Annotated in this window: 37 protein-coding genes, 2 tRNA genes and 1 riboswitch; of the genes, 31 read left to right on the top strand and 8 right to left on the bottom strand. The window is 58.0% G+C overall.

Annotated features, from left to right (window positions below; genetic code table 11):
• Positions 1–694: 694 nt before the first annotated feature.
• Positions 695–1792, top strand: coding sequence for a site-specific integrase (locus NTX71_03210; protein MCX6338912.1), 1098 nt, complete (start codon positions 695–697; stop codon positions 1790–1792).
• A 7-nt stretch (positions 1793–1799) separates the two neighbouring features.
• Positions 1800–1875 (top strand) — tRNA-Thr (locus NTX71_03205).
• 144 nt (positions 1876–2019) lie between these two features.
• Here the strand turns inward: NTX71_03205 and rpoN are convergent.
• Entirely contained in the window at positions 2020–3480 is a 1461-nt protein-coding gene (rpoN, locus tag NTX71_03200) for an RNA polymerase factor sigma-54 (GenBank protein ID MCX6338911.1), read from the bottom strand.
• A 435-nt stretch (positions 3481–3915) separates the two neighbouring features.
• Here rpoN and NTX71_03195 point away from each other — a divergent pair, with 435 nt between their 5' ends.
• The 20 genes from NTX71_03195 (at position 3916) to folD (ending at position 21781) form a co-directional block, all read left to right on the top strand.
• A complete protein-coding gene (locus tag NTX71_03195; GenBank protein MCX6338910.1) occupies positions 3916–4578 on the top strand; it encodes a peptidoglycan recognition family protein in 663 nt (220 codons plus the stop codon).
• A 99-nt stretch (positions 4579–4677) separates the two neighbouring features.
• On the top strand, positions 4678–5889 hold the full coding sequence (locus NTX71_03190) for a glycosyltransferase family 39 protein (GenBank protein ID MCX6338909.1): 1212 nt from the start codon (positions 4678–4680) through the stop codon (positions 5887–5889).
• 66 nt (positions 5890–5955) lie between these two features.
• The gene (locus NTX71_03185) at positions 5956–7722 is read left to right on the top strand and encodes a hypothetical protein (protein MCX6338908.1); all 1767 of its coding nucleotides are present in this window, start codon (positions 5956–5958) and stop codon (positions 7720–7722) included.
• A 110-nt stretch (positions 7723–7832) separates the two neighbouring features.
• Positions 7833–7921: transfer RNA gene (locus tag NTX71_03180), tRNA-Leu, on the top strand.
• Positions 7922–7969: 48 nt separating this feature from the next.
• Positions 7970–8980, top strand: coding sequence for a type I glyceraldehyde-3-phosphate dehydrogenase (gene gap / locus NTX71_03175; GenBank protein ID MCX6338907.1), 1011 nt, complete (start codon positions 7970–7972; stop codon positions 8978–8980).
• A gap of 81 nt (positions 8981–9061) precedes the next feature.
• Positions 9062–10249, top strand: a complete 1188-nt coding sequence (locus NTX71_03170; protein ID MCX6338906.1) for a phosphoglycerate kinase — start codon at positions 9062–9064, stop codon at positions 10247–10249.
• A 124-nt stretch (positions 10250–10373) separates the two neighbouring features.
• Positions 10374–11129, top strand: coding sequence for a triose-phosphate isomerase (gene tpiA, locus NTX71_03165; protein ID MCX6338905.1), 756 nt, complete (start codon positions 10374–10376; stop codon positions 11127–11129).
• 12 nt (positions 11130–11141) lie between these two features.
• The gene (gene secG / locus NTX71_03160; protein ID MCX6338904.1) at positions 11142–11507 is read left to right on the top strand and encodes a preprotein translocase subunit SecG; all 366 of its coding nucleotides are present in this window, start codon (positions 11142–11144) and stop codon (positions 11505–11507) included.
• A 156-nt stretch (positions 11508–11663) separates the two neighbouring features.
• Positions 11664–12656, top strand: coding sequence for an ABC transporter ATP-binding protein (locus NTX71_03155; GenBank protein ID MCX6338903.1), 993 nt, complete (start codon positions 11664–11666; stop codon positions 12654–12656).
• A 71-nt stretch (positions 12657–12727) separates the two neighbouring features.
• On the top strand, positions 12728–13156 hold the full coding sequence (locus NTX71_03150; protein MCX6338902.1) for a DUF1841 family protein: 429 nt from the start codon (positions 12728–12730) through the stop codon (positions 13154–13156).
• A 71-nt stretch (positions 13157–13227) separates the two neighbouring features.
• Entirely contained in the window at positions 13228–13383 is a 156-nt protein-coding gene (locus tag NTX71_03145) for a small basic protein (protein ID MCX6338901.1), read from the top strand.
• 77 nt (positions 13384–13460) lie between these two features.
• Entirely contained in the window at positions 13461–14225 is a 765-nt protein-coding gene (locus tag NTX71_03140) for a pseudouridine synthase (protein ID MCX6338900.1), read from the top strand.
• Complete coding sequence (locus NTX71_03135; GenBank protein MCX6338899.1) at positions 14222–15112, top strand: SH3 domain-containing protein; 891 nt, start codon at positions 14222–14224, stop codon at positions 15110–15112. Before NTX71_03140 ends, NTX71_03135 begins: the two co-directional genes overlap by 4 nt.
• Before the next feature lie 13 nt (positions 15113–15125).
• Positions 15126–16469, top strand: a complete 1344-nt coding sequence (gene rsxC / locus NTX71_03130) for an electron transport complex subunit RsxC (protein ID MCX6338898.1) — start codon at positions 15126–15128, stop codon at positions 16467–16469.
• On the top strand, positions 16459–17406 hold the full coding sequence (locus NTX71_03125; GenBank protein ID MCX6338897.1) for an RnfABCDGE type electron transport complex subunit D: 948 nt from the start codon (positions 16459–16461) through the stop codon (positions 17404–17406). Before rsxC ends, NTX71_03125 begins: the two co-directional genes overlap by 11 nt.
• Before the next feature lie 136 nt (positions 17407–17542).
• Positions 17543–18190 carry an RnfABCDGE type electron transport complex subunit G gene (locus NTX71_03120; protein MCX6338896.1) on the top strand — a complete coding sequence of 216 codons (648 nt, stop codon included), beginning with the start codon at positions 17543–17545 and terminating at the stop codon, positions 18188–18190.
• 333 nt (positions 18191–18523) lie between these two features.
• Positions 18524–19189: an electron transport complex subunit RsxE gene (gene rsxE / locus NTX71_03115; GenBank protein MCX6338895.1), complete on the top strand. Its 666-nt coding sequence runs from the start codon at positions 18524–18526 to the stop codon at positions 19187–19189.
• Positions 19176–19772, top strand: coding sequence for an RnfABCDGE type electron transport complex subunit A (locus NTX71_03110; GenBank protein ID MCX6338894.1), 597 nt, complete (start codon positions 19176–19178; stop codon positions 19770–19772). The genes rsxE and NTX71_03110 overlap by 14 nt, the downstream gene beginning before the upstream one ends.
• Positions 19773–19845: 73 nt before the next feature.
• Positions 19846–20649 (top strand): RnfABCDGE type electron transport complex subunit B, encoded by an 804-nt coding sequence (locus tag NTX71_03105; protein MCX6338893.1) that lies wholly within the window; start codon positions 19846–19848, stop codon positions 20647–20649.
• A gap of 238 nt (positions 20650–20887) precedes the next feature.
• On the top strand, positions 20888–21781 hold the full coding sequence (gene folD, locus NTX71_03100) for a bifunctional methylenetetrahydrofolate dehydrogenase/methenyltetrahydrofolate cyclohydrolase FolD (protein ID MCX6338892.1): 894 nt from the start codon (positions 20888–20890) through the stop codon (positions 21779–21781).
• A 274-nt stretch (positions 21782–22055) separates the two neighbouring features.
• On the opposite strand, the gene NTX71_03095 is transcribed toward folD, so the two are convergent.
• The gene (locus NTX71_03095) at positions 22056–22181 is read right to left on the bottom strand and encodes a hypothetical protein (protein MCX6338891.1); all 126 of its coding nucleotides are present in this window, start codon (positions 22179–22181) and stop codon (positions 22056–22058) included.
• Positions 22182–22200: 19 nt separating this feature from the next.
• On the opposite strand from NTX71_03095, the gene NTX71_03090 reads away from it, so the two are divergent.
• From NTX71_03090 to NTX71_03065, 6 genes are all read left to right on the top strand, one after another.
• Positions 22201–23487, top strand: coding sequence for a hypothetical protein (locus tag NTX71_03090; protein MCX6338890.1), 1287 nt, complete (start codon positions 22201–22203; stop codon positions 23485–23487).
• Between the two features lie 650 nt (positions 23488–24137).
• The gene (mfd, locus tag NTX71_03085) at positions 24138–27383 is read left to right on the top strand and encodes a transcription-repair coupling factor (GenBank protein ID MCX6338889.1); all 3246 of its coding nucleotides are present in this window, start codon (positions 24138–24140) and stop codon (positions 27381–27383) included.
• Between the two features lie 301 nt (positions 27384–27684).
• Complete coding sequence (locus NTX71_03080) at positions 27685–28713, top strand: peptidylprolyl isomerase (GenBank protein ID MCX6338888.1); 1029 nt, start codon at positions 27685–27687, stop codon at positions 28711–28713.
• A gap of 46 nt (positions 28714–28759) precedes the next feature.
• On the top strand, positions 28760–29758 hold the full coding sequence (gene pdxA / locus NTX71_03075) for a 4-hydroxythreonine-4-phosphate dehydrogenase PdxA (GenBank protein ID MCX6338887.1): 999 nt from the start codon (positions 28760–28762) through the stop codon (positions 29756–29758).
• Positions 29751–30665 carry a 16S rRNA (adenine(1518)-N(6)/adenine(1519)-N(6))-dimethyltransferase RsmA gene (gene rsmA, locus NTX71_03070; GenBank protein ID MCX6338886.1) on the top strand — a complete coding sequence of 305 codons (915 nt, stop codon included), beginning with the start codon at positions 29751–29753 and terminating at the stop codon, positions 30663–30665. Before pdxA ends, rsmA begins: the two co-directional genes overlap by 8 nt.
• 283 nt (positions 30666–30948) lie before the next feature.
• Positions 30949–31884, top strand: a complete 936-nt coding sequence (locus tag NTX71_03065; protein ID MCX6338885.1) for a hypothetical protein — start codon at positions 30949–30951, stop codon at positions 31882–31884.
• 136 nt (positions 31885–32020) lie between these two features.
• Here the strand turns inward: NTX71_03065 and NTX71_03060 are convergent, their stop codons facing one another.
• The 6 genes from NTX71_03060 to NTX71_03035 form a co-directional block, all read right to left on the bottom strand.
• Positions 32021–32632, bottom strand: coding sequence for a hypothetical protein (locus NTX71_03060; protein MCX6338884.1), 612 nt, complete (start codon positions 32630–32632; stop codon positions 32021–32023).
• Positions 32633–32683: 51 nt separating this feature from the next.
• Complete coding sequence (locus NTX71_03055) at positions 32684–33298, bottom strand: ECF transporter S component (protein MCX6338883.1); 615 nt, start codon at positions 33296–33298, stop codon at positions 32684–32686.
• Complete coding sequence (locus NTX71_03050) at positions 33295–34926, bottom strand: ATP-binding cassette domain-containing protein (GenBank protein ID MCX6338882.1); 1632 nt, start codon at positions 34924–34926, stop codon at positions 33295–33297. Before NTX71_03050 ends, NTX71_03055 begins: the two co-directional genes overlap by 4 nt.
• Complete coding sequence (locus NTX71_03045) at positions 34923–35804, bottom strand: energy-coupling factor transporter transmembrane component T (protein ID MCX6338881.1); 882 nt, start codon at positions 35802–35804, stop codon at positions 34923–34925. Before NTX71_03045 ends, NTX71_03050 begins: the two co-directional genes overlap by 4 nt.
• 492 nt (positions 35805–36296) lie before the next feature.
• The gene (locus NTX71_03040; GenBank protein MCX6338880.1) at positions 36297–37220 is read right to left on the bottom strand and encodes a DUF4430 domain-containing protein; all 924 of its coding nucleotides are present in this window, start codon (positions 37218–37220) and stop codon (positions 36297–36299) included.
• Positions 37221–37636: 416 nt separating this feature from the next.
• Entirely contained in the window at positions 37637–40123 is a 2487-nt protein-coding gene (locus NTX71_03035) for a putative Ig domain-containing protein (GenBank protein MCX6338879.1), read from the bottom strand.
• A 321-nt stretch (positions 40124–40444) separates the two neighbouring features.
• Positions 40445–40657, bottom strand: a riboswitch (cobalamin riboswitch).
• Positions 40658–40776: 119 nt separating this feature from the next.
• Between NTX71_03035 and NTX71_03030 the strand changes: the two genes are divergently transcribed.
• From NTX71_03030 to NTX71_03020, 3 genes are all read left to right on the top strand, one after another.
• Entirely contained in the window at positions 40777–41604 is an 828-nt protein-coding gene (locus NTX71_03030; protein MCX6338878.1) for a PQQ-binding-like beta-propeller repeat protein, read from the top strand.
• A 422-nt stretch (positions 41605–42026) separates the two neighbouring features.
• Entirely contained in the window at positions 42027–43409 is a 1383-nt protein-coding gene (locus NTX71_03025; GenBank protein MCX6338877.1) for an FAD-binding protein, read from the top strand.
• A gap of 206 nt (positions 43410–43615) precedes the next feature.
• Positions 43616–44878 carry a (Fe-S)-binding protein gene (locus NTX71_03020; protein ID MCX6338876.1) on the top strand — a complete coding sequence of 421 codons (1263 nt, stop codon included), beginning with the start codon at positions 43616–43618 and terminating at the stop codon, positions 44876–44878.
• Positions 44879–45301 lie beyond the last annotated feature (423 nt).

The raw sequence follows: 45301 nt of genomic DNA, 5'->3' as shown, positions 1-45301 counted from the left end.
CAGCCAAGCCGGCAATTCTATAGCTTTGAATACCGAGAAGTGTGGTAAGATTGCTTCGCATCGGGTAGCTCCTCTCGTCGATTTCTTGCAGGATTTCAACGCGAGGATATACTACCTGATGCCTTCTTTTTTACCTACTTCTTGCACTCCTCGGCATGAAACTACCTTTTTGACCTGTCCGGCTGGCTTGAGCGGAGCCCTTGAAGGCTCAAGCTCAAGCCAGCCAGTAGGATACGTCGGGCTTCATAAATGCAGTCTCGCTAACTCCGTGCAAATTCTTCACAAAAAAGTGTCATGAGCCGTTTTTTATAGGGATATTGTATGACTCCTGTTTGGAAGCAAGAAATAGTCTTTCCTATTATCGCACGGGTTATCCGACATGCCTGCTGTAACCGCAAAGGCTATATTTCTTCTCATAGCATTGCCGCTCGTTTATTACGCGATGCTGAAGGTAGACTTCTTATTGAAGAGGCACAGCAACAGCTGCCTACTATGCCACCGTTGAGATGGATTGGGAGCAACATGGTTGCATGGTTCAGTCAGCGCATATCAGTAAGCAAATCGGAATGGGTCAAAGCTTTTGAACGAGTGCAAGTTGACGGGGAATGGGCATATCGACCTATTGAGCCAAAATAGTGATGTCGCCATGCGATGTGGACCATATTGGTCACTATGATGCTAAAGGGACATTTTTATGGCGCTTTTTAAGAAAAACGGTAACTGGTACATAGATTATTATTGCGACCTTATAAGGTTCCGGCAGAAAATAGGGCCGAGTAAGAAACAGGCTGAGCAGATGCTTGCCATCCGGAAGGCGGCGATACTCCAGGGGAGATTTGAGATTAAGAAACGGCGAAAGTGTCCCACGCTTGCAGAATTCTCAACCCAATACCTGGAACACTCAAAAGCCACGAAGCGGTCATGGAGAAGAGACATTGACATCATTAAGCATCTGAACAGGGTGATGGGCAGTTACCGGCTGGACCAGGTCACTCCGGAGGTGGTGGAGAAGTACAAGTTACAGAGGCGGCAGGAAATCCTGTCGCGGCCCAAGTACAGGGACAGGGATCCCCGGGATGTGCCGATGTCCACCGCGAACAGGGAACTCGCCTGCCTGAAAAACATGTTCAACATGGCAATCAAGTGGGGGAGGGCTGAGAAAAATCCCGCCAGGCAGGTCCAGTTCTATAAAGTAGATAACCTCATGCAGCGGATTCTCTCCGATGAGGAGATTAAGGCGCTTCTGGATTCGTGCAACGGTCATTTGAGGGATATAGTCATAATTGCCCTAAACACCGGCATGAGGCTCGGGGAGATACTCAATCTCACATGGGAGCAGATCAACCTACCACATGGCTATATTACTGTGATAAAGACCAAGAGTGGGAAACAGCGGCAAATACCTATCAACGGAGAAGTCCGTAAGGTATTGAATGGGCACAAGAGAGATGGTATATTTGTGTTCGACAATAATGGTAAATCCTTCGGATCAGTGAAGACGGCTTTTCATAATGCGCTGAGGCGGTCCGGGATTGCAAGATGCCGCTTTCATGATCTAAGGCATACTGTGGCTACCAAGATGGTCCTGGCAGGGGTAAGCCTTCCGGTAGTGAAGGAAATCCTGGGCCATGCTTCAATAGAGACAACAATGAGATACGCCCATCCTACACCGGAGAGCAAGAGGGAAGCGGTTGAGGTACTGGAAGGGCGAAAAGTGGGAAAAGATAGACACTATATGGACACTAGCATCATTTCGGTCCCCGGAGCACTTGCTGTAACTCCTTCCGAGTGAACATATAGCCAGCGTAGCTCAACCGGCAGAGCGGCGCATTCGTAATGCGCAGGTTATCGGTTCAATTCCGATCGCTGGCTCCAGTACTGCAGTGAAGAGTGAACAGTGGAAAGTGGAAGGGAGCCGAAATGGCTCCCTTTGTTTCTGCCTGCTGCTTGAACAACCTCCTACTATTTCTCCGTGTCCTCCGTGCCCCTGCCTGCCGGCAGGCAGGTCCGTGGTGAAAATTAAAACTTGCGGCGCTTGTTGGATGAGCGGATCCCGAGCTCCTTCCGATACTTGGTGACCGTGCGCCGTGCGAGGGTGAGCCCTTTTCCCTTCAGCTTCTCTATTATCTGCTGGTCGCTCAGCGGGCTCTTTGGATCTTCCTGGCCGATCATCTGCTGAATCATGGTTTTAATATTACCGGTCACGACACTCCCGCCGCCCTCCGACGCGATACCCGCGCTGAAGAAATACTTCATGTCAAAGAGGCCGTGGGGAGTTTGGATATACTTGCCGGCGATTGCGCGGCTCACTGTTGATTCATGGATGCCCAGAGAATCCGCCACCTGCTGGAGCGTGAGCGGCGTGAGGCGGGGAATGCCCTCGTCAAAGAATCCCCGCTGCTTCTTCACGATTTCCGAGGCGATGTTGTATATCGTCTGCTGGCGCTGCCTGATGTTGCGCAGCAGCCATTGCCCCCCCTTGATCTTTTCCCGTATGTATGATTTTGTATCCTTGTCGGCATCGGGATTCAGGACCATCTGCTTGTAGAGGTTGCTGATGCGCAGGTGGGGGATGCGGTCGTCATTGAGGATGACGTTGTAGCCCTCAGCATCTTTTTCGACAAAGACATCAGGGGTGCTATACTGGGCGAGCTCGCTCGAGAAGATCCTCCCCGGCTTGGGATCCAGCGTCTCGATAAACTCGGCTATTTTTTGAACCTGTAGCGGAGACACCTTGAGTGCTTTCGCGATTTGACGGTATTTCCTCGCGCCGAGCTCCTCAAGATGCTGCTCGACGATCCTGTACGCCATGCTGTCTTGTTTCGCCAGGCGCCTGAGCTGGATGAGCAAGCACTCGCGGAGATCCCGGGCCCCGACGCCCACGGGGCTGAGGGTCTGGATGAGCGCCAGCATGCGCGCGACCTCATCCACGGGAGCCCCGAGCTGCTGGGCAATGTCCTCGATGGCGCCTCGGAAGTAACCGTTGTCGTCTATGTTCCCGATGAGCGCTTCGCAGATCCTCTTCTCCTCATCGGTGAGAAGGGCGAGTCCAAGCTGGTTCAGAAGATTTTCCTGAAGCGTCTCCGGTTTCACCACCGATGCTTCAAGAAAGCGCCGCTTCTCCTCGTCTTCCTCGGAGTACTTGCGGTAGCTGCCGCTCTGGCGGAAATATTCCTTCCACTCTTCGTCGATCTTCAGGAGCCTGTTGAATTCCTCCTCGAAGTTGAGCTCGCCGGCCTCATCCCGCTTTGAGTCTTCCTCTCTTTCCGATTCCTGCTGTTGCTCAGTCTCCTGGGCCTCTTCCTGCTCTTCTTCCTGGAGGAGTTCTTCTTCAAGGACCGGATTCTGCGCCATCTCCTGGCGGATGGTCTGCTGGAGGAGCGGCAGCGGGAGCAGCAGCAGTTTGATCGCCTGCTGCATCTGGGGGGAGAGAATGAGTTTCTGCGTCTGCCGCTGAACCTGCTCAAGGCGGATTACCATAAGTGTTACCTCTAATTAAGAATACTATGTTTGAATTGGTCAGTCAACAGGATATTCCCGCGGGAGGTAATGCCTCAGTCTTGGGTGGTGAGCGGACCCTCCAATCTGTAGGGGTCGGATCCTTCGGCAGGCTCAGGACAAGTTTTATCCGACCCGTATGGCTTACTGCGGGCTTGATAAATCAAGCCCCTACAGTAATACCACCCATAACTGAGGGGTTACCGCGGGAGAGTTACCGCTCTCCCTGGCAAGAGGAAGAACCTGTCGGCAAGTTGTGAATTGCTCCCGTTGAGTAGCTCTTTGCGAGTGCGACAGTTATGCACTGAGCGCAGGCCCTCATGATGTGGATCAGGCAAAAATGTATTGCACCCCTGAAGTGATATGGTATTCTATTATACGCTCCTGGGGTTGGAGGTTTCTATATCAATTATATCGATGCAGCTCCGCAGACTATCTAACCGTGTCAGCGTTCTGTTGATCGCAATCGCCATTTTTCCGCTGGTGTTTTCCAATGGAGCGGAATCGGCCCCCTCTAAAAAGCCATGCCGTTGGAGATACATCGTCATCCACCACAGCGCCACCCGTAAGGGGAATGCTGCGATCATGGATCGATACCACAGCAAGCTCAGACATATGGTAAACGGCCTCGCCTATCATTTCGTGATCGGAAACGGCACCTCTGGTTGTGGGGACGGGGAGGTAGAGGAGAGCCACCGCTGGAGAGCACAGCTTCCCGGCGGGCACGCCAAGCAGCCGTGGCTCAATGAATCCGGCATCGGGATCTGCCTCGTGGGCAATTTTAACCGGCAGACGATGAGTAAGAAACAGATGGATTCGCTTGTCAACCTGGTGAACAAGCTGCGCGCGACGTATGATATACCCCTGAGTTGCATAAAGGGTCACGGCGATTTCACGGGGGAACACACCATGTGCCCTGGATACAACTTCCCGATGAAGAAATTTAAGGAGCGGTTGAAAGCAAAACCCTCATCCCCGGCGCTCCATATGCCGCTCCCCTCCGCAGCGCTGAGGACAAATACCGCTATGAAAACAGGGGCGACGCAGCGCGTGGGCCTCCTTTCTGCGCCGAGAAGGTGAATCGATGCGCCCTACATTCCGGGATCTCCGCACATCTGCCGCCGCGCGTAGAGATCCGATAGGTATGCACCTGCTCAACCCATCGACTGAAGCGCCGCGATGAATCCTCACGCAAGACCGATCCTAGACGGCCGCTTTTTCCTCATACTCCTTTGCGTTGCCGCATTTCTCGTCTATTCGAGCCTTCCCCGAGTGGCATACAAACCAGGCGCTGACGAGGGTTACTATCTGAACTACGCCACGCGCATGAGCACTGAAGGCATCAGCTCATTCCCTGGGATGTTCAGCGACTATGTACATAATAGAGCTCACTGGATTTTTCCAAGCCCGCTGAGGGTGGCGTATATCACACTCGCGGGCGCCTGGGTAAGCCTGTTCGGGCCCTCATATATCGCGCTGTCATGGCTGTCGCTCTGCTGCTACTGCGGCGCGCTCGCCGTCTCGTATTGTTTCTGCAGAAAATATTACGGCGAGACCACCGCCTTCTTTTTTTCCATGCTCATCGCATTTTCCCCTCTCAACATGGCGATGGCGCGGCGCGCACTCGTTGACGGCCCCGCAAATATGTGCGCGATCGTGGCCGTATGGCTGCTATTCGATGCGGTGGATGAGGGGAACGGGATGCGGCGGGCTCTGTTCGTAGGTGTTTATGCAATCACCATTCTCATGAAAGAGGTTCTGGTATTGCTGGCGCCTGTGTTCGCTATTTATCTGGGGATCTTGAAATACGTGAAAAAACAACAGGTGTCCCTGCGCGATATCCTGTTGATAACCGTATGTCCGCCCTTATTGGCGCTCGGGGTCTGCATCCTTGCCTCCGGCAACGCGGCGGATGTTTTTAAGGTTATACAGATCATCATGACCTCGCCGGCGGCGAACAGGTATGCGAATCTATACTGTTCGGGCGCCTGGATCAGCTACCTCGTGGATTTCATATTGCTCTCGCCATGGGTGTGCATACTCGCCATAGGCTATTTCTTCAGCCAGATGTGCATGCCTCAGCGCAGGGAGGGGGACCGGTACTTTTCCGTGCTCGGTGTGTGCTACTTATTTTCCCTGATATTTTTCGTAAAGAACGTACGGTATGCAATGCTCCTGGATACCCCGCTGCGGCTGTTTGCCGTATTGATGATCCAGAGGATCGCGGAGACCTATACTCCCCGGCACGCGATTGTCGTGTGTGCCCTCTGCGTCGCTGCCATAAGCGTGTTTGACTACATCCTTTTCTATAACATTTTTGTCCTCCACAACCTCTACGACCCTGTGAGCATGTATCTGCTCCAGGAGCGGCGGCTCATCCCGGCCGGGTGACGGCAGCGGCGTACACAACCCACGGCGCAGCAGTTACCGACGCGCCTGAGAGATGGTGATTTCAGCATGCGATCTGACCATGAGGATACGCGATACATCTGGGCCGCATCTGTGCTCAACAGGGCGATTGTCGTCCTGTCGCTGCTCTTGTGCGTGAGCCTGTATAAGAACATATCATATCCCCTCCTCTGGAATGACGAGTCAGAGACGGCCATGACCGCGGCAAAAATCCTCCAATATGGCTATCCCAAGGTTCACGACGGCATAAACGTGATCTTTCTCCCTCTGATGCGGCAGTGGGTGGGATATAAGGCACCATGCGATGCGAACATAAGTATCGGCTGGGCTAACTACTACTTTGCCACTATCGGCGTCCTCCTCGCAAAACTGACCCGGGATATCTATCTCCAGACAGCTCTGGTGCGGGTGCCGTTTGCTACCGCCGGATTGATCGGTTTGATTGTCCTGGCACTGTCGGCGAGGGGCATTTTCCCGAGCCCGCTCCGTTACAGGATATTCCTCGCCATATTTGCCTGTGTGGAGCTATGCTCGGTATTCCTGCTCCTGCACATGCGGGAAGCGCGATATTACTCCTTGGTTATCTTACTGAGCGCCTGCTTTTTATACGTATGCACGCGCCGGTTCATCCATGGGGAATATCATTTTGGCGGCTATCTTGCCTCCATGACCCTGCTGCTTGTGATCGCCTTCAACGTGAGCTTTGTTCTCTTCTATATTTTTTGCGCGGCGCTCCTCTTTGTTCAGGCAGTCAATTCTGCGGGTACCATTCTCGCGAGAGCTCCGGGTGAATCAGGGGAGCCGTTTGAACCGCGGAGGTGGTGCCTGGAGTTGCTGGGTGCAGTGGCTCCGGTGCTGGTTGCGGCGGCCCTGCTCGCGCCGCTGTTCGTGTTCTACGAGACCTTCAAGACCTCGGCGCTCCTCGCGCAGATGTACAATTTCACCTTCGAGACGTACCTCTCGCATCTCACGCTGATTGTGAAATATTTTTCAGAGCTGGAATTGCTCTATGTGGCCCTCGCATTGAAAATATGTGCGCTGATCGGATGGATATATACGAGGGCAGCGGGCGGCCCCGGCGTGGATTATCCCGGATGGCGTGTGGAGAACAGCAGGATGCAGAAGTTTTCATTTTTGCTCACCTCATTCATTGTGATTTACAGCCTGCTGATCGCGAATATACCCAGTTACCTCTTCGTGAGATACTACATTGTGCTCCAGCCGGTCATGGCGGCAATGATGATCACGGATCTTTTCATAGTGATCGGGTACGTCAATACGCTGGTTCCGACAGGCAGGAGGCTGCCGGCGGGAACCTGTCTCGCCACAGTGGTAACAGCACTCTCCCTGGTAGTTTTTTATCACACATCCGCATATACCAAAGGATATATCTACCAGCTGACCCATCAATATAAAGGGCCGCTCGATTATATAATCCCATGGATCAAAGAGAATAGGGGAGACACGGAGCGGCTTGTGGTTGCGACAAATTATGAAGAGTGCTCGTATATGTACTACCTGGGCTGCAGGGTGACGGTCGGCCTCACCGGCAAGAACCTCGATGAGGATCTGCGGTATCAGCCTGACATACTGGTCGAACGGAAGGCGTATGGCCGGACACACGGTGTCTTCAGGCGGCTCTTGCAGCAAGGGAACTACGTGAAGGTTTCTTTCCCGGTGTATGACTATCCGGTGAATAATATCCCCGATCCGTTTTACTATGGCCATCTCTTTGAGACCATGTATGCCCGGAATGAGAATGAGAAATCGGATATGTACATCAGGGTCGAGGGGCCGCGGCGCCCGGCGTCGTGATGGCGCCGCTCGGTACCTGCGCCGCGTGTGCGCACTTTATAGTGGCGCCGGAGCAAAATTACAGATAAACTTGTGGATTATTTGCGAATGTCTCCATCTGCCCAATATGTGCGGAAGTGGTGGAACTGGCAGACACGCAAGGTTGAGGGCCTTGTGACCCTAACGGGTTATGGGGGTTCAAATCCCCCCTTCCGCACCATAACTACAGTGAAAAGTGGAAAGTGGAAAGAATGGAGGAGAAGATACAATGGCGGTAAGGATTGGGATTAACGGATTCGGACGCATAGGGCGGCAGGTGTTCAGGATACTCCAACAGCAGGGGATGGAAGGTGTTGAGGTCGTGGGGGTCAATGACCTGACCGATGCTCCCACCCTGGCGCATCTCTTGAAGTATGATTCGGTGCACGGGCGTTTTCGAGGGACCGTCGAGTTGAAGGACGGCGCGTTCGTGGTGAATGGGCGCACGATTCAGGTGCTCTCAGAGAAAGATCCCGCCGCCCTGCCGTGGAGGGAACTCGGTGTCTCGATTGTGCTGGAATCGTCGGGCGTTTTCAGGAAGAAAGAGCAACTGCAAAAGCACGTGGACGCAGGGGCGAAGAAGGTCCTGCTCACCGTCCCCGCCAAGGGAGAGATCGACGCGACCGTTGTGGTGGGGGTTAATGAGAAGACGATTAAACCAGAGGATCGCTTCATTTCAAACGCCTCATGCACCACGAATTGCCTCGCGCCGATGGTCAAGGTGCTCCATGAGTCATTCGGAGTTGAGCGGGGGCTGATGACGACGATTCACTCCTACACGAACGACCAGAGAATCTTGGATCTGCCGCACGAGGATCTGCGTCGGGCGCGCGCCGCGGCGCTCAACATGATTCCCACCACCACGGGCGCCGCGACCGCGGTGGGGAAGGTGATACCCGAGCTCAAGGGAAAACTCGATGGGTTGGCGATACGGGTTCCGACTGCGGATGTTTCGGTCACCGATCTTGTCGCGGTGACCACGAAAAGCATCACGGTGGAAGCGGTAAATTCCGCCATGAAAAAGGCGGCGGAAGGGCCGCTCAGGGGGATCATCGAATACTGCGATGAACCGCTGGTGTCGGTCGATTTTGTGGGGAACACCGCCTCCTGCATTTTTGACTCGCTCTGCACCATGGTGATGGGCGACCGGATGGTGAAGATGATCGGCTGGTACGATAACGAGTGGGGATACTCCTGCCGCTGCGTGGATCTCCTGAAGCTGCTCGCCAGGTTGCTGTAACACAAGAATTGGAAATTGGAAATTGTGAATTGTAAATTTTAAATTGGGATTTGGGATTTTGGATTTGGGATTTCAGAGGGTATGCCGAAGCTTTTTATCGAAGATCTAGACGTCAAAGGGAAGCGGGTGCTCATGCGGGTTGATTTCAACGTCCCGATGGGCACGGATGGGCGTGTCGCCGATGACAGCCGGATCAGGGCGAGCATTCCCTCAATCCGATACGTGGTGGAGCACGGCGGCGCGCTGATTCTCATGTCTCATCTGGGGAGGCCTGACGGGAAGGTTGTCCCGTCACTGAGCTTGAAACCCGTGTCCATGCGGCTCTCCGAGATACTGGGCAGGCCCGTTGCCCAGCTCGGCGATTGTGTGGGAGCCGAGGTCGAGAAATTCGTCAGCGGGATGAAGGCGGGCGATATCGCGATCCTGGAGAACGTGCGGTTCCACCCGGAGGAAGAGGAGAATGACGAGGCCTTCAGTAAGGCGCTCGCTTCCCTCGGCGATGTGTACGTGAACGATGCGTTCGGCACCGCACACCGGGCGCACGCCTCGACCGTCGGGGTGACGCACTATATCGCGAAGGCCGCCGCGGGCTACCTGATGCGGGACGAGATCAGGCATCTCGGCGATCTCCTCGCGAATCCCCGACGCCCCTTCGTGGCAATCCTCGGCGGCGCGAAGATCTCCACGAAAATCGCGGTGATCGAGAAGCTGATGGAAAAGGCCGACGATGTGCTGATCGGCGGAGCGATGAGTTACACGCTGCTCAAGGCGCAGGGGGTTCCAGTCGGGTCGTCGCTCGTCGAGATGGACAGGCTGGCGCTCGCATCCTCGCTCATGCGCACGGCCGCCGATCGGCGGAAGGAGCTCATGCTGCCTGTTGACCACCTCATCGCGAAGAAAGTAGAGAGGGGGAGCGAGACGAAATTGGTCGGGAGAGACGGTATCGGGGACGGATGGATCGGGGTTGATATAGGCCCGCGCACTATCGCAATTTACGGAGAGAGGATCGCCGCAGCGAGAACGATATTCTGGAACGGGCCGATGGGCGTGTTCGAGATCGACGAGTTTGCGAAGGGGACTGAAGCGATCGCGCGGAAGATTGCGGATTCCACAGCGGTGAGCGTGGTCGGCGGCGGAGATTCCGTGACCGCGATTAACAAATTCGGCCTCGCGGACAGGATCACGCATATCTCCACGGGCGGCGGCGCCTCGCTCGAGTTCCTGGAGGGGAGGGAGCTCCCCGGCATCGCCGCATTGACTGACAAGTGATTATATTTCTTACCACGGAGACACAGAGTACACGGAGTCAGAGGAGCTAACGTAGAAACAATTTTTACGATTAAGAAGTTCTCCGTGCACTCCGTGCCTCCGTGGTGAAAGTTGAATGGTAACTATGAGACGGCCACTGATAGCGGGCAACTGGAAGATGCACAAGACGGTCGGGGGGGCCATCGAGCTCGTGGGGGCCCTGAAGCGGGAGCTCTTCGACGAACGGGCGACCGAAATCGTCGTCTGCCCGCCGTTCACCGCGCTCAGCCCGATCGGGGAGATACTCGAGGGGAGCACCATACAGATGGGGGCCCAGGATCTCTACTGGGAGGCTGAGGGCGCCTACACGGGCGAGATCAGCGCGGCGATGCTCAGGGATGTCGGCTGCGGTTTTGTGATCGTTGGCCACTCAGAACGGCGGCGGCTCTTCGGAGAAACGAACGAAACGGTGCGAAGGAAGATTGGCGCGGCGCTCTCGGCCGGTCTCACGCCGATCGTGTGTGTGGGAGAGACGCTCGATAAAAGGGAGCACGGAGTCACCGACGAAGTCCTGAGAAAACAGATGGACGGCGCGTGTGCCGCGCTTGACGAGGGGGATTTCCTGAAATGCCTCATCGCCTATGAGCCGGTGTGGGCGATCGGGACCGGACGTACCGCAACGCCGGAGCAGGCGGCGGCGGCCCACGCGACGATCCGTCTGTGGGCGAGGGAGCGCTACCACAGGGGGGCGGGAGAGAAGCTGCGCATCCTCTACGGCGGGAGTGTCACCCCCGGCAATATTAAAGAATTGATGGCGCAGGAGGACATTGACGGGGCCCTCGTCGGGGGCGCGAGCCTTGACGCGGATTCGTTTTGCGGGATTGTGAGATACGACAGGTAAGGAGAAAGAGAAATGCTGTTCATAATAGTGGTGATCGTGCATATAGCGAGTTGCGTTCTTCTGGTTGTCGCCGTGCTGCTTCAATCGGGCAAGGATGCCGGACTCTCGGGGGCGTTCGGCCTTGGGGGCGGCGGGCAGACGATATTCGGCGCGCGCGCCGGCGACGTGCTCAGCAAGGCAACCGTCGTCTTCGCAGTGACGTTTATCGCCACCTGCCTGCTCCTCACCAGGGTCCGGCCCGGCGGCGGAAGGTCCATAGTGAGCGCGGTCGCTGAGGAGAAGAAGGCGGCGCCGGCAGGGGCAGTGGAGAAACCCACGCTCCCGTCAGATGCACAAAAGGATACCGGCGCGGAGCGCAAGAACGCCGCTGCAAAGTAAACGCAAGAGGAAGGGGAGATCGCGCGCATCCACCGACTGTCCAGCGTTGGTGGATTCTTTGCGTGGGCACCGGCTTTCACCCATGGATATTTTATACGAGGGGAGAGCAACCGTTCATCGCGGAGCCACTCCCTCACCTCGGATGCGTGGAAGCATATGGCTAAACCCTTGCTCGATGTTGTTGACCTCAGGACGCACTTTTTTTCTGACGAGGGCGTCGTCAGGGCTGTGGACGGCGTCTCCCTGAGCATAAGCGAGGGAGAGACACTCGGCCTTGTGGGCGAGAGCGCGTGCGGCAAGAGCGCCACCGCGCTTTCGATCCTGAGGCTCATTGATCCCCGTCAGGGGGCAGTGGTCGGCGGGCGTGTGCGGTGGCGGGGGAGGGACCTGCTCACCCTCTCCGAGCGGGAGATGCGGCTTGTCCGCGGCAATGAGATCGGGATGGTTTTTCAGGATCCATTCGCGTCGCTCAACCCCGTCTTCACGATCGGCAACCAGCTCTCTGAATCGGTGAGGATTCACCAGGGCGCCGGACGGCGGGAAGCGCTCTCGAAATCGCGAGAGGCACTCGCGCGCGTGCGCATCCCCTCACCCGAGATGCGGCTCCACGAGTATCCGCACCAGATGTCAGGCGGGATGCAGCAGAGGGTGATGATCGCCATGTCGCTCTTATGCAATCCGCGATTGCTCATCGCGGACGAGCCGACAACGGCCCTGGACGTGACCATCCAGGCGCAGATACTCGATCTCCTGGAGGAGAGACAGAGGAGCTCTGGCATGGCGCTCCTGCTCATCAGCCACGATCTGGGCGTCATCTCGGAGCTCGCCGACCGCATCGCGATCATGTACGCCGGAAAAATCGTCGAGGAGGGGCCGGCCCGGCAACTCCTCGCCTCACCCGCGCATCCGTACACGCGCGCGCTGCTGAGGTCAGTGCCGCTCCTGGGGGGAGCGCGGCGAGCGCGTCTCGAGGCGATCAGGGGGAGCGTCCCCAACCCGACCGAGTATCCTCTCGGATGCCGTTTCCATCCGCGATGCGGCATGGCACAGCGTGTCTGTGTCGAGCGAGAGCCGGAATTGAGCCAGTGCGCCCCGGGCTATCGCACCGCGTGTCATTTTGCCGAGCGGATCCCGGCGGCAGCGCGCTAGCTGGAGGACATGGATTTTATACTTTGCACTTTTAGCCTTTAGCTTTTGGCCGTAGTGAAATGCCTGATCAAATGAAAGAAATGGTGTGGATCTCACGGGAGATCATGTGCTCCATATGGGAAAGGTTTCAGCGGGGCCTCACGCTTCCAGAGGAGGAGCATATCGCCGGGGCGCTTCGCGAGCACGATGAGTACAAGAGCGCGTGGGAGGCGGGCAGCGCGGCCCCGGACGAGCACTGCACGGTCAACGGTGCGAATCCTTTTCTCCACGTGCACATCCATGTTGCCGTGGAGAATCAGTTGCGGGGTGGCGACCCGCCAGGGGTGAGCGTCGTTCTCGGCGAGCTCCAGAGGAAGGGGATTGACCGTCACGAGGCCATTCATATGATAGGCTCCGTGCTGATCAACGAGATATATGAGATCATGGGCGCACACCGCCCCTTCGATCGCGCGCGTTACCTGAAGGGGCTCGATAACTTGCTGCACCGTGATCAAAACTGAACGCGGGAATATCGCCTACGGCAATGGCGCCGGGTGTGCCGCGTTTCACACAATGAGGGGAGGTCCATGGTATGAGCAGACATCCGAGCTTCGGCGGGAGCGGGAAGGTTAAGGCGAGGAGGAATGTCCTCAAGAGGTTCGAGCGCATTGACATTCTCAAGGCCAAGGGAAAATTAAAAGAAGGGGATTCCCCGCTCGGCCTGCCCAAGACGAAGGTGACGGAGTAACTTGGTTGAGGGCTGAGGGTTCAAATGTAAAGGTGTGTCCGCTCAACCCCGAACCCTCATCCATCAACCTTTTTTTTATGATGCAAAGACTCCAAAAAATATTGGCTGAGGCGGGGTATGGGTCGCGGCGTGCGTGCGAAGAGCTCATTGTCCAGGGTCGCGTCTGCGTCAATGGGATGCGGGTGAGTGATATTGGAACCCGCGCCGATGCGTCACAGGATACAATCACCCTCGACGCGGAAAGGGTCAGGCTCGAGAAAAAGGTGTATTGTGCACTCAATAAACCGCGAGGGTATCTTTGCACGAACTCCGACGAGCGCGGGCGGAGGACAATTTTCGATCTCCTGCGGCGGGTCCCGCAGAGGTTGTACGCCGTGGGGCGTCTCGACCTGGATGCGGAGGGCCTCGTGGTGCTCACCAACGACGGGGATTTTACCCATCGCGTCGCGCACCCGCGCGGCGGTGTCGGCAAAACATACCAGGTATGCATAGAGCGGCCGCTCTCGCCGAAGGCGAGGGAGGTCCTGGAGCGAGGCGTATTCCTCGATGGCAGAAAAACCCTCCCCGCGAGCGTGCTGAAGCGGGAGCGGTCGGGCAGGGGAGAGATGATCACCATAAGGATCAGGGAGGGGAGGAAGCGTCAGCTCAAGAGGATGTTTCTCGCGGTGGGATGTCCCGTGAAGCGGTTGCGGAGGATCGCGATCGGCGAACTGAAACTCGGGGCGCTCCCGGTGGGCGGATACCGGTTCCTCGGGGAAGAGGAATTGGATAAGCTATTCGAGCGAAAGGAGTCGTCGGGGGCACATTCACGAACGCATCGCATACGGAGGAGCGCGCAATGAGGACGAACATATTGCAGCAAGGGGGTGTCTCTATCTTTCGTGTTGCGGCGTGCGTGGCCGGCGTTGCGGCATGCAATCCAGGCATTTCGCTCGCGGGGCAGATCGGTTTCCCCTGCGTCGGGGAGATAAACACTGACCGTGTCAACCTGCGCGCGGGGAGGAGTCTGAACTACGAAATCCTCGCGCGGCTCGACAGGGACACGCGAGTGACCGTGTGCGGCCGGGTCTCGGGCTGGTATTGCGTCATGCCGCCCAGGGATGTCCCGTTCTGGGTCTCGAGCCGTTATATCTCCGGAGGGAGCGTGCTCACCGGCCGCCTCAATGTCCGCGCAAAGCCGTCGGCGAGTTCAACGGTGGTCTGCCAGCTCTCGAGGGGTGAGCGGGTTGAGGAAATCGAGAAGCGAGGGGAGTGGACTTCGATCAGTCCGCCCCGCGGGACATACCTATGGGTGAGTTCCGAGCTCATTGACCTTCTGCCCGACGAGAAGGGGAGCGAGAAGCCGGAGAAGCTGTCTTCCGAGGAGGAGGATGAGGAGGAGAAAGCCATGGAGGTAGAGGAGCAGCCAGTCGCTTCTGCACCGCCGAGGGTGGAGGGGGCGATGATCGAGGGGCAGCCAGGGGCCCCCGCAACCATACGGCTGGAGATGGCCGGAATCCCCCGCGCCTACGAGGGCAGAATAGTGAGGTCGGAAGAGAGCGCCATTTCGGGAGCGGACCACAGCCTCGTCGCGGGATTTCTGCGCATGCGGGTTCTGTGCCTCCTCAAGTCGAGGGCGACCAACCTCTCCTACTATGAAGGCGACAGCGTGAAGGTGTGGGGATATGAGATGGGCCGGTCCACGTCAGGGATACCGGTGCTCGACGTGAGGCGCATTGAGGTGCAGTGATGCGGTTATCACCATGGAAGAGGATATAGTGATGCGACTGGGCACATTCCGCGGTGGTATCCACCCTCCCGAGCGCAAGGGGATGACGAAGGACTGCCCGATCAGGCGCGCCGCCCTGCCCCCGGTTGTCCGCATCCCGCTCGTCCAGAACGCCGGCGAGCCTCCGCGCTTCATGGTGAGCGCGGGGCAGCATGTCCGCACGGGCGAGAAGATAGCGGAGGCTTCAGGGCCGGTCTCGGTTCCTCTCCACGCGAGCATCTCCGGAACCATCACCCGCATCGAGAATGTACCCGTCCCTTACGGCGGGGTGGGGCTGGCGGCGGAGATCGAGGGGGACGGAAAGGACGAGCGGGTGTGGGGGAGCGTGGCGGGCGGTGATCCATCCGCGCTGTCGAGGGAAGAGATTGTCGCGCGCATCAGAGACGCAGGGGTCGTCGGGTTGGGGGGGGCCGAATTCCCTGCGCATTTCAAACTGTCGCCCCCGCCGGAGAAGAAGCTTGAGTGGGTGATTATCAACGGCGCAGAGTGCGAGCCATTCCTCACCGCCGACCATCGCCTCATGCTGGAAATGCCGGGGGACGTGATCGCGGGCACCCGCCTCATCATGCGAGCTGCGGGTGTGGAGCGCGCGTTTATCGGCATCGAGGATAACAAGAGGGACGCGTACGAGACGATACGGGAGGCATCGGCGGCGATGCCTGATATCACGCCGGTGCTCCTCAGGGTCAAGTATCCCCAGGGGGCGGAGAAACAGCTCATCTCGGCCATTGTGAAGCGTGAGGTCCCTCCCGGGGGGCTCCCCGCGGATGTGGGGGTGGTGGTGCAGAATGTGGGCACCGCTGTGGCGGTCTGGGAGGCGTGCAGTGCGGGGAAGCCGCTCGTTGAGCGGGTGATCACGGTCTCCGGCCAGGGCGTGCGCGAGCCGGCGAACTGGCTCGTGCGCATAGGGACGCCCTTTAAGGATATCATCGAGCAGAGCGGCGGCCTGACTCCTGACGCCGCCGTGCTCATCATGGGAGGGCCGATGATGGGGGTGGCGCAGTGGACCACGGACGTGCCCGTGGTGAAGGGGACATCAGGGATTATTGCCCTCCCGGAGTGCGCGGCGTCGGAGACGAAGCCGCGCGCGTGCCTCCGCTGCGGGCTCTGTCTCCGCGTGTGCCCTATGGGTCTCTCGCCCGCGCTCATCCGGCAGGCGGCGGAAAAGGGACGGTGGGACCTCGCCGAACAGTACGGCATTGCCGAGTGCATGGAGTGCGGCGCCTGCGCGTATGTGTGCACGACGAGCAAGAACCAGATACAGCTGTATAAGAGGGCGAAGCTGGAGCTGAAGAAAAGGGGCAGCCATGTCAGCTGACGACCAACGGCTTTTTATCCTCTCGCCCGGGCCGCATCTCAGCTCCGATGAGTCGGTAGAGAGGATCATGTGGCGCGTGACCATTGCGCTGCTCCCCGCGCTCGGCTGGGGCATCTGGTCATTCGGTCTCGCTGCGCTGCGCGTGACGGCTGCCTGCGTCGTGAGCTGCGTGGTTGTCGAGGCCATCGTCCAGAGGCTGCTCAGGAAACAGGTGACGGTGAGCGACGGCAGCGCGGTGGTAACCGGCCTCCTCCTCGCCTTCAATCTCCCCCCAGGCGTGCCGCTCTGGATGCCCGCCGTGGGTAGCGGCGTCGCAATCGCGATCGCGAAGCACGCGTTCGGCGGCCTCGGCTACAATATATTCAACCCCGCCCTCATCGGGAGGGCGTTCCTGATGGCGTCCTATCCGGTGCAGATGACCACGTGGAGGCCCTACGGAGCCTGGGATAACGTGACGGGCGCCACGCCGCTGGGGATTGTCAAAGAAAAGCTCGCTATCCAACTCCCCTCATATATGGACATGTTCCTGGGGCGGATCGGAGGATGTATCGGCGAAACATCCACGCTGCTGCTCCTGCTGGGTGCGGCCTTCCTGCTTGTCAAGAGCGATATCACCTGGCACACGCCCGTTTCATTCCTCGGAGCGCTGGCCCTCATGAGCTGGCTCAGCGGCCGTGATCCGTTGTTCGCGATTCTCGCCGGGGGCGCGGTGCTGGGAGCCTGTTTCATGGCCACGGACATGGTGACTGTGCCGATCTCGGGGAGGGGGAGGCTGATTTTCGGCGGCGGCTGCGGAGTGATCACCGGTGTGATCCGGGCCTGGGGAGGGTACCCCGAGGGGGTGTGCTACGCGATCCTGCTCATGAACGCGTTCACCCCGGTCATAGACCGCTACACGCCGCCGAGGAGATTCGGAAGCCGCGCAAAGCGAAGTTAAGTTTCCACCACAGAGACACGGAGGACACGGAGAAAGCGATTAGAATTTTTGCAATAATTTTTCTATACACTGCCTCCGTGATCTCCGTGCCTCCGTGGTGAAAATATATACTATTTTTATCTGATAAGGATATTGTATGCGGGATGTGCTGAAACTGACGGTGCTGCTCACGGTCGTGTGCCTGCTGAACGGCCTCGCCCTGGGGCTGGTCTATGAGGTGACGAGAGGGGCAATCGCGAAGACGGCGGCGCGCACGGTCGCCGAATCTCTGAAACTGGTGGTCCCTCAAGCCGATCGATTCTCAGAGAAAAAAGAATGCCCCCTGGCGGGCGGCCGGGCGATCGCCTACCGTGAGGCGTATTCCAGAAGCGGCGAGCTCATCGGGTACGCACTCGCGAGCGAGCGGCAGGGATATCAGAGCGTCCTCAAGGTTCTCGTCGGCATCAACCCCCAGGGGGTCATTCAGGGGGTCAAGGTGCTGGAGCAGGCAGAGACGCCCGGGCTTGGCTCGCGCATTGATGAGCTCAAGGTCAGTGAGACAATCTGGACATGCATTGCGAATCTCTTCAACAAGAAAAACGCCGGTGCCGCGGATCAGCGGCCGTGGTTTCAGGAACAGTACCGCGGGCTCGCGGCGGGTGAGATCACGCTGCTCAGGCCGTCTCAGGGTGGAAAGGGAATCCACGCGCTGACGGGGGCGACGATTACGAGCCGCGCCCTCACGCAGGCGGTCAGGGATTCGATCGAGGCGTTCCTCAAAGCGAGGGGCGCGCGGAAATCATAAGAAGCGATCGAGCCGGCCTTGCACGAAGGCAGGCAGGTCGCGTGGCGGCTATGAGGGTAGTGTCAAAAGTTTTATGAAAAAACTAAATGCAACCACAGATTGCACAGATAGTTGTAAAGATTTTTTGGGGGGAGGGAATCCGCGCTAATCTGTGGTGAATAAATCTGTGGTAAATGGAGAAGGGAAAGAATTTCCATACAGTGGGTTAATTACAGGCATATTACCGCAGATAAATCACCACTGATTTACTCAGAAAAGGCATAAGTAATCAGAGAAATCTGTGGTTGCTTTAGAGAAACTTTTGACATTACCGCTATGAGATAGGGGGGAGTAATGGCCCGCGAGAATGCAGAGAAGACAAGCCACTGGAAGGAGTTCACGAAAGGGATTGTGACCCTCAATCCGATATTCGTGATCGTCCTCGGCCTCTGCCCGACGCTCGCGGTTTCAGTGAGCATATCGAACGCGCTCGGCATGGGGGCGGCGGCCACGTTTGTCCTCCTGGGCTCAAACATCGTCATCGCCGCGCTCATGCGGTTTCTCGACAGGGTGTTCCCCCCCGAGCTCATCAAGCAGGTTCAGAAAATACGCATCCCCATCTACATCGTGATCATCGCCTCATTCGTAACGATCGTTGACCTCGTCATGCACGGCTTCGCGCCGGCGCTGTACGCGCGCCTCGGCATCTATGTTCCGCTCATCGTGGTGAATTGCATCATCCTGGGACGAGCGGAGGCATTCGCGGCGACGAGCGGGGTGCTCGCCGCAGTTCTCGACGCGCTTGGCATGGGGGTGGGCTTCACCCTCGCCTTGCTCCTGCTCTCGACGGTGAGAGAGATTATCGGCGCGGGAAAATTTTATGGCTATCTCGTCTTTGGAGCCGGCTATCAGCCGATGCTGATTATGACCCTTGCCCCGGGCGCCTTGCTCACGTTTGGCCTCTTCATGGGGCTGTTCCGGCACGTGAAGGCGAAAAGAGGGGACCATGAACCTGTTTGAGCTGTTCTCTATTTTTATCGGCGTCGTGCTGGTGAATAATTTCATATTCTGCCAGTTCCTCGGCCTTTGCCCCTACATAGGGGTCACGGAGAGAACCTCATCCGCGATGGGGATGGGGATGGCGGTCATCTTCGTGATGACGCTGAGCTCGGTGATCACCTGGGCGATCTACGAATGGGTCCTCGTGCCGTGCGGGATCACCTATCTCTACATTATCGCCTTCATCCTGGTCATCGCGGCATTCGTGCAACTGGTCGAGATGTTCCTGCAGAAGTCGGTCCCTGCTCTCTACCGCGCGCTCGGGATATATCTTCCGCTCATCACCACGAACTGCGCCGTGCTCGGCGTGGCGACGCTGAACAAGCAGCAGTTGTTCGGAACGCCCGGCAGCCTGATCAAGTGCATCGTCCAGGGATTCGGGGGCGGCGTCGGTTTCACCCTCGCGATGCTGATCATGGCGGGAATACGGGAGCGACTGGATTTTGCGGATGTCCCGCAATCGCTCAGGGGTATTCCGATAGCGCTCATCACGGCGGGCCTGACGGCGATCGGCTTTCTTGGTTTTGCAGGTCTGTCGTTCTAATCCTATATGATTTTGGGATTTGGAATTTGGGATTTGGGATTTCGCAGGATTGTTGGGGTTTTGGATTTGAAAGATGCATAATGTCGTGATGTTATCGCTGCTGGTGCTCGGCCTCATGGGCTTGTGCCTCGGGCTGATCCTGGCAATATTCAGCCGTATCTTCGCCGTCAGGATCGACCCGCGGATTGAAGAAGTCGCGGGTGCCCTGGCGGGGCTCAACTGCGGCGTGTGCGGCTATGCGGGGTGCAACGCGATGGCTGAGGCGCTCGTGGCGGGGAAGGCGCACGCGCGTCAGTGCACGCCCGGCGGCGCCGCGGCGGTAAAGAAGGTTTCGCAGATACTCGGGAGGGAAGAGCTCCCCGCCGAGCCGCGCGTGGCGGTTGTGAAGTGCCGGGGGGGGAGGGATGAGGCGAGGGAGAAGGCGAGATACAGGGGTGTTGAGGACTGCGTGGCGATTGAGGTTCTCGATGCGGGCGCGAAGTCCTGTATCTATGGGTGCCTCGGCATGGGGTCGTGCGTGGGCTCCTGCCCGTTCGGCGCGATCCGGATGACCGCAAACCGGTTGCCTGAGATCGTAGAAGCGAAGTGCACGGCGTGCGGCAAATGCGCCGCCATGTGCCCCCGCAATGTCATCGCGCTCATCCCGCGCCGGCAGAGGGTGTACCTCGGCTGTGTGTCGAGGGAGAAGGGGAAGAAGGTAAAACAGGTCTGCACGGTTGGCTGCACCGCGTGCGGCCTCTGCGCTCTTCCCGCGATTACACCTTCAGGCAAGGTGGTCATGAAAAATAACTTGCCGGAATTCCCTCCGGACTGGGATGACTTTGCGGCGGCGGCGGAGAAGTGCCCATCGAGATGCTTTATCATTCGCAAGGTGTGAGTGCTCGCGCCTTGGGTCAGACTTGAATTTATCGAACTAACGCCAACGTTAGTTGGATAGCCACAGATGAACACAGATGCAAAAAACGGGTATCGGTTTCTAGTTTCGCGTTTCTAGAAATATCATTTTAATCTGTGTGTATCTGCGTGCATCCTGTTTCAAAATACGTATCTGTGTTAACCTGTGTTTATCTGTGGTTGTAAGTTAAGTTGCATTTCTGGTTAAGATTAGGTGACCCATGGCTAAGATTCTGGATGGTAAAAAGATTGCCGCCGAAATCACGCAGGAGATAAAGAAAGCGGTTGGGAAGCTGCGCCTTGAGAAAGGCGTTGTCCCCGGCATTGCCTTTATCACGGCCGGCGACGATCCGGCATCCCGAGCGTATGTGACGATGAAGGAGCGGGCGTGCGAAGAGGCGGGTATTCGCTCCTGGCAATTCTCCTTTCCCGCATTGACAAAGGAGGAGAAGCTCCTCGCCAAAATCAAAGAGCTGAATGCCAGCCCAGAGGTGCACGGGATTCTTGTCCAGCTCCCTCTCCCCGCGGGTCTTGACACGCACACAATACTCGCCGCCGCTTCTCCAGAAAAAGACGTGGACGGTTTCCATCCCGTGAACATGGGCAAACTGCTGCTCGGCCAGGAGGGGTTCTGCCCGTGCACGCCCATGGGGATCGTGGAGCTCCTCATCCGGTCGGGGATGTCATGGCGCGGGAAGGATGTGGTGATCGTCGGGAGGAGCACTATCGTGGGGAAACCGCTCGCGGCGCTGCTCATGCAGCGGCGGCGCGAGGCGAACGCGACGGTGACGCTGTGCCATACAGGAACGCGCGACCTGGCCGCGCATACGCGGCGGGCGGAGATACTGGTCGCGGCCATCGGGAAGGCCCGCTTCATCAAAGCCGATATGGTGGGCGAAGGCGCGGCGGTCATAGATGTCGGCATCAACCGGGTGGAGGACAAAACTGTAGAACGCGGATACCGGCTCGTCGGGGATGTGGATTTTGACGAGGTCGCCCCTAATGTGGCTGCCATAAGCCCCGTGCCGGGCGGAGTCGGCCCGATGACGATCGCCATGCTGCTTCGGAACACCCTGAAGGCCGCCGCCCAATCCTGCCAGGCTAACGGCCGTTAGCCGCACCCCAGAAACTTTTTTTCACCACGAAGGACACGCTCCCAAGGGATCCCTTCGGGAAAGGGCTTGAAAAATATTTCTTGAGCACCGATTTACCTGATCGCTCCGAATTCAAATAAGATTCTGAACTTTCATGAGGGTGTGATGTTCTAAAATGCGTGTGCATATCTTCGGATGACGGAACAGTTTCCAAGATGCGTGTAAAACTATCAAGCAACCTATTTCTCCCACGTTGACTCACTCTGTTTTTCATAATCTGCTACATACTATTGTGTCACCGCGCCTCTTTTATTTTTCCCCTGCCATGGCCCGATGAGCCGAATTTTCTCTGGCAGGCGATAGCGTTCAAGGACACCAACTCTTTGTTCTCCCCGGCCCTCAACCCACAGCGCACTATCATGTGGATGCCCCCCGGCTACATGATTGTGACGGGGACGTTATTCAAGATTGTTGGTTTCTCCTTCGTGTCCGCACGGACGATATCTCTTGTATCCATGGTGATTTCCTTCATCCTGCTCACTCTCCTTACCAGGCATTACGGCCTCGACACACCTTCAGTGCTGGTGTGCGGCCTCTTCTTTCTCAATAGGTATTTCATCGCCGCCGGTAATGTCGCCCGCATGGAGGCTATGCTCTTATGCGTGATATGTCTCGGTTTCATGATGTTACAGAGGAAAATGATCTATAAAGGGCTGGCCCTACTGTTATTATCACCGCTTATACACCCCAACGGCCTGTATTTCATCGCGGGGGCGTGTATGTATTACTTCACCAACGGGCGAGGACAATTGAGGGGAAGGGATTTCACAAAATCCGATCTCGCAATTATTTCACTAGCCATTGCTCTTCTCCTCGGCTACCTCCTATACGTCATTCTCCAATGGCAATGGTTTTGGTCTGACATGGCAACGCAATTCGCGAGAAAATTAAAAAGCAGCGCGCCTCGGCGTATGTTTAACCGATACAATCTATCAATCCTATTCCTAATCTTGCTCTGTTATTTTTACTGCGTCAAAAAAGACATCCGTGCTGTATTCCTCTTGTTTCTCGGGGTGCCTGCGTTGCTCGTCAAGTTAGTCGGCGCCGAAATGTGGTATGACGTATTTGATGGTATCGGCCATCTAATCTTATTCATCCTAATAGTGCATGTGGCGTATAACCTCGCTGCCGCTTTGACTGCGCTTTTTCGACGGATAACAATGGCAGCGTTGGTGATCCAGCTTATCTGGTGGGGCTATGCGATCCATTGGATTGAAAACCCGTTCAATTACGCAGCTCATCCCAAATGGCATGAAATGCAGATGCCAAGACATGATGATGTACCTTACATAACCAACTCCGACATTAAGACGATACAGGCAACGCTGAAGTCGCGATGCTCTCCTCACCATCACACGCACATTGGGTTTATTCCGAGGGCTGACGGCCTCTTTTTCCAAGGCATGAGCAGAGAGGGTATCCAGATAATAAATCCACTCTTCTATGACTATGATCAAGTCGGCAATGTGTACATAGTCCACATGTCCAGATATTCCCCCAAAAGATCGGCGCATGGACTGAGGCGATTGTTTCTAAGGTCCGGTATAAATCCCGACGAGCATGTTATCTTAAAGAGGGATGGTACGGAAGTCTGGTATTTCTACATAATTAAGGAAGGTGATTTGGAAAAAATCAAGACAGCCAGCGATCCGAAGCGTAGGTTGTAGCACGCTGTAGACGTTGTGAAGTGCTGCCCTACAAAGATTCTCTCAGTGCATTCAGTACCCTCAGTGGTTGCTTCCGATGTCATCCTCTCCGTGCTCTCTGTGTCTCCGTGGTGAAAAACTACCGTAGTGGTTATGCGACGGGGGATTTTTACGCGATCCCTGCTTGACTGAGGGCTAAAAATAGTGTAATATCAAATGCGATGGGAGATAAGAAAAACATAGGGTGCTCGGGGCTCGGTTACTGATTTCCTCACAAAGCCTAAAAAGCTCAGGATATCTCGAACCAGCCCAGGGGCACCCTTTATATTATGCTTACATTATATCAAAATTGCAGTGATGTGCAATAAAAAAATGACGGCCTTTTAATAGAGTTTCTGCACTCTCATATATTTTGGCTCCTCTTTTTCATCTCATCGCTGAATCCTGCCAGTGTCGAGCCGTGTGCGAGAGCCTTATATGTTCCCGCAGCGCAATGGATCAGTTGTGGGGCTATAAAGATGTTACCTATGCCCTACCATAAATGACCCATTATCCCGCAGTTTGTAATTAGATTGCGGATATGCTATTTTTACTGTATGACTGCGCCGCAACGTAAAGATTCCCCCCATGCTTCATTGAATCCGGACGCCGGGCCTCTTGATAAGGAGCGGATGAGATCAAGGAATATGCTTTTTGCCGGGGCGGGGATACCAGCCTCATTTTTAGAGCTCATTGCGCACCTTGGACGAGGGACCTCTCTCAATATTTCCGGAGTCTTCGGGGCTTCGCTCGCGTACCTCTCTATTCTTGTCCGCGAACGAACAGCGAGGCCGATTGTGCTCATCACAAAAGGGCCGAAGGAGGTTGAGGAGATTGCCGCTGACATGGAAACGTTCGGCGGAGGCGATATCTGCTGTTTCCCCGCATGGGAAACGCTCCCGGAGGAAAATGTAGAACCCCATCCGGATATCATCGGCGAGCGGTTCTTTCTGATGGAGAAGCTGGCGCGGGATCGCGCCGCCGGACGACGGGGCGCAGGCAGGGCCGAAACGCCGGTGATCGTAGTTGCCTCGCTCCGTTCGCTCGCCCAGCGGCTGGCGCTGCTGGATGATTATGCTTCAGAGATACTGAAACTTGCGCCCGGGCAGCGTCTCCCGCGAGAGCATCTTCTGCGCTATCTGGAGGCAGGCGGGTACCATCGGGTGGAGATGGTGGAGAGCAAGGGGGAGTACTCGGTGAGGGGCGGCATCGTTGATCTCTTCCCTCCCGCCGCGGATTTCCCAATCAGGATCGAGTTCTTCGGCGACGAGGTCGGGACGATCAGGCAATTCCACGCGCAGACCCAGCGCACCATCTCCGAGCTCGCCGGGAGCGCGATAACGCCTTTCTCAGAGCTCATGCTGTTGAGGCGTTACCGGGAAAGGCTCGGGACGCTCTTCGATTATCTCCCGGATGATGCGATAATCATTTTCCATGAACCTGCCGCGAGCCTTCGTCTCATGGAGGACGCGGAGCCCGGAGGCGAATATTCTCTCTCCCCGGCGGAGATCTCCCGTTTGATCGGTGCGAGGCAGACGGTATATTGCTCGCTGCTTCCTGAGAGCTCACCTGCGCGCCCGGATGCCCAGGGGCTCGAACTCGCATTCCAGTCGCTTGAGCCGTACCGCGCGCTCGCCCTGGGGGGGGAGCTCGGTGCCGAGTGGGGGACGAGGATCTTCGGCTCCCTCGCGGAGTGGGTGAAGCAGGGGATGGCGATTTTTATTTTTTGCAACAACGACGCGGAGCGCGAGCGATTGCGTGACCTCCTCAGGGAACGGGAGATACAGTTGCCGCCGGGGAGCGATATGTTCGTGGGGCAGCTCAGCTCGGGATTTATTTTCCCCGAGGGCCGGATCCTGGTCCTCACGGACGCGGAGATATTCGCCCGCTACAGGGTGCACCGTCCGAGGAGGAGGTTCAAGGGGACGGTTCCGCTCAAGGAATTCACCCAGCTCAAGCCCGGCGACTATGTGGTGCATGTGAGCCACGGGATAGGGATTTACCGGGGAATAAAAAAATTGGTGAAGGATGGCGCGGAGAAGGAATTTATCTGCATCGAGTACCAGGAGAAATCGAAGCTGTACGCGCCGCTGGAACAGGCGGGACTGGTGGAGCGCTATATCGGCTTCGGCAAGACCCCTCCGAATCTTGATCGGCTCGGCGGCGGGCGCTGGCAGGGCGTGCGGGTCGCCGCGCAGAGGGCCATATTCGATTACGCGGCGGAGATCCTCCAGCTCCAGGCGGCCCGGCAGTCGAGGGAGGGGCGCGCGTTTCCTCCCGACACGGCCTGGCAGAAGGAGTTCGAAAACGCATTCATTTACGAGGAGACGCCTGACCAGGCATCCGCCATCGAGGACGTCAAGCGGGATATGGAGCGCTCTCACCCGATGGACCGCCTCGTCTGCGGCGATGTCGGCTACGGCAAAACAGAGGTCGCGATACGGGCCGCCTTCAAGGCGGTCATGGACGGCAAACAGGTCGCCATCCTTGTCCCGACCACCGTCCTCGCCCAGCAGCACCTGAGCACCTTCACTGACCGTTTCGCTGATTACCCCGTCAAGATAGAGATGCTGAGCCGTTTCCGGACCGAAAAGGAGCAGCAGTGCGTGATCGATGGCCTGACGCGCGGTACGGTTGATGTCGTGATTGGCACGCACCGGCTCATACAGCCTGACGTGGCGTTCAAGGATCTGGGGTTGGTGATCATTGACGAGGAGCAGCGGTTCGGCGTGCAGCACAAGGAGAAGTTCAAGAAGCTGCGGCTCATGGTGGACGTCCTGACGATGACGGCGACGCCGATCCCGCGCACGCTCTACATGTCCCTGGCGGGAATCAGGGATATGTCCACCATCGCCACGCCTCCCGAGGACCGGCTCTCCATCGAAACGGCGGTGTGCGAGCACGACGAGGAGCTCATCAGGAACGCCATACGCAGGGAGCTCGGACGGGAGGGTCAGGTCTACGTTGTCCATAACTATGTCGAGACAATCGAGCGGATGAGAGAAACGATTGAGAAGCTTGTTCCGGAGGCGGTCCTCGCGGTGGGCCATGGACAGATGGCGGATGACGAACTCGAGGAGGTGATGCGGCGATTCGTGGAGGGAAAGATTGATATCCTCGTGTGCACCACGATCATCGAGTCGGGGCTGGACATCCCCAACGTGAACACCATCATCATTGACCACGCCGACCGGTTCGGTCTCGCGGACCTCTACCAGCTCAGGGGGCGCGTGGGCCGCTACCGGCGCAGGGCATACGCATACCTGCTCTACTCAAAGGGGATGGGGCTCCTTGACGATGCCCGCAGGAGGTTGAAAGCCCTGATGGACCACACGAGCCTTGGTTCAGGCTTCAAAATCGCCCTGCGCGACCTGGAGATCCGCGGCGCCGGCAATATCCTGGGCCACGAGCAGCACGGGCACATCGCGGCGATAGGGTTTGACCTCTACTGCAAACTGCTCAAGAGGAGCGTCGACACCCTCAGGGGAAAAGAGGTTGCGGGGATTGAGGATATTGAGGTGAATCTGTCTTTCGCGGCCGGGCTCCCCGCGGGCTATATCCCCGCGGAGGATCAGCGGATCGATCTGTACAAGAAGATGGGGGAGATACAGAGCGAGAGAGACATTGAGTGGATCGCCGGCGAGCTCAAGGACCGCTTCGGCCCGCTACCGAAAGAGGCGGTGCTCCTTCTCGAGATGTGCCGGCTGAAGCTCAATGCGAAAGCAAGGGGGATACGCTCGATATCGCTTCAGGATGACAGGATTGTCGCGGTGAAGCATGGCGAGGAACTCCGCCCCGGCGGCCGCTATCCCCGCCTCACGAAAAAAACACCGCTGGATGCGCTGAGGGAGATACGGGAGAAGATTGCACAACTGTGAGAGGGGGGAGATGACGCCCGCTCAATTATTCCATTGCCTTTCAAGCCGCATATTTTATAATGAGGAGAGAGACATAAACCCACTGTAACAATGCGGGAGAGGCACACGATGCAAGCTGCCATTATAATTATCATTGCCATTGTCCTCCTGATTTTGATTGCCGCGAGGGCGAAACAGGCCAAGAAGTAGCGCCGCCCCACGGGAAGCTGATGAGCGGAGTACCGGATACCGCAGGGCCTCATGCTGCCAATGTTCACCGGTGTCTCCGCAATCGCCTGGCCGATCCTGCTCAAGCCAATCTATGAATTTCACCGCGCCATCATCTGATGCGTATTGCCGCCGCCGACCTGCCGGAGGGGCGTTCCTCGCCGCTCTCGGACGGCTGTCCCTCGTGATCGTCCTCATGCTCTCCGCACGGATTGCCGCGGGGGAAATCAAGGAGCAGATCGTGGCGGTAATCAACGACGAGATCATCACCTACTCCGAGCTGGAGAGAATTCTCGCCCCGATCTTCGAACAGTACGAGCGGATCTACTCGGGTGCTGAGCTCTTTTCGATGCTCCAGAAGGCGAGGCGCGACGTGCTCAACCATCTCATCGAGGAGAAGCTCATCTTGCAGGAAGCTAAAAAGCAGAATATCAAGGGGCTGCTGGGTGACGAGTTCGCGAAGGACGTGGAACAATCAATCGCCCAGATCAAGGCTAAGTTTCCTTCGGAGGAGGAGTTTCTCAAGCAGATGAAGCGGGAGGGAACCACGATGGAGCGGTTCCGCGCCCAGCAGGAGGATCGCACCCTGGTGAAGGCGATGCTCATCAAGGAGGCTTCCTCGAAGTGCAGTGTCTCCCCGATGGAGGTGAGGGAATATTACGATTCGCACAAGGAGGAGTTCACGGAGAGCGAGAAGATACACGTGAGCCAGATATGGATCAGGGAGAAGCCCGAGAAGCCGGGAGAAGCGGAGCGGGTGGCGAAAGAGATCCTCGGCAGGCTCAACGCGGGGGAGCCGTTCGCGGAGCTGGCGAAAAAATACTCGCACTGCCCTTACGCGAGCAGGGGAGGGGATTGGGGATTCATCGGGCGGGGGCATTGGAACAAAGAGCTGGAGGATGCGGCGTTCGCGCTGGAACCGGGAGCGCACAGCGGGATCGTCAAGTCCTCACTCGGCTACCACATTATCATGCTCCATGAGAAGAAGCCATCCTCCGTCAAGCCACTCACCCAGGTCTATGCGGAGATAGAGGGAAAGCTCTTCAACGAAAAGGCGAGCACAAAGCGTGACGAGTGGATCACGAGGCTGAAGAACAAGGCGTACATATCGGTGGTGAAATAGAGGCACGAAGACGATGGCGGGAAAGTGACCGCGAGAGATTGATGACATGAAACAAAAGCCGCTCCTTGCCATAACCATGGGCGATGCCGGCGGCATCGGCCCGGAAGTTACCGTGAAGGCCCTTTCCGAGAGTGCCGTCAGGAAGGTGTGCCGTCCGCTGGTTATCGGCGATATGGCGCTGCTCGAAAAGTGCCGCGCGTTCACGAGCCGCGCGGTGCGCTTCATCCCCGTGCGCGATCTCTCCGAGATCCCTCCTGGAACCTCGGCCGTCCCGGTGATCAACCCGTGCCGCCGAATCAGGGAGCATCGCTGGGGGATGATCCGGAGGGCATATGGCGAGGCGGCAATGGGATATATCCGCTTCGCCGTGGACGCGGCCCTCTCGCGAAGGGTTGACGGTATCGTCACGGCTCCGATCTGCAAGGAAGCGATCCATCGGGCGGGCTACCGCTATCAGGGGCACACGGACTGCCTGGCGCATCTGACCGGAGCCGCGCGGCACGCCATGATGCTCACGGGGCGGGGCCTCAGGGTCGTGCTCGTGACTATCCATATTCCGCTCGCGGAGGTGCACCGCCGCCTGGGCCGCGCGATGATCCTCACTACGATACGGCTCGCCCATGGCGCATGCGTCCGGCTCGGCATACGGCGGCCGAGAGTGGGAGTCTGCGGGGCCAACCCCCATGCCGGCGAGGGAGGTGCGTTCGGGAGGGAGGAGATCGAGGAGATCTCCCCGGCGATTGCGGCGGCAGTCCGTGAGGGGATTCGTGCGCGCGGCCCATTCCCCGCCGATACGATCTTTGTCGAGCCTCACCGCAGGAACTTTGATGTCATCGTCGCCATGTACCATGACCAGGGCCTGATACCGCTCAAGATGCTCGCCTTCGACGTCGGGGTCAATGTCACCCTCGGCCTGCCGATCGTGAGGACGTCTCCCGACCACGGCACCGCGTTCGATATCGCGGGGAGGGGGATCGCCGACCCGGCCAGCATGGTGGAGGCAATCACGCTCGCCGCGCGATTGTGCCGCCGCACCCATGAGTGAACTATACGCGCCCGTCAGGGGTCCCGGTTCTGTAAAGAGGCTGCTCGGCTCTCTCGGCGTGAGTCCCCGCAAGTGGCGCGGGCAGTCATTTCTCGCGAGCCCGCACGCCGCGGCGAGAATCGTCCACGCCGCCCGGCTCACGAAAGGGGATGCCGTCCTTGAGATCGGGCCGGGCCTCGGAGCGCTCACGGAGGAAATTCTGCGGGAGGCGGGCCGCCTGGTCGCTATCGAGTGTGACGCGCGGCTCGTCGCATGGCTGCGCAGGCGTTTCGGGAGGGTGGATCGGTTCGAACTCATCGAAGGGGATGCGCTCAGAATCGATCTTCGCGAGTTGGCGCATAGAATGGGGGAGGGGAGGCGTACGGTCAAGGTGGTCTCCACTATCCCCTATTCCATCAGCGGCCCGCTCATAGGGGATCTCCTGGAGGCGCGAGAGGCGCTGGCGCTCCTCGTGCTCACCGTCCAAGAGGAGCTTGCCGGGAGGATCACCGCCCCCCCCGGCGGCAAGGACTACGGCGCATTCACGATATTCTGCCAGTACCACGCTGACGTAAAAAAGGTTTTCACGATACCGCCGTCAGCCTTTTACCCGCGGCCGAAGGTTATGTCAGCGGTAGTCGTGTTCACACCGCGGGCACGGCCGCCCGTCAGCCTCATCGACGGCGAGGCATTTTTCTCAATGGTCCGCCTCCTTTTTTCACATCGCCGCAAGGCAATCAATACGGTGCTCAGGCAGGCGTTGCGGGGACTGGAGGGAGAGGGAACACTCGCCGGAATATTTTCGGCTGCCGGGATCAGCCCGTTGTCGCGCCCGGAGCAGCTGGGCATGGAAGAGCTGGCGTCCCTCTGCAATCGTCTCTGCGCGGTCGATAAATTTCACCAGGCCTTGGTAGACTCGGCACACTAGATACGAACGTGGCACACCACAGATGCACGCACCTGCCTGCCGGCAGGCAGGGATACACATAAATAGGACCACAGTTGAAAGTTTAAAGTTGAAGGTTTACAGTGACATAATTTCTTTCAACTTTAAGCCTTGCACTTTCTGCCGTAGTATTTATCTGTGTTCATCTGTGGTTATATTATAATTTCAATATTTGGTTAGATTTAGGTTTGGTTATTCAAAATACGGGTCCCCGCGTTCTTGGGTTTTGTTGACCGTTCGGATTTTACTCCTTGTGGAGGTAGGGATGGACATGAAAACAGTCATCGCGCGATCGGGCGGCGTACTCCTTGCGGCTCTCCTCGCGGCCCATGGTTGCGGCAGCCGCGACGCGTCATCTGAAGCGAGAGGCGGGCAGCAGCGCCCGTCGCTCGCGGGAAGGCTGGTGTACCAGAGGGGGGAGGGGAAGAAGAGCGAGATCTGGGTGATGGACCTCGCTTCGTATGGGAGCAGGCGGCTGACGGAGAACAGCGCCCTGGACGAATACCCCCGCTGGTCTCCCGACGGCAGAGAGATCGCCTTCTACTCTGACAGGGATGGGACGAGGCAGATCTACCTCATGGACGCCGATGGGAAGAATGTGCGTACGGTGACCCGGCAATACCCCATCAACGAAGACCCTAGCTGGTCTCCCGATGGCACGAGGCTCTGCTTCTGGGCGCAGCCGGACAAAAAGGCGCCGGAGAATCTCTTCATAATCAACAAGGATGGGACGGGGATGATCAATATCACGCACACAGAGAAGGGGACGCGGCGTGTTCCCGCATGGTCGCCGGATGGAGGGAAAATCGTCTTCACCTCGGACAGATACCTGAGCCATCAGATCTACATGATTGACGTGACGGGAAAAAATGAGAAGCGACTGACAGGCAACCCCAGGGGAGCGTGCCGCCCGCGCTGGTCGCCGGATGGCCGGCGGATCGCCTATTCGGATGGGGGCTATTCTCTCCGCAAGAACGTGGACATTTGGGAGATGGATGCCGACGGCGGAAATAAGAGATGCCTGACGGAGGACCGGGGGAGCGACTATGATCCCACCTATTCGCGAGATGGCCAGAAGATCATATTCGCGTCGAACAGGACCGGCTGCTACGAGCTCTACGTGATGGACCGCGACGGCTCAAACGAAATCCGCCTGACCTACCACAATGATTATACCCGTTATCCCGATTGGGCGAAATAGAAGATAGGTTTGAACAGCTTGAGCAGTTTGAATCGTTTGCGCCGCAAGGAGCTTCAAAAGTCTGAGCCTCTTTACGGTTCAAACGGCTCAAACAGTTCAAACGATTCAAACCATCTGCTATTTCCCCACCCTGGGATCATGGTTCCGGCTGCTGCGCTGGGTCTGGCGGCGGAGGCACCAGCCCTGATTCTTCGGCCGGTTGAGGAGGCGAATCAGGCGGCCGTGAGTCATGGGGTATCCGCCTGCGGGGTGACTTTGACGAGCGATCTTTTCGCCACGGGGACTCCCGTCCCTCTTGCCCGGGGCCGTGAGGCATCATTCCCCGCCCCGCGTTGGGATCCTCCGGCTCGCGTGGCGGCGGCGGTTCATGCGGAGCCTGAGGTTTCTCGCCCCCCTCGTCCATAATGGTGACCGAGCTGATGCGCGTGGTGCCGTTCTTCTTCTTTGACGTCGCCACGTAGCTCCCGAGGAGCCGATCGAGGAACTCCTCGACCGTGACGCCGCTGAGATCGAGCGTGACCGTTTGTGTCTTGCCAATGTACTTATTGAAGGTGATGCCGCTCTTCTGGGAAAACTCCTTGAGGAGCTGCACCACATTCGCATCATTTGCGAGAACGGTTACCTTCCCTCCGTCGCAGCTGATCTCATACCCCCCCTTATTGAGTTCCGTGCCTTCCGCTCCGGCGGTGAGTGAAACACAGACGTGCGAAAGAACAGCAGAGATGGTGACGGCGAGTATTGTTTTCATTGTGTTACCACGCTGCGCCAGGTTGGCCAAGAGACGGCCGCTGGAAATAGTTTAACCTGTAATGTACGACAATTCAAGCCGTTTCTTGAAATAGCGCATCGCGCTGATGCACCCATTGCCCAGGAAGAGAAAGAAGGCGGCATTCCCGGCGGCGTGGAGTGTGTCGAAATAAAACGAGGCGGCATTGACCGCGACCCATGACGATATGGTCAGGGGATAGACAAAAGAGTACCAGTACCAGAAATTCATCACCCAGCCGAACAGGTAGCCCCAGAGCACCGAAAACACGGCGAGCGTCATCCTGCCCGCCCGGGGCATGAGGAGCCCCAGGACGCCGGAAGAGGCGCCGCACGCCCCCCATGCGAGCATTTGCCAGATTGTCCAGGGGCCGTGCCCGAGAAAGAGATTGGAGCTGAATGCCGCCACGGCGCCGACGAGGAAGCCCGCCGCCGGGCCGAAGACAAAACCGGAAATCATGACGAAGAATGTAGTTGGCTGAACGTTCGGGAGCGCGGCGAACGGGATCCGGCCGACCGCCGCGATCGCGGCGAGGACGGCGATGAGCGATATTTCCTTTGACGAGAACCTACCCTTTTCAAAACGATAGAACGCATAACACACAACGGCCATCGCCGCAGCGAGGCTCAACAATCCCTTATTCATCATGAGCGCTCTCGATCAGGCTCAGCGCCGCGAGGCATGCTGCACTCCTCATGCCCCCCCGATATCCACACGCCGCGAAATAGACTGCTCATCTGAGAGGGGTCGAACGGCGCGCCGGCGGGGGTTGACCGGTTCGGCCTGTCGGCGATGATCGTGCCGTTCAAGAGCAGGACGATGCGATGAGACCACGATGCCGCAAATTCGACGTCCTGGGTGACCACGATCACCGCGGCATTGCGCTCGCGCGCGAAGGCGGCGAACTGCCTGCCCGTCTGCTCATTGAGCCGGCCATCCTGCCCCCGCGTCGGTTCGTCGAGCAGCAGGAGCGGCGGCGATGCGATCGTGGCTGCGGCGAGGGCGACGCACTGGCGTTCCCCGGCGCTCAATTCCCTCGGGTTCCTGTCGGCCAGATGCGCAATCCCCCACCGCGCGAGGGCCGCACGCACGCTGTCCTCGTCATATCGGCCGAGATTGCGGAGGGTGTAGCCGACCTCGTCAAAGACAGTTTCGTGAAAGAGGAAATCATCGGGATTCTGCGAGAGGTAGCCGCAGAGAGAAGCCTTCTCGCGGTTTGGGCGCTGGGATGGTTTCTTGCCCGCGACAGTGACCGTCCCCCGTGAGGGGGGGAGGAGGCCGCAGATGATTTTCAGGAGCGTGCTCTTGCCCGAGCCGTTCGGCCCCAGGATCGAGATGACTTCACCCTGCCCGACAGCGAGTGTGACCTCCCTGAGCGCCGGGCCGTCGCTCCCGTAGGTAAATGAGACATTGTTGAGCTCGGCGAGGGGCTCAGCGCGCGGGGGGGGCGCGTGGGATCCGGGAGCGGGCGGGGGGCAGAGCTCGCCGCTCGCGCTGGGCGTCGCATCGTCAGGGCTGCCGACGAAAGAGATACCTGGCCCGCGCGGCAGGACATAGGGCGCCTGCGTCGCTGCCCAGCGGCGGAAGTCGCGCGGCGTGCCGTCAAAATTCAGGCGGCCGCGATCGATGAAGAGCACGCGGTCGGCCATAGGGAGGCAGTGCTCGAGTCTCTGTTCGATGAGCAGTATGGTGTAGCCGAGCTCATCCCGCGCGCGGGAGAGAAATCCCCGCAGATCGTCAGCGGCCGCGGGATCGAGCTGTGATGTCGGCTCGTCGAGAATCATGACGCGCGCGCCCATGGCCATGACGGCGCCCAGGACGGTCCGCTGCTTCATGCCCCCCGACAGCTCATCGGTGCGGCGGCGGAGGAGCCCCGAGAGCCCGAGGAGGCCCGCCATATCCATGACACGGCGCGCAATCTGCTCGGGGGGGAGGCCGAGGTTCTCAGGCCCGAAGCAGAGCTCTCGCTCAACGCCCCTCATGAGGATCTGCTTCTCGGGATCCTGCGTCACCACGCCGATCTCGGCGTTGAGCGCGCGGCGGTCAAGGCTGTCCAGGGGATTCCCGCGGTAACTCACGCGGCCGCCGATCTTGCCGCCGAAGAAATGCGGCACGAGGCCCGAGAGCGCCCTCGCGAGCGTCGTTTTCCCGCCGCCGGAGGGCCCGGTGATGAGCACGAGCTCTCCCTCGTCGAGGAGAAGGTTGACGTGGTCGAGCGCCGGCCGGGCCGTCTCCGGGTAATAGTATGTCAATTGCTCGATCTCATAAAGGCTCATCGCGTCGATCTCCATGCGAGAGAGAAGGTCAGGGACAGGAGGGAGAGAATCAGGATAAGGGATGGGATGTCCGACATATTCACCACCGGATCGAGCCGGGGATAGAAATGATAGCAGCCCTTGCCCGCGGCGAGCCCGATCGCGAAGGGGATAAGCGCGAGCAGCGCTCCGGCGAGGAGGAAACAGTCACGCGCCAACCACGGCCGCTTCCCGTACGAGCTCCGTTTCCCCGAGCCGAACCCCCGGCAACTGAGAGAAGCTGCGGTATCCCACGCGCCGTCGAGGGACGAGAGCAGGAGCACGTGGAGGAGCGGACGCGATGCCTTGATGCGGGCGATCAGCCGGCGGTCATCGAGACTCGCGCCGCGCATGCTCATCACCGTGCGGATCCTCTCGAGCTCGCGCCTCAGTCTCGGGATCATCAGTGTCGCAAGTGTCGCCACGAGGGAGGATTTTGGAGCGAAACGCGAGAGGAAGGAAAGCACCTCATCCTGGTCCATGAGTTCCCCGCAGAGAACAAATATGCTGACGGCGAGAGGGATCTTGAGTCCCGCGGCGAGGCCGAACAGGAGCGCCCCGGGGCAGAGGCGAAACCGCCCGAGGAGGAGCATTACCGGTCCCCTGACGACGGTTGCTGCGCCCGCAGGAGCGAAAAACGCATTCACCAGGCAGACGACGAGCGCCATGGAGAGGGAGAGCACGAGAGCATTCCTCCATGCGCGCCAGTCGGAAATGACGAGGAGGCATGTCGCGGTGAACGTGAGCAGGAGGATGAGCCACAGCGGATTCGACCAGGACATCGCGAGGACGAAGAGCGCCCCGGCGTAGCACAAGGCGGCGATGGGGTGAAAATGGCGGCTCACTGTTCGTTCATTCATCAGATTATCAACAATAGTGAATATTGACATATGGTAAACCACAGATGAATACTACGGCCAAATGTGTAACGCCCACCGTTCGAAGATATTATTTCCCTGGACACCTTCAACTTTGCGCTTTTATTAAGGGGAGCATAAAATACTTGACATGTCATTGCGAGGAGCGCAGCGACAAAGCAATCTCAACTCTATGCGCAGCAGGAGATTGCTTCGCTTCGCTCGCAATGACAATATCATAAAGCGCAAAGAATAATGTGCTCCCATTAGTAACTGTAGTCCTATCTGCGTGAATCCAGTTTCGCAATTTGTATCGGCGTTCATCTGTACTACAAGTGTGCAAAACTTTTTAATTTGAGAAAGTTTTTCGCTTGGTATTCGTAACTTTCTTTACCGTAGAATGTTGTGTTCAGTGAATTCAGTGTCTTCAGTGGTAAAAATTGGTTGCGGCCAACGGCCGCGCTGTGTTTATCTGTGGTTATTATGGTAGCTGTACTATTCGGTCATATCTATTATCGGAACCGGATAGAGCCTCCCTCCCGAAATAGCGGCAGAGACCATGCCCTTTATCCTCCCCGGTTCATGTATGAGAATATCCGCTGCCTCCGAGGTTCGCGCATGGTCGGTCCCCGTGATGAGCCAGATCGGAACCGCTGTCGCGCGGCCTCCCCTCGCGGCGAGGATAGCCCCTGCCCGGGGGAGGCATGTGCGCGGCGTGCGATCCAGGGCCAGGATGCGCAGCCCCTCGCTATTGAATTCAACAAAAACGCCACATGCATCTCTGTGTTCGTAGACGCGCTTCACCGTGCTGCTGCGGGATATTTCGTCCCATCTCCCGATGATTATTGAGGGGGTATTGTCCGGGATGGGGCCGTCTGAAATCATCTGCACGCGGATTCCCTTGACCCCCTGCCGCTCCAGCACACGCGCGAGGGCGCACGCCTTCTCGCGCGAGGCGCTGTCGTGGAGGATGAGCGGAAACGCGGCGCGCGATCTCTGGGGGCTGAGGAATGGGTGGGGAAAACAGCCGATCAGGGCGGGGATGGCGCCCACCCCTTCATACGCGTGCAGGTCCCACGATACACAATCGCCATTTTCGGGAACGTACTGCGCGGCGCCCACGCCGGCAATCAGGCCATTGACATAGTAGAACCAGGAGCGGCCCGCCCCCCTGTTTTTCCCGGCGCGCAACCCATTGATGGATTGCACGAACGCGCCCCCGAAAGCGGTCTCAACGGTCGCACAACACTGTAAAAGCTTCATGACGGACTGGCCCGAGAAACTCACCCTTTTTTCGAGGAGGGGAGGGTTGCGGAAATCGCGGCCCACGCGGAGCGTCACATAGCCTTCACCCGCGGCATAGACGCCCTGTGTGGCGATGCCCAGGAGAATAGTTGTCCAGATCAGCATTTTCTTCATCTATTTTGAACCAAATAAGGGAATTAACATATAACCACTACGTATTTTGAAACAGGATGCACGCAGATACACACAGATATTACATTTAAAGCTGCGGATTTATACTGATTACGCGGATTATTTTTGAGGGAACAAGATGTACGCAGATACACCTGATAAAAATGGGTGTCTTCCATTTTGTGGGAATACATATTAAAGATTCCTCCCCCTCCGAGGGGGGAGGTTAGGTGGGGGTGAGGGAGAAATAACTGTTCATCTGCGTTCATCTGCGTGCATCCTGTTTCATATCATATTTTATCTGTGTTCATCTGTGGTTTGCACTATATGAGCAGGGTGAGTACTTTGAAGCGCCCCGTTATCTTCTCGGTTCGCATTTTCTTCCTCCATGCCATGGACCATCGACTGTGGACCATGGGCTAGTAGTTAATCGCGCATATCGCGTCCAGATCGAAACCTGAGGAGCCGCCCCCGCTGCACGCTCCAGTGTCCCTCACATGGCGCACCCGGTCCCCATTCATGTCCGTGAGCCAGTTGTCGCCCGTGGCGGTGATCCGCACGTAGCGGATCCAGTCGAGGCTGACCTGGGTGATCTTGCTGAGGTCAAACGCGTCACCCCCTGCCGCGGATGGAGCGCGCGGGTCAGGCGAGCCGCCATTGCTGAAGACGGGATTGACGCCCGCGAACCCCTTGCTGTAGCAGTATGGGTTATAGCAGTTGATCTCGCCGCTCGCGGTGTAGTGCGGAACGAAATCGTAGGGGAACGTGTAGTAGCGGGAGCCGTCACGGCTGACGGCGACAATCGCCGGCTCCATCCACCGCTGCTGCGGATCCCCGCCCGCGTAAAAGACGTTTTCAAAAATAATAAAATCAGGGCCCGGCCCATTCACCACAATATTATTGGTGAACTGGAGCGTGATGCTCCCGCCGTACGGGGCCGAGGCGCCGCCGTCTTCGTTGGCGCGCGCGTGGAGGGATACCACGTGTGTTGAGCCGCGCATGACTCCACCGCCGAACGGGGGGCCGAGGACGCAGGAGAGGTTGCCCGACCCGAAGCCGCCGGGCGAGAGGGGCTGGAAGGACGCCACGGCGTCGGCGAACGGATCTGCGGCGCCTGAGAGGGTGACCGCCTGCGGCATGGCGCAGGTTTTGGAGCTCTCGGCAATAACGCCCGGCGCACCGGAGGTCGCGTAGGCAATTGCGGCATAGTAGACGGAGGCGCCGTTTTGAAGCCCGGTGTCGAGATAGCTGTCGCCGCTGCCGCTGTAGATCACCGTCCCATCTCCTGCGCCCGACGGATAGTACGAGGAGCTCCTGAGGACGACGGTGCGCGAGTAGTCTTTCGCGGCGGGGTTGCTCCAGGTGAGGCCTACCTTCTGGTCGCTGGGAACCGCGTTCAGATCGGTCACCATGAGTGTTGACGATACGACGATTGAGAGCGTGAGCGCCCGGCTGGCCTGCGTTCCCTCCTGGTCGGTCACGCTGAACGTGAGCCCGTAATCCCCGGTTCCCCCTGAAGGAGTCCCGCCGATAATGCCCGTCGCCTGATTCAGCGTGAGACCGGGCGGGAGCTGACCGACTGTCAGTGACCATTTGTACGGGGTCACGCCGCCGCCCGCCGCGAGCGTGGCCGCGTATGCCTTGTTGAGCTCACCCTGGGGAAGGCTCTCCGTGACGACAGCGAGGGAGGACGAAGCTACCAGGAGCTCCAATTCCTCCGAGGCCATCGCCCCCTGGCTGTCAGAGACCTGGACCGCGAGGAGGGTGTCGCAGTGCTCCGTGGGCGTGCCGCTGATCAGCCCGCTGCCCGCATCGAGTGAAAGGCCGCCCGGGAGCGTTCCCGATGAGATGTTCCAACTGTAGGGTGGCGCGCCTCCTGTTGCCTCGAGCTTTTGCTCGTAAGGAGAACCCACCGTTCCAGTTTCGATCGAAATGGTGGCGATCACCAGCTCAGGGCCCACCACCACGATCCGGTTTTCAGCGATGTCAGCGTGCGCTTCGCTGTCGACTACCTTTACCTGAAACACGGCGAGCTGGGGTGTGGAAGGGGTTCCCGTGAGCGAGCCGGTCAGGCGCTCGAGCGTGATTCCCTCAGGCAGGCTGCCGGTGTGGATTGACCAGAGATAGGGAGGGGTGCCGCCTGTCGCCGCGAATTGAGAACGGTACGCTTCGCCCACCTTCGCCTGGGGGAGCGTGCCGGTGATGAGATAGAGGGGTTGCGAGTGGAGGCCGGCAACCATCGGCACGAGTATGCCTCCCTGTTCTCTAACCTCAAGCGCACACGAGGCCGAGGCGCTGCGCCGGGCTGCATCGATCACCTTGAGCGAGAGCTGCGCAGTGCCGGGCGACTGGGGAGTGCCTGACACTATCCCCTTGCTCCCATCGAGCGAGAGCCCCTTCGGGAGAGCCCCCTCGGGAAGACTCCAGATATAGGGGGATGTGCCTCCCTCTGCGACGAGCGAAGCAGAGTAGCTCGCTCCCACAAAAGCGGTCGGGAGCTTGGTGGTTACGATAACAAAGGGCGGGGGGGTAGGATCAGCATGATCGCGGCTGGCAGCTTCATCTGCCGCGCGAGGCTCAATGGGATTTCCCGGAGTGGGCTCTTTCGCGCGCTCAGCCGTGGGAGCAGAGTGGGGGACTTCGGTCTTCTGTGGCGGAGGAATGGCGGCGTTACCCGTGGTGCGATCCTCATGAAAAACAGATGCGAGCAGGGCATCGGCATGAATAGGCGTGAGGTTACGTGATCTGTTTTTTGTTCGATCCGTGCGATAGGAATTGGCCTCTCTGCGGCGCTCGATGCGAAGCGGGCGTTGAGGGGCCTTCTGAACCGGCTGATGAAAATATGCTAGGGCGATCCACAGGAGCGCAAGGGCAAGACACAGTGGCGCAATTTTCCAAAGTTTCATAACTATGCAGCCTCGCGTGGTCTACTCATCAACTCAAGATTGGCATGATACCAATACTCGATAACGCAATAGATTATTAACCGCTGATTATACTCCTCACACTTTGCATTTGAACCACTGAACCTGCCTGCCGGCGGGCAGGGACACTGAAATGTTGCAGAAATGGCAAATACCAAATCACAAATGACAAATATCACGTTTTGTCATTTGAATTTTGTCATTGGTGGTTCGAGTGCCCTCAGTGGTTATATCCCCCGTGCACAATAAAAAAGCCCTCCGCCGGAGCGAAGGGCTTAGCCATTACGGTATCCGCTTCTCCCACCCCGGAGAAAAATTGACGTGAGGTTTCCTGGCTCGTGGCCCTTTTACGCCATCGGCCTTCCCAGAACAGCGACCTGGACGATTCACTGATCCAGTGGCCGGTGGACAGCGCGCTATGCCACTTACAGTTGCGGGGGCAGCGGCGGCTTTTCACCGCCTTCCCTCTCAAAAGAGCGATTATGAAAGAATGCACACATGATACGCCCAGGGGTACGAGTCAGTCAAGTGCGTAGTTCAGTTGCCTAACTACCGTTTGGGGGGCAAGAAAGCAATGTTGACCTTGATGCAAAAAGGCCTGGGGAAAAAAGGCTGTGCAAAAAAGGCTTTACCTTTTGATAGAAATTTGCAAATACCCAATTCCGAGGGACATTGGATGGAGTAGGCTGGATAATAAAAGAGGCGTCAATTATCTGATTGACTCCCCATTACACAACGCCGGGCTGTGTAATGACGGCGATAATAACGGTACGCTCAACTGGAGTTATCCGACCGGAGCTGCATTGATGGGATCTCCCGCGCTGGGGAGTGACGGCAGGGTATATGTCGGCGCGGATGATAATGCTCTTTACTGTATCGAGCAGGGACCTACTTCCACCCCTACGCCTACACCGACTGAGACGCCTACAGAAACACCCACTCAGACACCGACGGAGACGCCCACGGAGACGCCGACCATCACCCCCACACTGACAGAGACACCGACGATGTCTCCTACATTGTCTCCTACGTCGACACCTTCGACTACGCCTCCGGCTCCCACGGCAACGCCGATACCACCGCTGGTCCTTGATCCGGGGCCGCTGACGGCAGGACAGCCGTTCACGCTCGGCATCGCGTTGCTTGAGGATATCACCAGGCCATTCGACTTCTATTTCCTTGCCGAAACGCCTGCCGGTGTTTACACGATCTACATGAACGGCAAGATCAAGAAGGGGATCACACCGCTCTACAAGAACGTGCGCAGGTACAATGCGCCGTATTTCAAGACAGTTCGCCCGGCTGTCAGGATCCCCAAATCCATGAAGGGGAAGACGATCACCTTCTATACGGCTGCTATAGAGACGGGCAAGAAGCCGCCGATAAAGAAATTGTCTGATCTCAAGCCGGACAGCCCGTATGTCATCATGATGAATAAGAAATCGGCGACGGTTGGTTCGTAGACGTTTTACATAATTAAGACGCGCGGAGTATGTTACGGCCTATATTCGGGACGTACGGTAGTCATGGGTGCGGCGCAGTGCACGCGTCGCTCAACCGGCAGAGCTGCGGATTATATTCCTGCCCAGTAAATCGCACCAAATCCTTGCCATATCTTACCTTTTATAATTTGACGAGTCACCATCTGTGGAGCGCCCTCACTGTTTACGAATTGCTGAATCTACTGAGCAGTGATAAAATTGTTTTGTTGGTGATGCCTCAGTTGTGGTGGGGCTGTCTGTGCTGCGAAAGCGGGAGTCCGGCTTTGAAAAGCTTTAGCACTGGATTCCTCCCGCTTAGCGGGACGGGAATGACGATTGCATTATCGTTGATAACTGAGGGGTTACGTTCACTGTTTCTTGCGCGACAGAGCGGGGGAGAAGTTTTGAAACAGAAAAATGAGCTGCTGACAGCGCTGAGGGCTATCGTGGGCAAGGGGCACGCCTCATGCGCCCTCGAGGATCGTATTTGTCACGGCGGTGATGCGACGAAGGAGCAAGCGCTCCCGGAGGCTGTCGTAAAACCGGCGAGCGCGGAGGAGGTTTCTCGTATCCTACTCCTGGCCAACGAGAAACTCATCCCGGTGTATCCGCGCGGCGCGGGTTCCGGCCTCACGGGCGGTGCTTTGCCCCTGAAGGGAGGCATCGTCCTCGATTCGGCGCGGATGAACCGTATCCTGTCAATTGATCATACGAACATGACCGCAATGGTGGAGGCCGGGGTGGTGCTCTCTGACCTCCAATCGGCGGTCGAGCGGAAAGGGCTCTTCTATCCGCCCGATCCCGCCAGCAACGAGTTCTGCACGATCGGAGGCAATCTCGCTGAATGCGCGGGCGGCCTCCGCTGCATCAAATACGGCGTGACGCGCGACTACGTGCTCTCCGCGGAAGCGGTGCTCCCGACGGGAGAGATAATCCACACGGGGAGCCAGACGATGAAGAGCGTGGTGGGGTACGACCTGGGGAGGCTGCTGATCGGCTCGGAGGGTACACTGTGCGTCTTCACCAGGGCCACGCTGAGACTCCTCCCGCTTCCCGAGAGCGTCCGGACGCTGATGGCGTATTTCGCTCAGATCGGCGATGCGGTGCGCGCGGCCACCACCATTGTCTCCGAGGGAATTATACCGAGGACGCTGGAGATCATGGATGAGCTGACCATCCGCTGCATCCAGAACTACAAGCCGTTCGCAATACCGCCGTCCACGAAGGCGATCATCCTCGCCGAGTCTGACGGCCCCGAATCGAGTGTCGCGAGGGAGGCCGCGCGCATGGCCGAGATCTGCGGTGCGACTGGAGCGGCTCAGGTCGATTCGCCGCGAGACGTGGCTGAGGCCGATTTACTCTGGGAGATACGCCGGGCGGCGTCCCCGGCCCTCTATTCCCTGAGCCCGGGGAAGCTGAACGAGGACGTGTGTGTCCCCCGCAGCAGGATGCTCGAGCTGTTTGATGGCATCTCGGAAATTTCGCGCAGGCATGAGGTGGCGATTGCCTGTTTCGGTCACGCCGGAGACGGGAACATCCACGTGAACGTGTTGTACGACAGTGCGGACGAAGCCGAGCGATCGAGGGCAGATAGGGCGGTCGAGGATATCTTCAAACACGTACTCGCTCTGGGCGGCAGTATCTCGGGCGAGCACGGCATCGGCACCACGAAGGCAAGATTCTTGAGCTGGGAAGTGGGGGAGAAGGAGATCGCGTTGATGCGCGGGATCAAGAGGCTCCTGGATCCGAACAATATCCTCAACCCCGGCAAGATTTTTATTGATTGATTTTTACCACGGAGCACACAGAGCACACAGAGAAACTCAAGAGTTTAACCACGGATTAAGCTGATGATGCGGATTAGTTTTAACCACAGATAAACACAGATCAAATATTCTTCCAGAAACCAGAAACTGTTGTTGCTGTTTTAAAGATCTCCGTGACCTCCGTGTCCCTGCCTGCCGGCGGGCAGGTCCGTGGTGAAAGCATAACTATGACAGACCTTGTTCACGAGATTCAGCGCTGCGCGAAGTGCGGAAAGTGCCGCGCCGTGTGTCCCACGTTCCTCGTGAGCAGGGACGAGACGAAAGTTGCCCGGGGGAGGATCAGCCTGCTGGAGGCGATCCTGGAAGGGCGGGCCATTCCCACCAATTACGGCAGGGAAATCCTCATGAGCTGCTACGGCTGCATGCGCTGCAGCGAGGCATGCCCGAGCGGCGTCCGGATAGACCTGATTGTCCGGAGCGCCAGGGAGATGCTCGCGAGAGAGATGGGGCTGAGCCGGTTCGCCCGCTTCATATTCCGCCGGGTTCTTCCCCGGCGCAGGGTATACGACAGCGCGATCAGTGCGGCGCGGTTCCTGCAGAAGTTTCTGCGGAAGAGCAGGAGCCAGCCGCTGAGACATCTCCCCCTGTTCTTCAAGGGGAAACGAAATATTCCCCGCATCGCCGCACGACCCGCACTCCGGAGGCTGCCCGAGATCATCAAGGGCCGCGGCGATATCAAGGTCTCACTCTTCCTCGGATGCATGCTCAACTACGTCTTTCCTGAGATTGCCGCCTCAATCATGCATATCCTCGAGCTCCATGGCGTGGATATCATCCTTCCCCGCTCACAGCTGTGCTGCGGCACGCCGGTGCTTGCCTACGGCGACATGGAGGCGGCGCGCGCGCTCGCCCGACGCAATGTGCAGTGTCTCGAACCGGATAAGGTGGACGCGATCGTGCTCGGCTGCGCATCCTGTGAGCTGACCATGAAGCGCGATTACCCGGTGCTGCTGAAGGGGGCCGAGCAGTTCTCAAAGAAGATCTACGACATCTCGGAGTTCATCCACGACTTCCTCGGCTACAGCAATCTCGCGCTGGATGAACGCATTACCTACCACGATCCCTGCCACCTGCGCTGGGGGAGGGGAGTGAGCCAACCGCCGAGAGAGATTCTGCGCCAGAGTTGCCGTTTCGTGGAGATGGAGCGCGCCGGCGAGTGCTGCGGGCTCGGCGGCTCCTTTAGCCTGACGCACTACGATGTGTCGTGCGCCCTCGGGGAGAAAAAGGTTGATGCGGTGCGCGAGAGCGGGGCGGATATCGTTGCCACGGCATGCCCAGGTTGTATCCTCCAGCTTCAGGACCAGCTCGCGCAGCAACAGATGAAAACTCCCGTCATGCACGTTGCGCAGGTGTACGAGATGAGTTATCTCAAGGGAAGAGATTTCCCGGGGAGCCCGGCGCGCCGAACCTCAAAAACGTTACTCGAATAGAGTTAATGATGATTCTCACCACGGAGGCACGGAGAGCGCGGAGAAAGATAATCGACTTCTAGTGGTTTCAGTGCCTTCAGTAGTCACTGAATAACATTTCTTTTTGTCTCAGTGCTCTCAGTGGTTATACCCGATAATCCATACTCTGACTCCGTGGTCTCCGTGCCTCCGTGGTGAACACTAAGTAGTATTCCCCGCGGGGAAGATATTTCGTGTCATACCAAAATGATAATGTCCCCTATCTGCCAAAGTAGAAATGTCCCCTATAATAGCCCCCGACACGGGGGTGGAAATGAGAGAGGGGATACTGGAGATGAGCCGTAAGGAGCGGGACAGGTTGGGGGTGATGGGGCTGGTAAAAGGGTGCAAGATCAGGCTGAGGAAGGCCGCAGAGCTGATTGGGGTGAGCTATCGGCAGTGCAA

It is taken from the genome of Candidatus Auribacterota bacterium, from assembly GCA_026392035.1.
Classification (GTDB): domain Bacteria; phylum Auribacterota; class Tritonobacteria; order UBA1439; family UBA1439; genus JAPLCX01.
This window is presented reverse-complemented; position numbering and strand designations above follow the sequence as displayed.

Bases quoted from the DNA above. Each gene is read 5' to 3' on its own strand.
- NTX71_03210 (MCX6338912.1), top strand. From the start codon at position 695: ATGGCGCTTTTTAAGAAAAACGGTAACTGGTACATAGATTATTATTGC.
- rpoN (MCX6338911.1), bottom strand. From the start codon at position 3,480: ATGGTAATCCGCCTTGAGCAGGTTCAGCGGCAGACGCAGAAACTCATT.
- NTX71_03195 (MCX6338910.1), top strand. From the start codon at position 3,916: ATGCAGCTCCGCAGACTATCTAACCGTGTCAGCGTTCTGTTGATCGCA.
- NTX71_03190 (MCX6338909.1), top strand. From the start codon at position 4,678: ATGAATCCTCACGCAAGACCGATCCTAGACGGCCGCTTTTTCCTCATA.
- NTX71_03185 (MCX6338908.1), top strand. From the start codon at position 5,956: ATGCGATCTGACCATGAGGATACGCGATACATCTGGGCCGCATCTGTG.
- gap (MCX6338907.1), top strand. From the start codon at position 7,970: ATGGCGGTAAGGATTGGGATTAACGGATTCGGACGCATAGGGCGGCAG.
- NTX71_03170 (MCX6338906.1), top strand. From the start codon at position 9,062: ATGCCGAAGCTTTTTATCGAAGATCTAGACGTCAAAGGGAAGCGGGTG.
- tpiA (MCX6338905.1), top strand. From the start codon at position 10,374: ATGAGACGGCCACTGATAGCGGGCAACTGGAAGATGCACAAGACGGTC.
- secG (MCX6338904.1), top strand. From the start codon at position 11,142: ATGCTGTTCATAATAGTGGTGATCGTGCATATAGCGAGTTGCGTTCTT.
- NTX71_03155 (MCX6338903.1), top strand. From the start codon at position 11,664: ATGGCTAAACCCTTGCTCGATGTTGTTGACCTCAGGACGCACTTTTTT.
- NTX71_03150 (MCX6338902.1), top strand. From the start codon at position 12,728: ATGAAAGAAATGGTGTGGATCTCACGGGAGATCATGTGCTCCATATGG.
- NTX71_03145 (MCX6338901.1), top strand. From the start codon at position 13,228: ATGAGCAGACATCCGAGCTTCGGCGGGAGCGGGAAGGTTAAGGCGAGG.
- NTX71_03140 (MCX6338900.1), top strand. From the start codon at position 13,461: ATGATGCAAAGACTCCAAAAAATATTGGCTGAGGCGGGGTATGGGTCG.
- NTX71_03135 (MCX6338899.1), top strand. From the start codon at position 14,222: ATGAGGACGAACATATTGCAGCAAGGGGGTGTCTCTATCTTTCGTGTT.
- rsxC (MCX6338898.1), top strand. From the start codon at position 15,126: ATGGAAGAGGATATAGTGATGCGACTGGGCACATTCCGCGGTGGTATC.
- NTX71_03125 (MCX6338897.1), top strand. From the start codon at position 16,459: ATGTCAGCTGACGACCAACGGCTTTTTATCCTCTCGCCCGGGCCGCAT.
- NTX71_03120 (MCX6338896.1), top strand. From the start codon at position 17,543: ATGCGGGATGTGCTGAAACTGACGGTGCTGCTCACGGTCGTGTGCCTG.
- rsxE (MCX6338895.1), top strand. From the start codon at position 18,524: ATGGCCCGCGAGAATGCAGAGAAGACAAGCCACTGGAAGGAGTTCACG.
- NTX71_03110 (MCX6338894.1), top strand. From the start codon at position 19,176: ATGAACCTGTTTGAGCTGTTCTCTATTTTTATCGGCGTCGTGCTGGTG.
- NTX71_03105 (MCX6338893.1), top strand. From the start codon at position 19,846: ATGCATAATGTCGTGATGTTATCGCTGCTGGTGCTCGGCCTCATGGGC.
- folD (MCX6338892.1), top strand. From the start codon at position 20,888: ATGGCTAAGATTCTGGATGGTAAAAAGATTGCCGCCGAAATCACGCAG.
- NTX71_03095 (MCX6338891.1), bottom strand. From the start codon at position 22,181: ATGATAGTGCGCTGTGGGTTGAGGGCCGGGGAGAACAAAGAGTTGGTG.
- NTX71_03090 (MCX6338890.1), top strand. From the start codon at position 22,201: ATGATTGTGACGGGGACGTTATTCAAGATTGTTGGTTTCTCCTTCGTG.
- mfd (MCX6338889.1), top strand. From the start codon at position 24,138: ATGAGATCAAGGAATATGCTTTTTGCCGGGGCGGGGATACCAGCCTCA.
- NTX71_03080 (MCX6338888.1), top strand. From the start codon at position 27,685: ATGAATTTCACCGCGCCATCATCTGATGCGTATTGCCGCCGCCGACCT.
- pdxA (MCX6338887.1), top strand. From the start codon at position 28,760: ATGAAACAAAAGCCGCTCCTTGCCATAACCATGGGCGATGCCGGCGGC.
- rsmA (MCX6338886.1), top strand. From the start codon at position 29,751: ATGAGTGAACTATACGCGCCCGTCAGGGGTCCCGGTTCTGTAAAGAGG.
- NTX71_03065 (MCX6338885.1), top strand. From the start codon at position 30,949: ATGGACATGAAAACAGTCATCGCGCGATCGGGCGGCGTACTCCTTGCG.
- NTX71_03060 (MCX6338884.1), bottom strand. From the start codon at position 32,632: ATGAAAACAATACTCGCCGTCACCATCTCTGCTGTTCTTTCGCACGTC.
- NTX71_03055 (MCX6338883.1), bottom strand. From the start codon at position 33,298: ATGATGAATAAGGGATTGTTGAGCCTCGCTGCGGCGATGGCCGTTGTG.
- NTX71_03050 (MCX6338882.1), bottom strand. From the start codon at position 34,926: ATGAGCCTTTATGAGATCGAGCAATTGACATACTATTACCCGGAGACG.
- NTX71_03045 (MCX6338881.1), bottom strand. From the start codon at position 35,804: ATGAATGAACGAACAGTGAGCCGCCATTTTCACCCCATCGCCGCCTTG.
- NTX71_03040 (MCX6338880.1), bottom strand. From the start codon at position 37,220: ATGAAGAAAATGCTGATCTGGACAACTATTCTCCTGGGCATCGCCACA.
- NTX71_03035 (MCX6338879.1), bottom strand. From the start codon at position 40,123: ATGAAACTTTGGAAAATTGCGCCACTGTGTCTTGCCCTTGCGCTCCTG.
- NTX71_03020 (MCX6338876.1), top strand. From the start codon at position 43,616: ATGACAGACCTTGTTCACGAGATTCAGCGCTGCGCGAAGTGCGGAAAG.